The organism is Bacillus sp. NS1, from assembly GCF_058248265.1.
On sequence record NZ_JBZAZF010000003.1, the window covers coordinates 114,245 to 171,915 of the forward strand.

Genomic DNA, 57,671 nt, shown 5'->3' on the forward strand with positions numbered 1-57,671 from the left:
GACACAGTGTACTTATATGCGAGGATGCGGGTGAAACCGCCGTACATATGGCAGATCTGATGCCGACACACGCCCACCGCAATCCGCTATGGGTGCTGGCTTACGATGATTATCCGATGACCTCTATACCGCAAAAGCAGAAGTGGCAGGCATTTGCAGCGGAAAAAGACGCTTGGTTTATTTTTTATCATGATGCTGGATTTCGCGCGCTTAAATGGGATGAGGATGGAAACATCAAAGATTCAGTCAAGCGAATGAAGCAATAGCATATTTTTATGTTTACCCTGCATGTTTTCCGGCTAATAATGCAAACCTAGTACTAATTATGCTCAGAAAGGAAGAGGCAGGGTGAAACAATTCAAAGTAACAAACGAAGGAGACATTCAAACAACATTAAGAGGCCTTGAAGTACTCTCTGTTCCTTTTTTGAACAAAGGTGTTGCTTTTACTGAGGAAGAAAGAAAAGAACTTGGTTTAAAAGGCTTTCTGCCGCCGAAGGTATTAACGATTGAAGATCAGGCGAAAAGAGCGTACGAACAATATTCCGCACAGCCTGACGATTTGAGCAAGAATGTCTATTTAACGGCACTACACGATCGGAATGAAACGCTGTTTTACCGCCTGTTAAATGACCATTTAGGGGAAATGCTCCCGATTGTCTACACGCCGACAGTCGGAACGGCGATCCAGAGATACAGCCATGAATACAGAAAGCCTAGAGGACTCTATCTGTCAATCGATGACCCGGACGGTATGAAAGAAGCATTTAAACAGTATAAAGATCAAAGCGATACGATTGATTTAATTGTTGCAACTGATGCGGAAGGAATTTTAGGAATCGGAGACTGGGGCGTCGGCGGAATCGCGATTTCTATCGGCAAACTTGCGGTTTATACGGCAGCTGCCGGCATTGACCCAAGCAGAGTGCTGGCTGTCGTTTTAGATGCGGGGACAAATCAGGAGAGCCTCTTAAACGACCCGCTTTATGTCGGCAATCAGCATTCCAGAGTGCGTGGGGAACGCTATGACCAATTTATTGACGATTATGTTGCGCTGGCAAGAGAAACGTTCCCCAATGCATTGCTGCACTGGGAGGATTTCGGAGCGAAAAATGCGCGCAGCATTTTGAAACGCTATAAAGATAAAGTATGTACATTTAATGATGATATCCAAGGTACAGGCGCTGTTTCACTGGCGGCAGTCTTATCCTGTGCAAAAGCGTCTAAAGTGCCGTTGAGGGATCACAGAGTTGTCATATTCGGAGCGGGAACAGCAGGAATCGGAATAGCTGAACAGCTGCGGGAAGCATTGGTGCGCGAAGGGCTGAGTGAGGAAGAATCATACCAGCGCTTCTGGTGCATAGACCGAGATGGGCTGTTAACAGATGATATGGATCAGCTTCTCGATTTCCAAAAGCCTTATGCCCGTCCGGCTGATGAGGTGAAGGATTATCGGCCGAACGGAGAAGGCGGGGGGATTGATCTCCTTGAAGTGGTCCGGCAGGCGAAACCGACGATCCTGATCGGGACATCAACTGTTTCCGGCGCATTTACTGAAGAAATTGTAAAAGAAATGGCTTCACACGTAAAACGTCCGGCCATTTTGCCGATGTCAAATCCGACAACTCTTTCTGAAGCAAAACCGCAGGATTTAATCGAATGGACGGAGGGCCGCGCGCTGGTCACGACAGGAAGCCCGTTTTCCCCGGTGGAATATAACGGCGTAACGTACCATATCGGCCAAGCAAACAACGCGCTTGTTTTCCCTGGTCTCGGGCTTGGAACAATTGTCACCAAATCAAAATTAATAACTGATGGCATGTTTGAAGCATGTGCACGCGCGATTGCAAGTATGGTCAATGTCGGTGTGCCTGGCGCGCCGATGCTTCCGAAAGTAGAGGATTTGCGGACTGTATCGGCAACCGTTGCAGTTGAAGTCGCTAAAACCGCAATTAAAGAAGGCGTTGCGACGGAAGAGCCTGACGACATCATACAGGCTGTGCAGGACGCGATGTGGTATCCGGTATATAAACCAATTCGCGCGATATAATAAAAAAGAGCCGCTGCATGGGCAGCGGCTTTTATTTTACGCTTGTCCGGTATTAAGAGGCGATTGTATCAATAACATCTACAATTTCCCCCGTTTTCGCATCCACCATGACCTCATACTGCTCTAATTCTCCGAAAGCTGATCGTGTAATGCCGGTTTTGTACACCTGTACCGTTTCTCCGTTCAATTTGTAAGGCTCGGGCTGGGTGTAAATCCATGATCCGTCAATCGGCCCCCGCTGCTTAAAAGCGGATTTTACGATTCGAAGCGCTTTTTCTGAAGAAATATAAGGCTTCATCACATATTGTTTCACAACGACTGCCGTACAAATGCCAAGTCCTGCTCCTAAAAGAAGATGACGCAATTTCAAAATAAAGCACCTCCTGGTTGATCGTACTTTTCATTATACAGAAACCGCCAAATCCTGTTAAGCAATACGCGGCTGATTGAGCAGATTCGGTCAGGGTGCTTGGAAAACTTGATTTTTTCTAATAAAATAAAAGGACTACATAGAAATGAGGGGAAAACATGAATCAAGAAACGAAAGCGCTTTTCCAAACACTGACGCAGCTTCCCGGCGCGCCGGGCAATGAGCATCAGGTTCGTGCTTTTATGAAGCAGGAGCTTGCTAAATATGCCGATGACATCGTTCAGGACAGACTGGGAAGTGTTTTCGGAGTCAGAAAAGGCGAAGAGGGCGCACCGAGAATCATGGTAGCCGGGCATATGGATGAAGTCGGCTTCATGGTCACATCCATTACAGACAACGGGCTGCTCAGATTCCAGACACTCGGGGGCTGGTGGAGCCAGGTGCTGCTTGCACAGCGAGTTGAAATTCAAACTGATAACGGGCCGATTCCAGGTGTGATTTCAAGCATACCGCCGCATCTGCTGACAGATGCTCAGCGAAATCGCCCGATGGATATCAAAAACATGATGATCGATATAGGAGCGGATGATAAGGAAGACGCTATCAAAATTGGCATAAAACCGGGGCAGCAGATTGTTCCTGTCTGTCCATTTACGACGATGGCAAATGAAAAGAAAATTTTATCAAAAGCGTGGGATAACCGGTATGGATGCGGCTTGAGCATTGAACTTCTGAAAGAATTGCACGGAAAAGAACTTCCGAACACGCTTTATGCGGGTGCTACGGTTCAGGAAGAAGTGGGGCTGAGAGGCGCGCAGACGGCTTCCCATATGATTAAACCAGACTTGTTTTTTGCGCTTGACGCAAGTCCGGCAAACGATATGAGCGGTGACAAAAATGAATTTGGCCAGCTTGGAAAAGGCTTTTTGCTCCGGATTCTTGACAGAACGACAGTCATGCACCGCGGAATGAGAGAATTTGTTCTTGATATGGCGGAATCACATGATATTCCATATCAATATTTTGTATCAGGCGGGGGAACAGATGCAGGGAGAGTTCATATTTCGAACAGCGGTGTTCCTTCAGCAGTTATCGGAATTTGTTCCCGCTACATTCATACGAACGCTTCTATCATTCATATTGATGATTATGCTGCTGCTAAAGAAATGCTCATCAAACTTGTAACAGCCTGCGATAAGCAGACGGTGGATGCAATTAAAGAAAATATGTAGGATTACATGAAAGCTTGTTGAACGGGGCAGTAAGCCCGGATCGACAAGCTTTTTTCTTATTCTGTTTCAAATACATAGGAAAGGGCCTTAATGGCTTGATTCACGGTTTCAACCGTTATATTTGCTTTGTTGGAAAGCTCTTTTAAAGGATGGTGGAGCGATTCCGGCCGGATGATAATCAGGGGTTTTCCTTTTGCGATTGCATATGATGCATCCATTGCCGTGTTCCACTGTTTGTATTTTTCGCCAAACAGGGCGATCACAAAGTCTGCTTTATTCATCAAGACGGCGGTTCTGAAGTTGTTCATGTCAGAGGCTTTGTCATCCTTCAAAACGGCGTTTGGCTGAACGCCCATAACTTCTTCTCCGATATTGTCTGATCGGTCATGATTCTCCATCGGCCCGACAAACGTAATCGGCAGCTTCAGTGATTTTGTTTTCTCTTTGATTTCCTCGCGCCAATTGCTGTGGATTTCTCCTGCTAAATAGACGATAAACTCCATACTGAATCCCTCCTTATGTATGTCCATCTGTAAATTTTACCCTCATGTACAAGATGTTAAACGAAACGAGCTTGATAATGCAAATGAAATATGATAATGATAATGGGAAAGCCAATCTTACATATTTCATTCGTTGCATATAAGTGGTTTTGCCGCAAGCAGTTTGGTATGATCCAAATGGACGAGTATCGATAAACCAACATGTAAGAACATAAACAACTGGAGGGATATGAAATGAAAAAAATTGAATCAACACAAGAGCTGGAAAAAGCGGTAAAGGATGATTGGGCGGTATTTATGTTTTCAGCAGATTGGTGCCCGGATTGCCGTTTTGTAGAGCCTTTTCTGCCTGAACTGGAAGCGAACTTCCCTGAATTCACTTACTACTACGTAGACCGCGACAAATTCATTGATACGTGTGCAGAGTGGGAAATTTACGGCATCCCAAGCTTTGTGGTTTTTAATGAAGGAAAAGAAGTAAATCGTTTTGTGAGCAAAGACCGCAAAACGAAAGAAGAAATTGAAAAGTTTTTAACAGACTCTCTCGCTAAAGCGTAAAGGAGGACATCGGTTTGAAAATGACCTCAAGGAAGCTGTCAGATATACTGAAACAGCGCCTTCAGCACGAGAATCGCTCCTTTCTGTTTGACAGAGAAAAAGACACCCTCCGTGTTGAGGATCAAACGACCAAAAAAGGAATTACGCTCGACCTGCCGCCAATTATTGCAAAATGGGAACTGAAAAAAGACGAAGCCATTGATGAGATTGTGTACTATGTCTCCGAAGCAATGACGGCAATGGAAGGGAAGGCTCAGGAAATGACCGGAAAAGAAAGCCGCATTTATCCGGTTATCCGCTCAACTTCTTTCCCGGACAAGTCCAGCGAAGATATTCCGCTCATTTATGATGATCATACTGCAGAGACAAGAATTTATTACGCGCTAGATCTAGGGAAAACCTATCGTTTAATTGATCAGCGCATGCTCGAGAAGGAAAACTGGACAAAAGAGCGGATCAGAGAGACGGCTGCATTTAATCTCCGTTCCCTGCCGACGGTTGTCAAAGAGGATACGGTTGCCGGCAATTACTTTTATTTCTTCAGAGCAAACGACGGTTACGACGCCAGCCGGATTCTGAACGAAGCGATTTTAAATGAATACAAGCAACGTGCAGAAGGTGAGCTGGCGATCTCTGTTCCTCATCAGGACGTGCTGATTCTTGCTGACATCCGGAATGAATCGGGGTATGATATTCTAGGACAAATGTCGATGAGCTTCTTTGCAGGCGGCACCGTTCCGATTACCGCCCTTTCATTTTTGTACAATGAAGGAAAGCTGGAACCGGTGTTCATCCTGGCGAAAAGCCGTCCGAAAAAGGATTAGAAAGGATTTTTACTTATGAACGCTTTTTATAATAAAGAAGGTGTAGGAGACACGCTTCTGATCTCTCTTAAAGACGTGACACGCGAACAAATAGGCTATGAAAAACATGGCGACGTCGCCAAAATGTTCAATAACGAAACAAAGGAAACCACGGGCTTCAACATTTTCAATGCATCTTCTTACTTGACCATTGATGAAAACGGCCCTGTTGCGCTCTCAGAAACATTCGTGCAAGATGTGAATGAGATTCTAAACAGAAACGGCGTTGAAGAAACATTAGTCGTTGATTTATCTCCGAAGTTTGTTGTGGGATATGTGGTATCAAAAGAAAAACATCCGAATGCGGATAAATTAAGCGTATGTAAAGTCAATGTAGGAGAAGAAACGCTTCAGATCGTCTGCGGTGCGCCTAACGTTGACCAAGGCCAAAAAGTTGTTGTTGCCAAAGTAGGCGCTGTGATGCCGAGCGGACTTGTTATTAAGGATGCCGAGCTTCGCGGCGTTCCGTCAAGCGGAATGATCTGCTCAGCAAAAGAGCTCTCTTTGCCGGATGCCCCTGCTGAAAAAGGAATTCTGGTGTTAGAAGGAGACCATGAAGCGGGAGATGCATTTCAGTTTTAGACTCCCATAAATCCGCCCAAAAAAACGAATCATGTGAAAAGCCGCTAAGCCCTTGTTTAGCGGCTTTATTTTGCTGAAAGCTTAATCTTTTCTGGGCCGACCAGCAATGGTATACTAAAAACCGTCCCAGAAAACTATAAGGGAGTTAGAGATAAATTATGAGTTGGCTTCATAAATTTTTTGATTTGTTTTTAGGCGAGAGCGAAGAGAAGGCTGAACGGGAGACAAAACCCGCTCAAATGCCGCAGCAACAAGAAGTACATCATCATCCTGAAGGACAATTAAAAAGGTTGGAAGATCCTAAAATATATTATGAATATCCAAAAGGCAAGTTCCGTTTTCCGATCGTGCCTGACGGATACAAAAATCAAGACTTAAGAAGGCGCCGCGGTGCACCATCGGACGAACCGAAACCCGCGCCTCGTCCAAGCGCTGCACCATACAGGGAACGTTCCAAAGGTGAAAAAGAGCAGCATACATATCAAACATCAGAGCCGGCGAAGAAACCGTTTAAACCGACAAATATCCCTTCGCCTATATATGGTTTCAATCAAAAACCATCCGTCAAAAAGGATGTGCCGAAACAGCCTTCTGAAACCTTGAAGGCACCGGACAAATCTGTAAAAGAGAAAGTCACTCTGCTGTCAGAAGAGATCGAACGTGAACGCGGCTATCTTGCGCCAGACAGACCGGAGCAGTCCAAAAAAGAAGCGGATAGTCAATTCGAAGAACAGCCTTCTGGCATCTTAAACGGAACGGCTGAAGGGCATGAAGAAGCGCTGGCGCAGCGCCCAGCCGAAGAGCGGTCAAACAAGAGAGTGCCATCTGCTAGCATTGAGGCGGAAAAAGAGACGCCTTTCTTCTCGGCAGGACAAAATGAAGAGCAAACAGCGCCTGAGACACTGGCAGATATGGTGGCTGAGACACAAGAAGGCCTTACAGGCAGTGAAGTAAGCCGTGAAGACATCATGCCTGCAACGGATGAGACTCTAGAAGAACAAAAGGAACAACAGTCAGAGGAAGTAGAAGAGCCTGTGTTCCGCGGTGAACAAAATGAAGAGCAAACAGTATCTGAATCTCTGACAGATCCAGTATCTGAGGCCGAAGTAGCAGAAGAGCCGTCAGACAGCTCTGTAAACAATTATCACGAAATCTCGGCAGAAGCTTCTGAGACCCTATCTGTTCAAGAAGAGCAAATGGAAATTCAACAGAAAGAGCCTTCTTTATTTACAGATCATGAGTATTCATCATCTGAGGCTATGACTCAAGCAGAAACTGATGCCAAAGAATCAGAAGAGCCATCAGACAGCATAATAAATAATCAGTACGACATCCCGGGAGAAACTGAGGACGCGAAGATAGATGTTCAGCCAGACAGCCATACAGAATCGGTTGAGAATGACGGCTTGGAGCGGGATTCCGGACCGTTTGCTGCAGCCCCTGAAAATCCGCAGGGAATTCGTGCGAACGGAACACAACCAGCTATAGAGGAGCCGCAAAAAAGACCTGTCATGCAGGAGAAACGGGCTGAACGAAGCGCATCTCCTCAAAAAGGGCCGTCCGTTCCTTTTAATGTCATGATGCTGAAAAGAGATACGCATAAGCAGCAAAAAGCAGAGGAGCGCCGCGGCAGCTATGTGTTTCCGAATGTCTCACTGCTTGATGTCCCGCCAGCGCAAGTTCAGGACGATACTGCGTGGATCGAAGAACAGCGTCAGCTTCTTGATTTGACCCTGAAAAATTTCAATGTCCGCGCCAATGTGGTCCATGTGACCCAGGGTCCGTCTGTTACAAGATTTGAAGTGCATCCTGAACCAGGCGTAAAGGTGAATAAAATCACCAATTTATCTGATGATATTAAACTCAGCCTGTCTGCAAGAGATATTCGGATTGAAGCGCCGATTCCTGGGAAAAACACAATCGGAATTGAAGTGCCGAACCGCTCGAGCAAGGTGGTTGATTTGCGCCAGATGATTCGCAGCTCAGCTTTCAGGACAAGCAAGTCACCGCTCACGGCTGCGCTGGGATTGGATATCTCAGGAAACCCTGTCGTTATCGACTTAAAGAAAATGCCGCATGGATTGATTGCCGGCGCTACGGGCTCGGGAAAAAGCGTTTGCATCAATACAATATTAGTCAGCCTGCTTTATAAAGCCGATCCGAGTGAGGTAAAGGTGCTGCTGATTGATCCGAAAATGGTAGAGCTGGCCCCTTACAACAAAATTCCTCATCTTGTCAGCCCGGTCATTACTGACGCTAAAGCGGCAACGGCTGCTTTAAAATGGGTTGTTGAGGAAATGGAGCGGCGCTATGAGCTGTTTGCCCATTCAGGTGTCCGCGACATTGACCGCTTTAATCAATTAACCGCTGATCACCACACGGGCGAAAAGCTGCCGTATTTAGTTGTGGTTATTGATGAGCTTGCTGATTTGATGATGGTGGCTCCAAATGATGTAGAAGAGAGCATTGCCCGGATCGCCCAAAAAGCCAGAGCGTGCGGAATTCATCTGCTTGTCGCAACTCAGCGGCCGTCGGTCGATGTCATTACCGGTCTAATTAAGGCGAATATCCCGACGAGAATCGCATTTTCTGTCTCAAGCCAGGTTGATTCCCGCACGATCATTGACATCGCCGGTGCAGAAAAGCTTCTTGGAAAAGGGGATATGCTCTTTTTGGAAAACGGCTCGGGAAAACCTGTCCGCCTGCAAGGTAACTTTGTGTCGGACCGCGAAATCGACCGCGTTGTTTCCCACGTCAGAAAACAAATGCCGCCAACCTATTTATTTGAACAAGAAGAGCTTGTAAGACAGGGGTCAGCGCTGAAAGAAGAGGATGAACTGTTTTACGAAGCGTGTGAGTTTGTTGTTGAGCAAAACAGCGCGAGTACTTCAAGTCTGCAAAGAAGGTTCAGAATCGGGTACAATCGCGCGGCAAGGCTGATCGATATGATGGAAGCGGAAGGCATGATCTCTGAGGCAAAAGGAAGCAAGCCTCGTGAGGTGCTGATCACAGCAAGTGATTTAATAAAAGAATAATATAGGTTCATTTTCACACTAAACATGGTATGATAGTGTTTAGAGCATTTAACAGCTATGCCGCTTTACAGCAGATGTGCATAGATTAATCTTGATATCTAGGTTTAAACGGAAAGAAATAACCGGATACTGAACATAACAAAACATATAAAATACGCCGCTAAGTGCGGCTTTTCAGCCGCCGCGGTCGCAAATTGAAATGAGCGTCATATACTGGGGAACAGATAGACGTTTGTTGGAGGTACAATTATGACTGTTTATCATTTTGTTGGAATAAAAGGGACCGGTATGAGTCCGCTTGCCCAAATACTTCATGATAATGGATATACTGTCCAAGGATCGGATATCGAAAAATTTATTTTTACGCAAACAGCGCTTGAAAAAAGAAATATTACGATTCTTCCATTTAGCGCGGATAATATCAAACCCGGCATGACAGTCATCGCCGGAAACGCATTCCCAGACACGCATCCTGAAATTGAAAAAGCCGTGTCTGACGGAATTCCGGTGATACGTTATCATAAGTTTTTAGGCGACTACATGAAAAAATTCACTAGTGTTGCTGTTACGGGCGCACACGGCAAAACGTCGACTACGGGTCTGCTGGCTCACGTGATCCAAAACGCAAAACCGACGTCTTTCTTAATCGGGGACGGAACAGGCCAGGGAAATGAAAACAGTGAATACTTTGTGTTTGAAGCGTGCGAATACCGCCGCCATTTCTTAAGCTATCAGCCAGACTACGCGATTATGACGAATATTGATTTTGACCATCCTGATTACTTCTCAAGCATTGACGATGTGTTTGATGCATTCCAAGAGATGGCTCTTCAAGTCAACAAAGGGATTATTGCCTGCGGAGACGATGAGCACCTGCCGAAAATCCATGCGAACGTCCCGGTTGTGTATTACGGCACGGGGGAAGAAAATGATTTTCAAGCCAGAAACATCGTAAAAAGCACGGAAGGGACAACTTTCGATGTATTTGTCCGCAATACATTCTATGATACGTTTTATATTCCTGCGTACGGCCACCACAATGTATTAAACTCATTGGCGGTCATCGCGTTATGCCATTATGAAGAAATTGATTCCAGCATCATTAAGCATGCCCTCAAATCATTCGGCGGCGTCAAACGCAGATTCAATGAGAAGCAGCTCGGGGATCAAGTGCTGATAGATGATTACGCTCATCACCCGACAGAAATAAAAGTGACGATTGAGGCGGCAAGACAGAAATACCCTGATCGTGAAATCGTCGCGGTATTTCAGCCTCATACATTTACGCGGACGCAGCAATTCCTTGACGAATTCGCAGAAAGCCTGAGCGGGGCTGACTGTGTGTATTTATGCGATATTTTCGGCTCAGCCCGGGAGAATGCAGGAAAGCTGACAATCGGCGACCTGCAAGGAAAAATTCATAACGCTAAGCTGATTGAAGAAGATGATACATCTGTTTTAAAAGCTCATGAAAAAGCCGTTCTCATCTTTATGGGAGCAGGAGATATCCAAAAATATATGAGAGCCTACGAAAACGTTATGGCATAATAAAAAAGCAGTGATCTCACTGCTTTTTATTTATCTGATGGAAAAGCTTGTTAAAGGATTTTCCTACATAGTGGAGAATAATATGTATACAGCCCAGTACACATGTTTATGATTGAAGAAAACGGGTAAACAGCAGTATATCCTGCAGCAAGGAGGTTTGAGATGATTATTATTCTTTATTTAAGCGTTGCACTGATCGCAGTCGCATTTCTGGTATTAGTGATCTACTTGTCTAAAACATTGAAGTCACTGCAGCTGACACTAAAACACGTCGCATCCACTCTCGAGGGGCTGGAGGGACAAATGAAAGGCATTACAACTGAAACAGCCGAGCTTTTACATAAGACCAACCGCCTGGCTGAAGATATTCAGGAAAAATCAGAAAAGCTGAACACGGTCGTTCATGCTGTTCAAGGGGTGGGAACTTCTGTACAGCAGTTCAATACATCCATGAAACAGGCGGCAGGGTCTGTATCGGCATCAGTAAGAGAAAATCAAGACAAGATCAATCAAGTTGTCACATGGGGCCAAGCAGCAATGGAAATGTGGGAGAAATGGAAGCAAAAGAAAAAATCAACCCTGTAAGAGAAAAAAACACTATGAGGAGGAATAATGATGAGTAAAGATGGAATTAATAGTAAAGATTTTTTAATCGGAACTTTAATCGGGGGAATCATCGGTGCCACTACCGCTCTTTTCCTAGCGCCTAAATCAGGCAAAGAACTTCGCGACGATCTCGGCAGCCAAGCTGTTGCTTTACGGGACAAAACTGACAAAATGACAGCAGATGCGAAGGAAAAAGGCACGCAATATGTCAGCATTGCAAAAGACAAAACATCCAACATTACACAGCTTGTAGCGGATCAGTCAGGGCAGATCATGAACAAGGTGAAGGATTTAAGAGACCGTTCCAAATCTGCTAAAACAGATTCATCAACTGATATGCAAGAGATGAGAGAAGAAGCGATGCAGGCGGCAGACGAAACAAAAGATCAAGTCCTTCAAGCGAAAGAAGATGTAAAAGACGAACTGAAAGATGCACAAAAGCAGGCTGAGCATATCAACCGCTGAGCCGGGAAGGAAGATCTTGAATCATGGCAAAACAACTTATTCAATCTGAGGAAGAATTTAAACGCATTGCAGAACAGGAAGGCACTTTCGTCTTCTTTAAACACAGTACTACATGCCCGATCAGCCAGGCAGCATTTCATGAGTTTAATGCCTTTGCAAATCAGCATGAGGATGTGCCGGCTTACTATCTGCAAGTACAAGAAGCACGGCCGCTGTCAAATTTCATCGCAGAAACATACAGCATAAAGCACGAAAGCCCTCAGGTTTTCGTCATCCAAAACGGTGAAGTGAAATGGCATACCTCACATTCACAAATTACAGAAGCGGCCATTGAGCAGCATTTATCATAGAAAAAAGCGTCCAGATACTTTCTGGCGCTTTTTTTTTGAAAAAACCCTTGAACATTGCCCTCACATCATGTAGGATAGCTTCATAGATTACTTTATCACTTAAAAGCGTTTGGGTAATAAAGTAGCGTTTTTATAAAATTTTTTGTATTTCAGTATTTCCATTTGGAATTACTTATAGTAAGATGCATGATAACTACAAAATAAAAAAATGAATGTGCAGGGAAAGGATGAAAATAATGAGCAACACAGAATTGGAGCTTTTAAGGCAGAAAGCAGACGAATTAAACCTACAAATTTTAAAATTAATCAACGAACGCGGAAATGTTGTAAAAGAGATCGGTAAAGCGAAGGAAGCACAGGGTGTCAACCGATTTGATCCTGTCAGAGAACGCACAATGTTAAACAATATCATTGAAAACAATGACGGGCCGTTCGAAAATTCTACCATCCAGCACATTTTTAAAGAGATATTCAAAGCCGGTTTAGAGCTTCAGGAAGAAGATCACAGCAAAGCGCTGCTTGTCTCCCGTAAGAAAAAACCTGAAGATACAATTGTAGATATCAAAGGTGAAAAAATCGGAGACGGCCAGCAAAGATTCATTGTCGGCCCATGTGCAGTAGAGAGCTACGAGCAGGTGGCTGAAGTGGCTGCAGCTGCGAAAAAACAAGGAATTAAAATTCTGCGCGGAGGAGCCTTTAAGCCTCGTACGAGCCCATATGATTTCCAAGGGCTTGGTGTTGAAGGCCTTCAAATCTTAAAACGTGTAGCGGACGAATTTGATCTGGCAGTGATCAGTGAAATCGTAACTCCGGCTCATATCGAAGAAGCGCTGGACTACATTGATGTCATTCAAATCGGAGCGCGCAACATGCAAAACTTCGAGTTGCTGAAAGCGGCCGGCGCAGTGAAAAAGCCAGTGCTTCTGAAGCGCGGACTTGCTGCAACGATCTCTGAATTCATCAATGCCGCTGAATACATTATGTCACAAGGAAACGACCAAATTATCCTTTGTGAGCGCGGTATCAGAACATACGAAACAGCAACGAGAAACACACTGGATATTTCTGCTGTACCGATTTTGAAACAAGAAACGCATTTGCCTGTCTTTGTTGATGTTACGCATTCAACCGGCCGCCGCGACCTCTTGCTTCCGACAGCTAAAGCCGCTTTAGCAATCGGTGCAGACGGCGTAATGGCTGAGGTTCACCCTGATCCGTCAGTCGCACTTTCTGACTCTGCTCAGCAAATGGCGATTCCTGAATTCGAAAAATGGCTGAATGAACTGAAACCTATGGTTAAAGTCAACGCTTAATTGAACAATACAAAAGGCCGCGTCTGCGGCTTTTTTTTATGCTTTCTCGTTTAATTAGTTATAAAATCCAAGTATACGTTTTCATCATCTATAAAAACGTGTATAATTTCATGAGAAGTATATAAATTTGATGAATAATGAAAAATAATGTACACTACTGACTTACGCTTACAAATCATAAACGACATAAATTCGGACATTATGACATTTCTCTACATAAAGTGTTTATGCTATAGATAAGGATAAGTGTATCCAGTAAAAGGAGTGGTTTTAGGATGAGCAATATTACGATCTACGATGTAGCGAGAGAAGCTAATGTAAGCATGGCAACTGTTTCCCGTGTCGTGAACGGCAACCCGAATGTAAAACCGACAACGCGGAAAAAAGTCTTGGAAGCTATTGACCGTCTCGGCTACCGTCCAAACGCGGTGGCAAGAGGCTTGGCGAGCAAAAAAACAACAACTGTAGGTGTCATCATTCCCGATATCTCAAGCATTTTCTATTCAGAGCTTGCGCGCGGAATTGAAGATATCGCGACAATGTATAAATACAATATTATTTTAAGCAACTCTGACCAAAACATGGAGAAAGAGCTTCACCTGTTAAACACAATGCTCGGCAAACAAGTGGATGGCATCGTGTTTATGGGCGGAAACATTACAGACGAGCATGTTGCGGAATTTAAGCGTTCACCAGTGCCGATTGTACTTGCCGCTTCTGTAGAAGAGCAGGAGGAAACACCGTCAGTCGCAATCGATTACGAACAGGCGATTTATGATGCAGTGAAGCTTTTGGTTGATAAAGGACATACAGATATCGCATTCGTTTCCGGACCAATGACAGAACCGATCAACCGCTCGAAAAAACTGCAAGGCTACAAACGCGCGCTTGAAGAAGCGAATCTTCCGTTTAATGAACAATTTGTCGCTGAAGGGGATTACACATATGATTCCGGACTTGAAGCGCTGCAGCATTTGATGAGCCTGGACAAAAAACCGACAGCCATTCTTTCTGCAACTGATGAAATGGCTCTTGGCATTATCCATGCGGCTCAGGATCAAGGCTTATCCATTCCTGAGGATCTTGAGATTATCGGCTTTGATAATACGAGATTAAGCCTCATGGTTCGTCCGCAGCTTTCAACAGTTGTTCAGCCGACATATGATATTGGCGCCGTTGCGATGAGACTGCTGACGAAGCTCATGAATAAAGAGCCGGTTGAAGAGCATATCGTCGAACTGCCGCACCGTATAGAACTAAGAAAGTCAACCAAGTCATAAGAAAAACAAGAGAGCAAGCTTCACCTCTAAGGTGAATTCTTGCTTTTTTCATGGGGAGAAATGATGAAACGTTTTGATTATCTTACACCTGTTGGTTTTGTGTTAGGAACAATTATTATTGTTATCGGAATTATTTCGGGGTCGGGAGTAAGCGGTTTCCGCTCTTTTCTTGATCTGACCTCTTTCTTTATCGTAACAGGGGGACTTTGCGCCGCTGTTTTTATCAGTTTTCCGCCGAGAGAGCTGAAAAAAGCGCCCTTTGTATTAAAGCAGGCATTTATCCGCCAGGAAGACAATGTGAAAGATCTTGTGAAAACCTTTGTCTCTCTTTCCGATCACGCGCGTAAACACGGGCTTTTATCATTGGATGATCAGGCTCGGGAAATCAAAGATCCATTCTTGAAAAAAGGGCTGCTTTTAGCAATTGACGGCTGGGATGAAGAAACGATTCGGCTTGTCATGGATTCAGAAATCGCAGCAATGGAGGAACGGCACCGCAAAGGACGGCGTGTTTTTGAAAAAGCGGGAGAATTTGCTCCGGCATGGGGAATGATCGGAACACTCGTCGGGCTCGTGCTGATGCTCAAAAACTTAAATGATCCGCATATGCTTGGACCGAATATGGCCGTTGCGCTTCTGACGACCTTATACGGTTCATTGCTGGCAAACATGGTCTTCAACCCGATTGCTGCTAAGCTCGAAGAAAAAACAGAAAGTGAAATCTTCATCAAGCAGGTAATGGTGGAAGGCATTATCGGAATCCAATCCGGAAAAAATCCTCGTAATCTCGAAAGCCAGCTCGTCGTTTTCAGCTCCCGGGAAGAATGGCGGAAGCAGCCAAATCAAGTAAAAACAAAAAAGGGATCTGTACATGAAGCTTAGAAGAGAACGTTTTGACAGAAGGAATCGAAGCGGGAAAAACAGCCAATCATCATCCAACTGGATGGTCACCTTTTCAGATTTGATCACCTTGATCCTTGTGTTCTTTATTTTACTTTTTTCCATGTCCCAAATCGATCTGCAAAAATTTAAAGCGGCAGTCGATTCGATCCAAAAGGAAGGCGGCGGGCTCCAGCCGGACCAAACGTCCATAGAAAAAAAGGCTGCCTCGCCGGCTGAGGCGAAGAAGCAAGAGGATCAGCAGGATCAGCTTCTCAAGAAAGTAAATACATATATAAAAGACAATCATTTGAAGGCCCAAATGACAGCCAAACGGGATGAACGCGGTGTCGTGCTCGTTCTGCAGGAGGCTGTGCTGTTTGATTCAGGTGAGGCAAAGGTACTGAAAAATGCTGAAACACTTCTTCACCAAATTGCCTTTCTTCTTCAAACAATTCCAAATGACATTCAGGTGGAGGGCCATACAGACAGCCGAAACATCTCGACATACCGATACCCGTCTAACTGGGAGCTGTCAGCAGCACGGGCAAGCGGTGTTATTCAATATTTCACATCAAAGGAAAAACTTCCCTCGAAGCGCTTTATCGCTGTCGGTTATGCGGATACAAAGCCTGTAAAGGATAACAAGACAAACGAACATATGAAGGAAAACCGGCGTGTGGAAATCGTCATCAAAAAATAAAACGACCTCTTCGTAAAGGTCGTTTTTATTTTGTTTTCTGCTGCTGCTCGGATCGTATCGCATATAATGCTTTGCTGACGGTTTGCGCATTTTTCTCTGTAATTTCTGGCTTGCGGGGAATCGGAGGATATAAATCGGCTGGATCTCTCCAGCTGGACGGAAGGGTGACGGGGCATTGTTTTTGCCATTTAGCGATCCATTCCGGCGGGATATCGTTTCCTGGATCAATTCCCTTCATTTCAAGCCATATTCTGGCCCAGGCACGGGGCACGACACGCCAAATATCATAGCCGCCGCCTCCCACTGCAATCCATCTTCCTCCGCAATATTGGTGCGCTAAAGTGTGTGCAAGCCGGGGGATTTCTTCGTATATGTTGATTGTTGCTGATAAATGTGTCAGCGGGTCATAGTAATGGGCATCGGCACCGTTTTGGCTGATAATGACATCCGGCTGGAAATAAGCAGCGACTTCGGAAGCTGCTGTCTGGTAAGCCTCTAGAAAAGAATCATCCTCTGTAAAAGCGTCAAGCGGGATATTAAAGGAATAGCCATATCCTTTTCCACTGCCTTTTTCCTGGATCTGGCCGGTTCCGGGGAATAAATACCTTCCTGTCTCATGAATGGACAGCGTGCATACGTCAGGGTTATCGTAAAATGTAAATTGCACACCGTCTCCATGGTGGGCGTCCGTATCAATATAGAGCACTCTTGCTCTGTATTTTTTCTGGATATATTGAATCGTCACAGCGCTGTCGTTGTATATGCAAAACCCTGAAGCTCTCCCTCGAAAGCCGTGATGTAGGCCTCCTCCAAGGTTAGCAGCATGCAGGGCTTGTCCTGACATCACCCAGTCTGCGGCCGTTAAGGTGCCGCCGACTAAGAGTGATGCCGCTTCGTGCATGCCGGCAAAGACGGGTGTATCTTCTGTACCGAGCCCGTAGCTTTCTCCTTCTTCAGCGGGAAGCTTTCCGGCGCCCGCAAGCTTGACCGCCTGGATGTAATCATCCGTATGGACAAGAGCAAGCTCTTCTTCTTCCGCGAGTCTGGGTCTGACAATGTCTCCATCATCAAAGGCATTGATCGTCTTGAGCAAATCGTATGTTAACAGAACCCGCTGCTGATTAAAGGGATGTTCCTGATGAAACATATAGGTTTGATACGATGGAGAATAGATAAATACACTGTCTCTCATAGCAGATCCCTTTGCTCTGACGGCCAGACGACGTGGTGTCCATTTCTTTGTAATTCCTGCAAAAACGGCAGCGGATTCATCGTTTTTACACGGAAGACAAGCACTTTTACACCGTGATCGTCATGCGGATAGACAAGCACGCTTAATATTTTTACTTGGAGGTCTTGGCAAAGGCTGCTGATTTCCGTGAGGCTTTTGGTGATATCGTTTACTTTTATTTCAATTTGCGATCCCGGCTGGTCAGCGCCTGTCAATTTGACAAATGTCCGCAATAAATCCGTTTTCGTCAAAATGCCTATTAATTTTTGATGCTGCACCACTGGAAGGCATCCGATGCCATGCTCGTAGAAAACAGCAGATATTTCTTCGACAAAATCAAGCGGGTGGGCGCAGACGACATCTTTTTTCATAATAGAATCTACGCTTCGTGTGAGAAATCGGCTTCGTTTGCTTTCTTCAAAAATACTCGGGCTGGCCTGTTTCATGTCTCTGTCTGTAATCATGCCAATCACATGGCAGTCTTCATCTACGACAGGCAGATGCCTGATATGGAATTCCTTCAGTTTGCATATTGCTGTTTCAAGCGTATCCGTCTTCGTTAATGTAATGACATCCCTTTTCATGATTTGTTCAACAATCATTATTTTTTCCCCTTTGTCAGTGTCAGTTAATACATAAAACGATGATAAAAACGGAGCCTGTCAAATTGTTCAATTGATTCTTGGCTGACGTTTTTTCCGATGCGTGCCATCAGGCAGTTTGCAGGGTGGGAGCTGATCTCAGGCTCATCCGTCGCAAACCAGACCAATCCGCCTGCATTCATCATCTTCTCCATGAGCTTTCTGTATTCCCACACATCTTTTTTCATCCCTTTTAAATCCCAATGCCAGTAATATTCCGTCGTCATTACGATATAGTTTTCCATTTGCTCATCCATCATGCTGACGGTTAGAAGCGTCTTTCCGACAGAACATCCCCGATAGGCTGGCGCCACCTCAATGGCCCCGAGCTCAAGCAAATCCTCCATATTTCCTTCAGACCATCTTTCGAGCGGGTCAGGATATAAATACGTCACATAGCCGATAATCGTTCGGCCGTCTCTGGCAATGATAATGCGCCCTTCGGGAAGGCCGGCAATGTCGACTAGCGCTTCATGCTGCTCACGGGGCGGGCGAAATGCGGTTAAATCGTTATGAAACTCGTAACCTGCCAAATCCTCTGGAGAGACAGGCCCTTCTATCAGTAAGGAGCCGGTTGCTGTTTTGATGTTTGCTGAATGGTATGTTTTATGATGTTCCACTGATCCACCGTCCCATCAATTCTTATAAAAATACATGCCTTCTTTAAGAATAACAAATTATAAAGCGTTTTCAACATGGTTTATATTTTAAAAATTGAGAAGAATATGAATATATACTATAATAAATGTGACAACTTCAGCAAAGGGGGATGTTTGGGCATGAATTTGAAAGCGTTACCAGCAGTGGAAGGGGATCATCATTTAAAAAATTATGAAGAAACGTACCGGCATTTTGATTGGGCCGAGGCAGAGAAACATTTCTCCTGGCATGAGACAGGGAAACTGAATGCGGCGTATGAAGCGATTGACCGCCATGCCGAATCGTTTCGAAAAAACAAAGTAGCGCTTTATTATAAAGACGCAAATCGGGATGAAAAATACACTTTTAAAGAAATGAAGGAAGAATCAAACAGAGCCGGGAATGTGCTGAGACGGTATGGAAATGTGGAAAAAGGGGACCGCGTTTTTATTTTTATGCCGAGATCACCCGAGCTTTATTTTATTATGCTTGGCGCCATCAAAATTGGCGCCATCGCTGGGCCGCTGTTCGAAGCATTTATGGAGGGGGCGGTGAAGGACCGGCTTGAAAATAGCGAAGCGAAGGTTATTGTCACAACGCCTGAGCTGCTGGAGAGAATACCGGCTGACAAACTGCCTCATTTACAGCATATATTCGTAGTCGGCGGAGAGGCTGAGAGCGGCACAAACATCATCAGTTATGATGAAGCAGCTGAGCAGGAAAGCACAAGACTGGATATCGAATGGATGGACAAAAAAGACGGCTATCTGCTTCACTATACATCTGGTTCTACTGGAACGCCAAAGGGTGTGCTTCATGTCCATGAAGCGATGATTCAGCAATATCAGACAGGGAAGTGGGTTCTTGATTTAAAGGAAGAAGACATTTACTGGTGCACAGCTGACCCGGGCTGGGTGACAGGTACGGTATACGGCATTTTTGCACCGTGGCTGAACGGAGCGACAAATGTCATCGTCGGCGGCCGTTTCAGCCCGGAAAGCTGGTATGGAACGATTGAAAAGCTTGGCGTCAATGTCTGGTACAGCGCGCCGACCGCGTTTCGAATGCTGATGGGAGCGGGAGATGAGATGGCTGCGAAATATGATCTAACCTCACTCCGGCATGTGCTCAGTGTCGGTGAACCGTTAAATCCAGAAGTCATCAGATGGGGGCATAAAGTCTTTAACAAACGAATCCATGATACATGGTGGATGACAGAAACGGGCAGTCAGCTCATCTGCAACTATCCTTGCATGGATATTAAACCGGGCTCAATGGGTAAGCCGATTCCCGGTGTGGAGGCAGCAATCGTTGACAATCAGGGCAACGAGCTTCCGCCGTACAGAATGGGCAATCTCGCCATTAAAAAGGGCTGGCCTTCCATGATGCATACCATTTGGAATAACCCTGAAAAGTATGAATCGTATTTCATGCCGGGTGGCTGGTATGTCTCTGGGGATTCTGCTTACATGGATGATGAGGGATATTTTTGGTTCCAGGGCAGAGTCGATGACGTCATTATGACGTCCGGTGAGCGCGTCGGCCCATTTGAAGTGGAAAGCAAACTTGTCGAGCACCCGGCCATTGCAGAAGCAGGCGTAATCGGAAAGCCTGATCCGGTACGGGGAGAAATCATTAAAGCCTTTATCGCACTCCGAGAAGGATTTGAGCCGTCTGATAAACTGAAAGAAGAGATCCGTCTATTTGTGAAGCAGGGTCTTGCAGCCCATGCGGCACCGCGTGAAATTGAATTTAAAGATAAGCTTCCAAAAACCCGGAGCGGAAAGATCATGAGACGTGTGCTGAAGGCGTGGGAGCTCAATCTGCCGGCTGGAGATCTGTCAACGATGGAGGATTAAAAGGCGACGTTGACACGGGATTTTATTTATGTTAAAAATGATATAGCTTCATATGAAAAGGTAAAGATTGAGACAAGTAGAATATCCTTACGTTCCAGAGAGCTGATGGCCGGTGAAAATCAGCACAGACGGATATATCGAATACACTCATGAACCGCTTTTGCAAACAAAGCCGGCCAGGCTTTCAGTAGTGAAAGAACGGACCTGATCCGTTATCAGGCAAAGTGATAAGACGAATGTTTTGCATTCTCTTATTAGTAGGGTGGTACCGCGATAATCAATCGTCCCTTCGTGTAAACGAAGGGGCGTTTTTTATTTTAATTAAAAAAGGAGCTTTATCTTATGACAAACTTACTTGAAGACTTATCCTTCCGCGGATTGATTCAGCAAATGACGGATGAAGAAGGATTAAATAAACAGCTGAATGAAGAAAAAATCCGCCTGTACTCAGGCTTTGACCCGACAGCAGACAGCTTGCATATCGGACACCTGCTGCCTATTTTAACACTTCGCCGTTTCCAGCTTGCGGGGCATCATCCAATTGCGCTTGTGGGCGGCGCGACGGGCCTCATTGGCGATCCGAGCGGAAAAAAAGCGGAGCGTACATTAAACACTGCTGACATCGTATCCGAATGGTCCCAAAAAATTAAAAACCAGCTGTCCAGATTTTTAGATTTCGATGCAGCAGAAAATCCTGCTGTCATTGCGAACAACTTTGACTGGATCGGCAAAATGAATGTGATCGACTTCCTTCGTGATGTCGGTAAAAACTTCGGCATCAATTACATGCTGGCAAAAGACACGGTCAGCTCAAGAATTGAATCCGGCATTTCATACACGGAATTCAGCTACATGATTCTTCAATCTTATGATTTTTTAAATCTGTACAGAGATAAAAACTGTAAGCTGCAAATCGGCGGAAGCGATCAGTGGGGAAACATCACAGCGGGTCTTGAACTGATCAGAAAATCAGAAGAAGAAGGAGCAAAAGCGTTTGGCCTTACCATTCCGCTTGTCACAAAAGCAGACGGCACGAAGTTCGGAAAAACGGAAGGCGGCGCTATCTGGCTTGATAAGGAAAAAACATCGCCGTATGAATTCTATCAATTCTGGATCAACACAGATGACCGTGACGTTGTCAAATACTTAAAATACTTTACGTTCCTATCAAAAGAAGAAATTGAAGCATACGCTGAAAAAACAGAAACGGCGCCTGAAAAGCGTGAAGCGCAAAAACGCCTGGCAGAAGAAGTGACAGCGCTCGTTCATGGACGTGATGCGCTGGAGCAAGCTATCAACATCTCCCAAGCGTTGTTCAGCGGCAATATTAAAGAGCTTTCCGCCCAAGACGTTAAAGTCGGCTTTAAAGATGTTCCATCTATGGAAGCTGACAGCAGCCAAGAGCTTTCACTTGTAGATGTATTGGTGCAATCTACATTATCTCCATCTAAACGCCAGGCCCGTGAAGACATCCAAAACGGAGCTGTTTATATTAACGGTGAACGCCAGACGGAATTGAATTATATCTTATCGGATGAAGACCGCATCGAAGGCCAATTTACGGTCCTGCGCCGCGGGAAGAAAAAATACTTCCTTGTGACATATAAATAAACAAAAAAAGATCCTTTGCCGCTAGGGTAAAGGATCTTTTTTTGTTTAGCGCATAGGAATGACAGGAAAAGAGTATATTAGATAGGGCAAACACGATCAATCACCACCTTTTAACAGAAAGGAGCGCTCACCGTGAATCTCATGTTTACGATTGCAAAAGAAAGGCTTCAGCGGGATTATTGGGAGCAGCAGGCGCGAGATAGTGTTGGCCAGCAAGAGGCAAATGACGAAACAGACGATAAAAAAACCCCGACCGCATAGCGGCAGGGGTTTTTAAAACGATTAACGAGAGTAGAACTCAACGATAAGCGCTTCGTTAATTTCCGGAGCAAGTTCAGAACGCTCAGGAAGACGAGTGAAAGTACCTTCAAGCTTTTCAGCATCAAAAGTAAGGTATTCAGGAACGAAGTTGTTCACTTCAACAGATTCTTTGATGATAGAAAGGTTTCTTGATTTTTCGCGAACACCGATTGTTTGACCAGGTTTTACTTGGTAAGACGGGATGTCAACGCGGCTTCCGTCTACAAGAATGTGACCGTGGTTAACCAATTGGCGAGCTTGACGGCGAGTACGTGCTAAACCTAGCTTGTACACAACGTTATCAAGACGAGAATCTAAAAGAATCATGAAGTTTTCACCGTGTTTACCAGCTAGTTTGCCAGCTTTGTCAAACAAAGTGCGGAATTGGCGTTCGTTTACACCGTACATGTGACGAAGCTTTTGCTTTTCTTGCAATTGCAAACCATATTCTGATAATTTTTTACGTTGTCCTGGACCGTGTGGACCTGGAGCGTAAGGGCGTTTTTCTAATTCTTTTCCTGTACCGCTAAGAGAGATTCCTAGACGGCGGGACAGTTTCCAAGATGGACCTGTATAGCGAGCCATAATGTGACTCCTCCTTTGGTTTTATTTTTGTGGAAAATAAAAACCGTCTGCTCTATTCGACCATGTACATTTTGTTTTCATGTATCCTCGCTCCAGCAGCAGAGAGTTACACGATACACCTTATGGATAAGGAACAAAATGAAAACATAGAAGCTGAACAAAAAGGCTGCAATATTTCACACAAAGGTCATTATATAATTTATTTGTTTTGAAGTCAACCATTCCTCCATTGTTGCTTTGCCGTTTATGATATAATAAACAAAAATTAGTGGTAAACTCTTAGGTGATAAAAACATGGTAGAACAAACAAAAGAACAATTATCCGCCTTTCATTATCATATGCTCGATTTTTTGCTAACCAAATCTGAAAAAGTCTCATTCACCGACTCATTACTATGGCTGACTTCGGCTATTCAAACCTATTTTTCATCCCTTTGTGTTTCGCTTACACCGTCACCATCTGACTCTGCTGCAAACCTGGCAGATGAAGAATTACGTTTTTCCGCTTCGAAAATAAACGCTTCATTTTATATGATTGAGGACGGCTCCGGCAGACGCTTTCATCTTACATGCAGGCAGGATGGAGAGATTCCTGAAGGGCTTCCGGACGTGGTTGCTTCATTTTTAAACCAGTCAATGAAACAGGAAAGACTCTATATCAAAACGATCTATCAAAAAAAGATATACAAAATGACAGAGCTGTTCCATTCACTGCTTGATCAGACAGAGGTGCTGAAGCAGCTTTTAGAAAGCTTGACACGCACGTTTTCTCTTTTTGAGTTTTCATTGTTTATTTCGCACGACCAAGATCAATGTTTAGGTGTTCCCGCAAAAGAGCTGTATATGGAAGGGGAAAAATCCGATTCCTTTGCTCTCAAAGTATACTTGTCTGGGGATACTTTGCGGAAAAATGAATCTGCCGCCTACATTCCGATTAAAGGACAGCAGGGAACGTACGGGGTGTTGATGGCTGAAGGAACGGGCGGCAGTTTTATTACTGACGTCTACCTTGATGAAATGTCGCTGATAGCAAACGCTGCGGGAAAAGCGTTTGAAAATGCCCAGCTCTATGAACAATCCAAAGCAAGCATCTCGAATTTGGAATTGATCAATGAAACGACACGCCGCCTGAATCAGCGGCTGACACTGCCCGATACGATGAATGATCTGGCTGTAAGAATGGCAGAATCGTTTCAGGCTGAAGAAGTGGGGTTTTTTCATATAGACCATTTTGAAAAGCTAACATTGCTCCCCGGAAGCACAGCGTTTTTTAAAGAAGAGAAGCCACCTGATTTTTATCATGAGTTGAAGGAAAAGCTGTATGAAGGTGAAAAAGGGGTTTTCATCGGAAATGGCCAGTCTGTTTTTGGAAAGGCCGGCTACGGCTCGCTGATGGCCGCTCCGATGATTGAGAATGACAGGCTTTTAGGCTTTGCGGTTTTATTGAAGCAGGAACTGTACGCTTTTACATTTGAAATGTACAAGCTGTTTCAAGCGCTGATTCATCACACAACATTGGCTGTAACCAACTCAATGCTCCGCGACCGCCTTGAGCATCTCGTGAAAACAGATCAGCTGACTGAACTGTATTCAAGGGTGTACTTAGATGAAAAAATTCAATATAGCATGAAAATCCACCCAAAGGGTGTCTTTATTCTTGTTGATATTGATAATTTTAAGAATGTAAATGATACGTACGGTCATCAGACTGGGGACGAGATTTTAATTCAAGTCGCTTCGGTGATTAAATGCAACATCCGCAAGCATGATGTAGGCGCCCGCTGGGGAGGCGAAGAGCTGGCCATTTATTTGCCGAATGTATCGGTTGCGGTGGGTAAACGGATTACTGAGCGATTGGTTTATGCGGTCAGAAAAAACACGAAACCCGAGGTGACCATTTCATGCGGTATCTCCTGCTGGACGGCAGAAACAAGAAAGTCTCTGAAAGAGCTTGTGCATGAGGCTGATGAAGCGCTCTACAGCGCAAAACGAAGCGGGAAAAACCGCTTGATGATTCACGAATCAATAAAATAAAAAAAGCCCAAAACAATATCAGTTTTGGGCTTTTATATTACTGTGCTAACGCTTTTTCAAGCGTTTCGGCAAATTGTGATAGATATTTTTCATCAATTTCGTCGAAACGGTTTTTCACTGGGCTGTCGATGTCCAAAACACCGACAACTTTTCCGCCTACATGAATCGGAAGCACAATTTCTGATTGAGACGCTGCATCGCAGGCGATATGTCCTGGAAACGCGTTTACATCCTCAACACGCTCCACTTTTCCGTTTGCATACGCTGTGCCGCAAACGCCTCTGCCGAAAGGAATCCGAACACATGCCGGCAGACCTTGGAACGGCCCTAACACAAGCTGCCCATCCTCTTCTTTGGCAAAATAGAAACCCGCCCAGTTGACTTCAGGCAAAGAATGATACAGAAGCGCTGAGGCATTTGCATAGTTTGCAATTTGATCTGTTTCGTCTTCGGTCATGGCTTCGAGCTGTTTTAGCAGAAGCTGATAGTCTTTTTCTTTATCTCCAGATTGTTTTTCGACATGGAACATGGAAAACCCTCACTTTTACTATAATATAAAACAAAATTCCGGCTTTTCTGCCGGCATTTGTCGATAAGTTCTTACAGGAACAGTGGCCTTCTGCTTGAATAGTAATCAAGAGGAAGGAGTGAGCCGTATGAAAGTAAGCACCAAAGACAAAATTATTGAATCTGCTGTCATGCTCTTTAACCAAAAAGGATTTTCTGGCACGTCTGTCCGTGAAATCGCCAAGTCAGCTGATGTAAATGTTGCGCACATCTCCTACTATTTTAAAGGTAAAGGAGGTTTGATGGAACACTTAGTTTCAGAGTTTTACGAAGGCTACAGCAAAACGCTTGAAACAGCGGCAGGCAATATCTCTTCTCAAAGCACGCAGGAACAGCTTCTCCAATTGGTTTTCGATATTTTATCCTATCAGCATAATCATCGTCAATTAACTCGTTTTGTCTACCGGGAAGTCACGATTGACTCCACGTTAATCAGGGAAATTATGTCGACATATCTAATGAAGGAAAAGTATATCTTCCAGCTTATCATTGAGGAAGGAGAAAAACAGCGTGAACATTTAACGCTGCCGCTGCCCCATTTTATTCTCCAATTAAAATCTCTCTTAATGATGCCATATCTCCAGCCTCAATATATTTCAGAAGTACTCTACATGCAGCCGCATGAGCCGTATTTTTATAAAATGTATTTTGAAGAAATCAAAATTTGGATCAGGAGCGTCTTCCGGACAGGAGACGTGGCGCTTATCAATTAGCACCGCTCCAAAAACGTCTCATATGCGTATCCGACATCTCCCGCTTGATGGGCATCAGACCCAAACACAAGCGGGATTTTCTTTTGCTTCGCTTCATTCAGCATCCAATCCTCGATATAAATGCCGCCAGCGTACATTTTTCTTAAGCCGGAAGTATTGAAGTCGAGCTCCATTCCGTTTTCTTTAATGGCACTCAGGCACTGAGAAACGAATTCGCGAATATGTTCAGACATGCTGTATGGAAACAGCTTGATGAATTTTTGAATAAGTGTGATATGACCGACTCTTTTTGGCTTATAAGAGCCGAGAGATGCTACAATGGAAGAATAGATGCTGCGGTAATACTGTTCATATACAGCTTCAATGCTCCCGCAGGCTGAAATCAGCTCCTTAAATGTATGCTCATCATAATCAAGGCACAGATAGGAAGAACCCGCGCGCAAAAAATGAACGGATAAGATGCTGTCATCTAAGTATGGACCGTATGTGTCCAGAAATAATTTGATTTCGTCTTCAAATTCAGCAATATAATCGACCTCAAGCCCCGTCTGTATGGTAAGCTGTCCGCGATATTCTTTTTTTAATCCGGAAATTTCATTGATATAGCGCTCCAGAGAGGCTTGTGCCATCGCGCTGTCTTTCAGCGGTGTTGGATCAGTAAAAGAGGGCGGCAATGGGGCGTGTTCGGTAAAAGTAATCGAATCAAAGCCTTTTTTTATGGCTTCTTCTGCATATTGTCTGAGTGTGTCATTTGAGCCGTGAGGGCAAAATGGTGTGTGAATATGTCCGTCTCGCTTTTGCATTGGCGTCACCCCATGAAAAAATAGTCAAATCCTGCCGATTTTGCACAAAAAGTTTTTGATTTCTGGTCAAAAAATGTTGGTTACATGGTATCATAATAACAATGAAAACGACAGTTTTTCTCAATACATATCCTGAAATCTTTCTGAATAAATAAAACACCCTGACAGATTAAGGTTAACAGCAAGGGGGCTCATTATGGAGTTTGTCATTGGATTATTAATTGTACTGCTTGCGCTGTTTGCGGCAGGCTACTTTTTCAGGAAAAAAATCTACGCCGAAATTGACCGGCTGGAATCGTGGAAGATTGAAATTCTAAACCGGTCGATTGTGGAAGAAATGTCCAAAATTAAACATTTGAAAATGACGGGTCAGACAGAAGAGTTCTTTGAGAAGTGGCGTGAAGAATGGGATGAGATTGTCACAGCCCACATGCCGAAAGTTGAAGAGCTCCTTTATGATGCCGAGGAAAATGCAGACAAATACCGTTTTAAAAAGGCCAATCAAGTGCTCGTTCATATCGACGACCTGCTGACTGCGGCGGAATCGAGCATTGAAAAGATTCTTCGCGAAATCAGCGACCTCGTTACAAGTGAGGAAAAGAGCCGTGAAGAGATTGAACAGGTGAGGGAACGTTATTCAAAATCGCGAAAAAACCTGCTGGCTTACAGCCACCTTTACGGGGAGCTTTATGAAAGCCTTGAAAAGGATCTTGACGAAATTTGGAGCGGAATCAAACAATTTGAAGAAGAAACAGAAGGCGGAAACTATATTACTGCACGAAAAGTGCTGCTTGAGCAGGACCGCAATCTTGAACGGCTTCAGTCATACATAGATGACGTGCCGAAGCTGCTAGCTGACTGCAAACAGACGGTGCCAGGCCAGATTGCAAAGCTCAAGGACGGCTATCGCGAAATGAAAGAGAAAGGGTATAAGCTTGAGCATATCCAGCTTGATAAGGAATTAGAAAATCTGTCAAATCAACTGAAACGGGCGGAGCATGTCTTGATGACTGAGCTGGATATTGATGAAGCGTCCGCAATCCTGCAGCTCATAGACGAAAATATCCAATCTGTTTATCAGCAGCTGGAGGGCGAAGTCGAAGCCGGCCAATCTGTGCTAAGCAAAATGCCTGAATTGATCATTGCTTATGACAAGCTGATAGAAGAGAAAGAGGATACAAAGGCGGAAACTGAGCTGGTGAAGGAAAGCTACAGACTGACAGCTGGCGAGCTTGGCAAGCAGCAGGCTTTTGAAAAGCGCCTTGATGAAATTGGCAAGCTGCTCTCATCCGTTAAAGATAAGCTCGATGCAGAGCACGTCGCCTACTCACTTTTAGTAGAAGAAGTTGCTTCCATAGAGAAGCAGATTGAAGAAGTGAAAAAAGAGCATGCAGAATATCGTGAAAAGCTGCAAGCACTGAGAAAAGAAGAGCTTCAGGCGAGAGAGACGCTCAGCAATCTGAAAAAAACAATTTCTGAGACGGCAAGACTGCTGAAGACAAGCAATATCCCAGGCATTCCGAGTCACATTCAAGAGATGCTAGAAAACGCGTATCATCACATTCAAGAAACAGTCAATCAACTAAACGAACTTCCATTAAATATGGAAGAAGCCGGAGCCCATTTAAAACAAGCAGAGGATATCGTCAACAGGGCAAGCCGGGAATCAGAGGAACTTGTCGAGCAGGTGATCCTCATTGAAAAAATCATTCAGTTCGGAAACCGGTTCAGAAGCCAGAATCATATTTTATCTGAACAGCTGAAAGAAGCGGAAAGACGTTTTTATGAATATGATTACAGTGAAGCGTATGAAATTGCAGCAGCTGCAGTTGAAAAAGCCGCACCAGGTGCTGTCCGCAAAATAGAATCACAAAAGGCAAATGTTCATCAATATCAATAAAGTGTAAAAAGGCCGAAGCATAAGTGCTCGGCCTTTTATATGTATTCAGCATATAAAAAAGCCTTATTGGATGGAGATCCAATAAGGCTTTTCGTTTTTACTGGTTGATATCAGCTGGTTTTTTATTCGAGCCGGTAGCAAGAGAAATCAGATAACCGGCAATGCCTCCAATGATTGCAGGGATGACCCAGCCAAATCCTAAGCTGTAAAGCGGCAGTGACTGACCGAGAACTTTATTTAAAGAACCGAGCGGAATGCTTGCGGCATTCAGGCCATCGATAATACTGAAAATACCAGTTGCGATCAAACAAAGAATATATACTTCACGTCTGCCTTTAAATGATTTTTCAATAAATGAAAGCAAAATGATAACAATTGCTAACGGGTAAATAGCTGATAAAATAGGAACTGAGAACAAAATAATATTTGAAAGCCCAAAGTTAGAAATAATAAAGCTGAACACAGTGACAATCGTTACAACCGCTTTATAAGATAAAGAAGGAATCAGCTTTGAGAAATAATTTCCGCATGAAGAGACAAGGCCAATGCTTGTAGTCAAGCACGCGAATAGGATAGCGACGCCTAATATGATATTTCCTAATGATCCGAACAGATGCTGTGAAGATTCTGATAAAATTTTGCTTCCTGCACCAAGGAGTCCGACAGAATCTGTGCTTGTTGCTCCTAAATAGGCGAGTGAAACGTAAACCAGGCCGAGGCCTGCTGCGGCAACAAGTCCTGCTTTAATACATACGGAAGCAACAGATTTACGGCTGGTGATGCCTCTGTCCTTAACGGCATTCACAACGACAATTCCGAACACGATAGAAGCAAGTGCATCCATTGTTTTATAGCCTTCTAAAAATCCTTTAAACAATGATCCGGAAGCATACGCTTCAAGCGGTGGCTGAATGTCCCCCATTGGCGTCACGATGCTTTTGATGACTAAGATTGCGATAACAGCAAGTAAAATAGGTGTTAATACCTTGCCAATCCTGTCAACAAGCTTTGTAGGATTTAAAGCCAGGTAGTACGTAACAGTAAAGAAAAGAAACGTAAAAATAAGAAGTGTCAGCCATGCAGGCATGCCGCTTACAAAAGGTAGAGCCGCAATTTCATAAGAAACAGTGCCTGTTCGCGGAATCGCAAACAACGGTCCGATTGTTAAATAAAGAACGACTGTAAAAATAGTTCCAAAGACCGGGTGTGCTTTATCTGCAAGGCCTTTAGCATCTGTCCCTGTTAATGCAACAGCTACAACACCTAAAAGCGGGAGGCCGACACCCGTCACGAGAAATCCTGTCATCGCTTTCCAAACATTTTCACCGGCTGCTTGTCCAAGTTCAGGCGGAAATATCATATTTCCTGCGCCAAAGAACAAAGCGAAGAGCATAAGCCCAATGGCGATCGTCTCCTTGGCTGATAGTGATGATTTCATAACGTATAAATCCTCCTAATTTCACTATGGTAGAATATTCTGTCAATTAATTGTCAGATAATATGACGAAAGTAACAAATCTAATTATAGGTGAATGTATGAAGAAGTCAATAGTAATTTTATTTACTTTTTCAGCAGTAATTTGTTATGGTAACATATAAAATTAGTTTTGTATCGCTTTCATATTAAAGGAGTAAAAAGATGTTATATTTAGACAATAGTTCAACGACCAAACCGTACGATGAAGTCTTGAACACATATGAACAAACAAGCAGAAGATATTTTGGAAATCCTTCATCTTTGCACCGGTATGGAGCCGAAACGGAACAGCTGCTTCAGGCAGCTAAACATCAGATAAAAAGAGCCATAGGCCTAAAGAATTATGATATTGTATTTACGTCAGGCGCTACAGAAGCTAATAATTTGGCTTTAAAAGGGGCCGCTTTGTCAAAAATAAAAGCAGGCAAACATATCATTGCCACTTCTATTGAACATCCGTCCGTTACGGAATCGTTAGAACAGCTGACAGAGTTATTCGGGTTTGACGTCACTTATCTTTCAGTGAACGAAGACGGATTTGTTTCAATAGAAGAATTAAAAAAAGCCATCCGTCCTGATACTGTGCTTGTGAGCATGATGCATGTGAACAATGAAGTCGGTTCTGTGCAGCCGATTGAAGAGGCAGGGGAAGTGCTGAAGGGGCACCCAAACATTCTGTTCCACGTCGATTATGTGCAGGGCATCTATAAAGTGCCATTGGCCATTGAAAAAGCCGGCATTGATCTTTGTTCAATTTCCGGGCATAAATTTCATGGGCTGAAGGGGACAGGTGCACTTATCGTAAAAGAAGGAACACGCCTTATCCCGCTGATAACGGGGGGCTCTCAGCAAAAAGGCATACGGGCCGGAACGGAACATACTGCGGGTGCGGTTTCGCTTGCCAAAGCTATTAATCTTGCCGCTGCTGATTTTGAAACACGGATTGACAAGATGGCTGCCGCTAAGGAATTGTTTATGAAAAGGCTGAGTGAAACCGAAGGCGTCGTTGTCAACACGCCTCAAATGAATAGTGCGCCGCACATTATTAATTTCTCTGTTCCGGGGATTAAAGCTGAAGTGCTTTTACACATGCTCGAGGAACAGGATATATTCGTCTCAACAACATCGGCCTGCTCAGCAAAAGAGCATAAGCCCAGCAAAGTTCTCTTACAGATGGGCAAGGGAGAGCCAATTGCCGGAAGCAGCATCAGAATCAGCTTAAACTACAGCCAGACAAGCGATGTGACAGAACCGTTTATGAACGCGCTCCGTCCTGGCATCAAAAAATTAAAGAAAATGATGAGGTAGAACATGAATTACGATCATATATTAATTCGTTTTGGGGAAATTTCGACCAAAGGAAAAAACAGAAAAAGCTTTATTGAGCGCTTAAAGCAAAATGTCAGACTCGTTTTGAAAGACTATCCGAACTTAAAATACTTTTCCAATCGGGACCGTATGACGATTACATTAAATGGTGAAGATCCTGAGGCTCTTTTTCCTCATTTAAAGCAGGTATTTGGCATCCAAAGCTTCAGCCTGGCGATTAAGTGTGATAGCCGCCTTGATGATATTAAGGCAACTGCGCTGCAGGCTATCGAGAATCAGTATCAGCCTGGTGATACGTTTAAAGTCGAAACGAAGAGAGCGTATAAACAATTTGAATTAGATACAAATCAAATGAACGCTGAAATCGGCGGCCATATTTTGCGACATACAGAAGGATTGACAGTCGATGTCCGCAACCCTGACATCCCGCTCAGAATCGAAATCAGAGAAGAAGCGACCTTTTTGACGATTCGCAATGAAAAAGGTGCAGGCGGACTGCCCGTTGGTTCAGCAGGCAAAGCGATGCTAATGCTATCCGGCGGTTTTGACAGCCCTGTGGCCGGATTTTATGCCATGAAACGGGGACTGTCGGTAGAAGCTGTTCATTTCTTCAGCCCGCCATACACAAGCGAGCGCGCAAAGCAAAAGGTCATGGATCTGGCAAAATGCCTATCCCGCTTTGGGGGAAGCATGACGCTTCATATCGTTCCATTTACAAAAACGCAAGAGCTCATCCAAAAACAAATTCCTGAGAACTACACAATGACGGCAACCCGCCGCCTCATGCTTCAAATTGCAGACAGAATCAGAGAAAAGAGAAACGGGCTTGCCATTATTACGGGAGAAAGCCTCGGTCAGGTAGCGAGCCAAACGCTGGAAAGCATGTACGCGATTAATGCGGTGACGTCAACACCGATTTTGCGTCCGTTAATCGCCATGGATAAAACAGAAATTATCGAAAAATCGCGGGAAATCGGCACATATGAGACAAGCATTCAGCCGTTTGAAGACTGCTGTACGATCTTTACGCCGCCAAGCCCGAAAACGCGCCCTAAAAAAGAAAAAATCGAACACTTTGAAAGCTTTGTTGATTTTGAACCGTATATTCAAGAAGCGGTTGAAAACATTGAAACACTGACGCTGTATAGCGAACAAGAAGCAAACGATAAATTCGCGGAACTCTTTTAAAACAGCTCCAGCTCCTGTATACAATTACCAAAGTTTTTTTGAATGAAGCCATGTGTTTTAACACATTCTATACTCACAAGGAGGTGAGACACATGGCTAACAATAACTCAGGTAACAGCAACAACCTTTTAGTACCAGGAGCTGCTCAAGCTATCGACCAAATGAAATTAGAAATCGCTTCTGAATTTGGTGTAAACCTTGGAGCAGACACAACTTCTCGCGCTAACGGTTCTGTTGGAGGAGAGATCACAAAACGTCTTGTATCTTTTGCTCAACAAAACATGGGCGGAGGACAATTCTAATTTACAATTTCACATAATGGCTTAGGAGTGGGGGTATCCCCACTCTTTTTCGTTTTTTAGATAAAAAAAGGACCAGCGGCCTATAAAACCTATGTTTACGTGGCTTGTTTTTAGGCATATCCTTACGGAAAGAGCCTGTATTTATGTATAATGGGTGGAGAAAGTGAGGAGTTGTTCGTGTTAAAACGAGAAGATTTAATTGCCCCTATGCAATATAATTTAGTGAATGAAATGGAAAAGTTCAGTGCCGCTGGACAGAAAACCGCTCTTCTTTGGGAGGATGAGTCGGGCAAGCAAGAATCTTGGTCATATGAAAAGCTGATGGAAGAAACAAATAAAATTGGAGCGGCTTTGGCTGACCTTGGATTTAAAAAGGGAGACAAACTGATTGTAATGGTTCCGCGGGTGCTTGAAGCCTATGCTGTTTATTTGGCTATCCTGAAATCAGGAATGGTTGTCATTCCGTGCTCGGAAATGCTTCGTGCGAAAGATCTTGAATACCGAATTGAACATGCAGAAGTGAAAGGCGCCATCGTCTATTCTGAATTTATCGGCGCTTTCCGTGACGTCAGTACGGCTGACAAACTGATTAAGCTGTCTATTGGCGAAAACGATGCCAAATGGAAAAATCTCTTATCGATTGAAGCTGACGGAAGCCAATTCCAAACAGCTGACACAACAAGAGATGATATGGCTTTCTTATCTTATACATCCGGAACAACAGGTCAGCCTAAAGGTGTTGTACATACACACGGATGGGCATTTGCTCATTTGAAAACATCTGCCGGCGCTTGGCTTGATATTTCTGAAAAGGATATCGTCTGGGCGACTGCTGCTCCTGGCTGGCAAAAGTGGGTGTGGAGCCCGTTTTTAGCGGTACTCGGCAGCGGAGCAACGGGTTTTGTGTACCACGGCAGATTCAAAGCAGAAAAATATTTAGAACTTTTAAACCGGTACAAAATCAATGTCTTCTGCTGTACGCCGACGGAATACCGCTTAATGGCGAAGGTCGAAGGCTTGGACCGCTACGATCTTTCTGCACTGCACAGCGCTGTGTCAGCAGGCGAGCCGCTCAACCGTGAAGTGATTGATGTTTTCCAAAAGCACTTCGGCATTAAGGTGCGGGACGGATATGGTCAAACAGAAAGCACGCTTTTAGTCGGTGTCTTGAAAGATATGGATATTAAACCAGGAAGTATGGGAAAACCGACACCGGGAAATCAGGTGGAGATCATTAATGAAGACGGTGAAATCTGCAAACCTGGTGAGGTTGGCGATATCGCTGTTCACCTCAGCACGCCGGCGCTCTTTAAAGAATATTACAAAGATCCGGAAAGAATGAAAACACAAATTCGCGGCGATTATTTCCTAACAGGAGACAGAGCAAAAAAAGATGAGGAAGGTTACTTTTGGTTTGAAAGCCGAAATGACGATATCATTATCAGCTCCGGCTACACGATCGGGCCATTCGAAGTGGAAGACGCGCTTGTTAAGCACCCTGAAGTAAAAGAATGTGCTGTTGTCGCAAGCCCGGATGAAATCAGAGGCTCCATCGTTAAGGCGTACGTTGTCCTGCAAGATCACGAAAAACGCAGTGATGAGCTTATCAAAATGCTGCAAAATCATGTGAAGACCATTACCGCTCCATACAAGTATCCAAGAGAGATTGAATTTGTAGAAAGCCTGCCGAAAACGGCTTCTGCAAAAATCAGACGAGTGGAATTAAGAAAACGTGAAGAACAGCTCAAAGCCAATAAAAAGGCGTAAAGAAAGAGAGTGAACGTGAATGAAGGCCATATGGCACGGCGGTTTCATTTATACGATGCTCGCAGAAGGCGATCGGACAGAGGCAGTTTATGTTGAGGATGGTGTCATAAAGGGCACCGGCAGCTATGAACGTCTGAAGAAAAAGTACGGGTCCCCGGAAACAGAAGAAATCTGCCTGAACGGAGCAGTGATGTTTCCCGGTTTTGTCGACAGCCATTTACATTTGATCGGCCACGGCGAGAAACAGCTTCAGCTCGATCTGTCCGCACTAACGTCAAAAGAAGCTATTTTGCAGGCTGCCAAGGAAAGAGAGCGGCAGCTTCCTGAAGGCGATTGGCTCATTGGAGAGGGCTGGAATGAAAATCAGTTTGAGACACCGGACTATTTGGTGAAGCATGATCTCGACCGCTTATTTCCAGACAGGCCCGTCTTGCTCAAGCGAATATGCCGGCATGCGATAGCTGCCAATTCTGCGGCTCTTCAAGCGGCAGGGATTTCAAGAAACACTCCTGACCCTGAAGGCGGAGTCATCGCAAAAGATGCAAACGGTGAGCCGACCGGGCTTCTGTTTGATAAGGCGCAGGACTTGATTCTGAAGACTGTCCCGCCAGTCTCCCAGCACTATGTTGATGAGGCGCTTACGGCTGCGATAGAAGACTGCTGGACAAAAGGCCTGACTGGCGGACATTCGGAAGACCTGTCCTATTATGGTGATGTCTCGGTGCCGATGAAAGCTTATGAGAAAGCTGCCGCTAGCGGAAATTATCCATTCCGCTGTCATTTGCTCGTTCATCACGAAGCGGTCGATCGATGGGAGCAGCTGGAGAAGCCGTCCGGCCCGTATGTGGAATTCGGTGCAATGAAAATCTTTGCAGACGGGGCGCTTGGCGGCAGAACGGCTTTATTGAAAGAACCATATCAGGATGATCCATCCACTAATGGTGTTCAGGTTCATGATGACGAAACCCTTGGCCGGCTCATTCGAAAAGCGAGAGAAAAAGGCATGGAGGTTGCGGTTCATGCAATCGGCGATCTTGCTTTTGAAAAAGTGTTGAACGCAATAGAAAAGCATCCACCCAAAAATGGACGGCATGATCGGCTGATTCATGCTCAAGTGCTAAATGATGAATTAATCGAAAAAGCAGTACGTATGCCGATCGCACTTGATCTTCAGCCTCATTTTGTCGCCAGTGATTTTCCGTGGGTCATTGAACGTCTCGGAAAAGACCGGATGAACACAGCCTTTGCGTGGAAAACGCTGATGTCTAAAGGCATTTTATGCGCGGGCGGTTCAGACGCTCCGATTGAGCCTGTTGACCCGCTTCTTGGCATCCAGTCCGCGGTGCTCCGGAAAAGCAGTCATGAGCAGAACGGACCAAGCTATAACGAAAGCGAATGTTTAACGGTATATGAAGCAATTAAGCTCTATACAGAAGGAAGCGCAAGGATCATTTATAAAGAGAAGTCACGCGGAAAAATTGCCGAAGGCTATGACGCGGATTTTACGGTTCTCAGCGATAATCCCTTTACAATTGACCCTGCACAGCTTCATCTTTTAGACATTAAAAAAACCGTAATAAACGGCCAGATTGTATATGAGAAATAATAAAAGGACAGGCGGGAAGCCTGTCCTTTTCATTTTCTATAAAAAAGTGCGTTTCACTTTCTCCCAAAATGAATTGTCCTTTAATTTGACTGTTTTGATTTTCTTGTCAGACAGTTTGATTTCGATCGTTTTCACATTTCTCGTGCTGAGTGCTTCATTGTCCAAGCCGATGATTGGGTGCTCGTTGCCGTCTTGTACCACACGAAGGGTCAGCTTTCGGTCAGAACTGAGGACAAATGGCGAGCCGAGTGTCCGGTAGGTGTTATTGTTAAGAGAAGCAAGTTCAGATACCTGCATGCATGGGAGCAGCGGATCAACGACCGCACCTGCAACAGACTTGTTATATGCGGTGCTGCCTGTAGGCGTCGAGATAATCATCCCGTCACCTCTAAACGTTTCAAAGTGCAGATCATCAATCAGCACGTCCATCACAAAGGTTTTAATGATGCTTGAACGGATGGAAACCTCGTTTAAGCAGTGAAAAGGACTTGCATTATCCACTGTCACTTCAATCAGCGGATACTTTCTGACTTCAATTTGTTCAAACGTCATTGCATCGACCATTTTTTCACGCTCATCACTATGAAAGTCGCAATATAAATGAGCTTTCCCCTTTTTGGTAATGCCGACGTACAAGCAGTCGTCACGGAAATTCGTCTTTCTGACTGCCTGCAAAAATGTGCCGTCCCCGCCAATGCTAGCAATGATATTGGCGTCTGAGTGCTGATTCACAACCGTAAATCCATGCTCTTCAGCCAATTTCGTTAAAGAGCTGGCTTGTTCGTTTGTTTCCTGGTCTTGTTTGTGAAAAAAATAAACATTACGGCGTTGATCGGTCATATCCCATTTCCCCTTTGCTGTCATATTTAAGTTTTTCTGCCATCCAGTATTTGTGATAAAATACCTTTGGCCATAAGTGTACCACGTTTGCCGGCAGCCCGTTAAGCCGGAGCTTTCTCATCACATGAAACATTTTTCATATTGAATCGTATAATGAGAGAGTTTGGGAAAAAGGAGGAGAAAAAATGAATGCTAAAAGATGGATTGCATTAGTGATTGCCCTGGGGATTTTCGGCGTGTCCATCATCGTCAGCATCTCAATGAGTTTCTTTGAAAGCGTCAAAGGCGCTCAAACGGATCTCACTTCACTGACGGATGAATCGCAGGAAAAGACGCTGGAAAACGGCAGTCTCTCAAGTAAAATTGCCGTATTGGAGGTCAGCGGCACCATTCAGGATAATGGGGATTCAAGCAGTCTGCTCGGTTCAGACGGATATAACCACAGAACGTTCTTAAAAAACCTTGAGCGTGCAAAAGATGACAAGGCGGTCAAAGGTATTGTTCTGAAGGTGAATTCACCGGGCGGCGGAGTGTATGAAAGTGCCGAAATACATAAGAAGCTGGAAGAAATCAAGAAAGAAACAAAAAAACCGATTTATGTGTCGATGGGATCGATGGCAGCATCCGGCGGCTATTACATCTCAACGGCGGCAGATAAGATTTTTGCGACACCGGAAACCCTGACCGGGTCACTCGGCGTCATTATGGAAAGCGTCAATTATTCCAAGCTTGCTGATAAGCTCGGCATTTCTTTTGAGACAATTAAGAGCGGGGCCCATAAGGATATTATGTCACCTTCCCGTGAGATGACGAAAGAAGAAAAGAACATCATGCAATCGATGGTTGATAATTCGTATGAAGGCTTTGTTGATGTCATTTCTGAAGGCCGCGGCATGTCGAAAACAGAGGTAAAAAAAATTGCGGACGGACGCGTGTATGACGGACGGCAGGCGAAAAAACTGAATCTCGTTGATGAGCTTGGTTTTTATGACGATACCATTTCTGCGATGAAAAAAGATCATAAGGATTTGAAAAACGCCTCAGTCATTTCTTACGAGGAAAGCTTCGGATTAGGCTCATTGTTTTCCATGGGCGCCAACAAAATGTTTAAGAGTGAAATTGATTTTCTGAATATGAGAGAAATTCTTTCACAATCCAGTTCGCCGAGAATGATGTATCTCTATGCGAAATAGGAGGGATCAATAATGGATGTGACATATGAAGAGTTGGAGCATAATGACATCAAAAGCCCGCAAGAAGCGGAGCAGCTGACACATGCCTATGCCGGCTTTTGGGTTCGTTTCTGGGCTTTCCTGCTTGATTGGCTCGTTGTATGGGGATTAAATCATTTACTTGTTTCTCCCCTCTTTACCGTATTGGATCTGCCGAAAACATCTGGCATGTTTACCTTCTCGGCCTACAGTGTGACAACGCTTATTGTTTATCTTGCCTATTTTGCGCTGATGACAAAGTTCTTCAGGCAGACGCTTGGAAAAATGGTGTTCGGCCTCAAAGTGGTTTCTGTGAAACCGGATCGCAAGCTGACATGGGGTACAGTAATTTTTCGTGAAGTAGTCGGACGGTATATTGACAAGATTTGGATTTTATATATCGTCGTTGCTTTTTCACCCACAAAGCAGGGGATTCATGATTACATTGCGGATACGACTGTGGTGCATGAAAAACTATACAGCAAATAACCGATAAACCCGGACTTCATCCGGGTTTATTTTTTTATGATTTGGCGATAATGCTCCTAGAGGAAGTGAAGAATATGGTATATGTGCTGACAGCCATTCTTATTCTTATAGGTATCGTGCTGCTTCTCAGAATGAAAGTTCATGTCGCTGCAGAGTATCTTCACACAAATGATAACGACAAACTGACCTTGAAGATCACGACGCTGTTTGGCCTGATCCGGATCAAAAAATCAATCCCGGCCATTAAGGTGAACAAAGCTGACGGAACAGTTGATATCAAACAAAAATCAAAATCTAAAGTGAAAGAAAGCAGCAGTAAGAAAAAAATTACGTTTGATGATGTGCAGCAGAGTATTCATAAAATCGAAATGCTTCTGCACCAGGTCAAAAATTTACGGAAAACCAACGCGACTTTTCTGGCGCATGTACATATCACAAAACTCGAATGGGTTACAATCGTTGGAATTCATGACGCGGCAGTAACTGGTGTGTTAACAGGTGCTGTATGGGGTGTGAAAGGCGGCATCGCTGCGATGCTGTACGACCATCTGGACTTTGTGAACAAACCTGTCTATGAAGTGATTCCATCGTTTCAAGTCCCTGTCTCCAAGACCCATTTTCAGTGTATATTCTTTTTTCGCTTTGGACATGCTATGCTTGCAGCTTTCAAATTCGTCAAATACGGACGAGAGCTATCCGTATTAAAGAAGAATCCGTCGTCCCGAATGACTTCAAAGAATGATTCATCAGTTTAAGGAGGAAGCGTATATGGCAGACCATCCCATCCAAGGTTTAATGAAAACCGCAATGGAGAACTTGAAGGAAATGATTGATGTTAACACCATCATCGGAGATCCGGTTGAAACGCCGGATGGAAGCGTGATTTTAACCGTTTCTAAAGTTGGATTTGGATTCGCCGCAGGCGGAAGCGAGTTTGGCGGAAAGCCGGCAGAAAAGAAATCGGAAGACGATGAGACAAGAGAACAAAAACTTCCTTTCGGAGGCGGAAGCGGGGGCGGTGTGTCCATTACGCCGATCGCGTTTTTAATTGTCGGATCGACAGGGATCAGAATGCTTCATTTAGATGAAAATACCCATTTGATTGAGAAAATTTTAGACGCAGCCCCTCAAACCCTTGAACGCATCCAGCAAATGTTCAAGAAAAATAACAAGAACCAAGGTCAGGGACAAGGCCAAAATCAAAACCAAATGAACAATATGAATTATTAAAGAAGGTTAACTGCGGCCGCCGCAGTTAACTTTTTTTTGGCATAAACTTTGCAGTTTGCAGGAAACTTTACTATGATAGAGTCATACATACAAAAGGGAGGAATTATAATGGCTGAGATTACATTTAAAGGCGGTCCGGTTACACTCGTCGGACAAGAAGTGAAAGTAGGAGATCAAGCTCCTGATTTCACAGTGCTGACTAACAGCCTCGAAGAAAAATCGTTAGCTGATATGAAAGGAAAGGTAACGATTATTTCTGTTATCCCTTCAATTGATACAGGTGTTTGTGATGCGCAAACACGCCGTTTTAACGAAGAAGCTGCAAAGCTTGGAGATGTTAACGTCTATACAATCAGTGCAGACCTTCCATTTGCGCAAGCGCGCTGGTGCGGTGCTAACGGAATTGACAAAGTGGAAACACTGTCTGACCACAGAGATATGTCATTTGGCGAAGCGTTCGGTGTGTATATTAAAGAACTTCGTTTGCTTGCGCGTTCCGTATTCGTCCTTGATGAGAACGGAAAAGTCGTTTACGCTGAATATGTAAGCGAAGCAACAAACCACCCGAACTATGAAAAGCCAATTGAGGCTGCCAAGGCATTAGTGAAGTAAGCAGGGAAAAAAGCTCCAGGCTGCCGCCGGAGCTTTTTTCATGGCAAGGAGGAACATATATGCAAAAAGACCATGTAGGTGCGGTTTACGAGCTGTTAAACGAAGCCGCGATCATTATAAAGAATGAATTGCAAATTTCATATATAGAGGCGCTGGCTGAAGCGGGAGAAATGTATTTCCTTGAAAAAACGGATCAGCTGAAACTGCCTGATGAGAAAACCGAACAGCTGCAGGCTCTGCTTGAAAAAGCGGAATTCGGCACGTATGAACACGAGTGGGTGCGCAAAGCTTTTCAGCTTGCTGTCCTGAAAGGCCTGAAAGATATCTCCCATCCGAACAGACAAATGACGCCGGACACGATCGGGCTTTTCATCAGTTATTTGGTGAATAAGTTTATGGCAGACCAAAAGGAACTGATGATTCTTGATCCGGCTGTCGGAACGGGAAACCTTCTGTTCACCGTGCTGAACCAGCTGTCTGAAAAAACGGCAAATAGCTATGGCGTTGAAATTGATGATGTACTGCTGAAGATCGCGTATGCCCAAGCGAACCTTCTGAAAAAAGAGCTTGAGCTTTTCCATCAGGACAGCCTTGAGCCGCTGTTTATCGATCCTGTTGACACGGTCATATGCGATCTGCCGGTCGGCTATTATCCGAATGACGAAGGAGCAGAAGCGTTTGAGCTCAAAGCGGACGAAGGCCATTCCTTCGCGCATCATCTGTTTATTGAACAAAGCGTTAAGCATACCAAACCGGGTGGCTACTTATTTTTTATGATCCCGAATCATTTATTTGAGAGCTCCCAAAGCGACAAGCTGAAACAGTTTTTCAAAGATAAGGTTCATATCAATGCGCTTTTGCAGCTGCCAAAATCCATTTTTAAAGAAGAGGCTCATGCCAAAAGCATTCTTGTGCTTCAGAAAAAAGGAGAGGAGACGAAAGCACCGAGTCAAATTCTGCTTGCGAATCTTCCGTCTTTCTCCAATCAGAAGGCAATGCTTGATATGATGGCTCAATTCGATGAGTGGTTTAGAAAAGAAAAATAGGTGTCGATTAGCAGCTTAGGCAGCCGTTATGTGATGGATGCTTAAGCTGTTTTTATTTGTGCCTTGAAGACCGGAGACGGGCGAATTGAATCCAGCTTTGAAACACAAAATACAGAGAGAAAAACCGCAAATTGTAAGCGTTCGTCAATGAGAAATCTATAGGTGATATATCTGAAAATAACGACTTCTTATTGAAAGCGTTATCAATACACAAGTTGACTTGAAATGCCGACATGACAATGTTTAAATGGAAAAGTCAGATATTTTTCGGAGAAGATGATGATATTCACCGGGAAAAAGTACGAAAAACGAAGTTGTTGATACAGAGTATAAAGGAGCGTCAATCATGTCCAAAATTATTGCAATTAACGCAGGAAGCTCGTCTTTGAAATTTCAGCTTTTCGAAATGCCTTCAGAAACCGTTTTAACGAAGGGTTTAGTTGAACGAATTGGTATCGCCGACAGCGTATTCACAATTTCTGTAAACGGCGAAAAAAATACAGAAGTAACTGATATTCCGGATCATGCGGTAGCTGTTAAAATGCTGCTGAACAAGTTAACGGAATTCGGCATTATTAAAGATTTGAATGAAATTGACGGAATCGGTCACCGCGTCGTACACGGCGGGGAAAAATTCAGCGATTCTGTTTTATTAACAGATGAAACCATTAAGGAAATTGAAGATATTTCTGAATTGGCACCGCTTCACAACCCGGCAAATATTGTTGGAATTAAAGCCTTCAAAGAAGTGCTTCCAAATGTTCCTGCGGTTGCTGTTTTTGATACAGCATTCCACCAAACAATGCCTGAACAGTCTTACCTGTACAGCCTGCCGTATGAATACTATGAAAAGTTTGGCATCCGTAAATACGGCTTCCACGGCACTTCACATAAATATGTGACTGAGCGCGCGGCAGAGCTTCTCGGCCGTCCGTTAAAAGACTTACGCCTGATTTCCTGCCACCTTGGAAACGGTGCAAGTATTGCTGCTGTTGAAGGCGGCAAATCAATTGATACATCTATGGGCTTCACGCCGCTTGCCGGTGTTGCAATGGGTACACGTTCTGGAAACATCGACCCTGCCCTTATCCCATACATCATGGAGAAAACAGGCCAAACGGCTGACGAAGTACTGAATACATTAAACAAAAAAAGCGGACTGCTCGGCATCTCCGGTTTCTCAAGCGATCTTCGTGACATCGTTGAAGCAACGAAAGAAGGAAATGAGCGTGCGGAAACTGCCCTTGAAGTCTTCGCAAGCAGAATCCACAAATACATCGGTTCTTACGCTGCAAGAATGAGCGGTGTAGATGCGATCATCTTTACTGCCGGCATCGGTGAAAACAGTGTGGAAGTTAGAGAACGCGTCCTTCGCGGCTTAGAATTCATGGGCGTATACTGGGATCCTGCGCTTAATAACGTGCGCGGCGAGGAAGCTTTCATCAGCTATCCACATTCTCCAGTAAAAGTCATGATCATTCCGACTGATGAAGAAGTCATGATTGCGCGCGACGTTGTCCGTTTAGCAAAATAAATCAGTTGAAAAAGCACATTCTCTTGAATGTGCTTTTTTGTTCATGCATGATAATGACAGACAGAAAAATAAAAGAGGTGGGCCAATGAGCGTTCAAGAGCATAAACAGGAAGCTCCCGATATCGTTCGGTGCAAAGTGATCACAGTCAGTGACACAAGGACGGAAGAAACCGATAAGAGCGGCAAGCTGATGATCTCGTTTTTAGAAGAAGCCGGTCATCACATTGCTGCATATGAAATTGTAAAAGACGAGAAGGATGCTTTGCAGCAGGCTGTTCTTGCGGGCTGCATGGATGAACAAACAGACGCGGTTCTCTTAAACGGAGGGACAGGCATAGCAAATCGGGACGTCACAATTGAAGCCATTACGCCGCTGTTTTCGAAAGAGCTGCCCGGCTTTGGAGAAATATTCAGGATGCTGAGTTATACAGAGGATATCGGCTCTGCCGCAATCATGTCGAGAGCGACAGCTGGTGTCATCCAGCATACAGCTGTTTTCTCAACACCAGGCTCAAGCGGTGCGGTAAAGCTGGCAATGAATAAGCTGGTTATCCCCGAGCTTGCACATGTGGTCAGAGAAATCAGAAAAGACAAGTAAATGAATAAATACTACGAAACTTCACCTGGAAATTTAGGTGAAGTTTTTTTTATAAAAGGCTTGAAAAAACGAAAAGTACTTGTTAAAGTGTATACATACAAAATGTATTTTTATTAAATATAATTTATTTTTATACAAAAAAGAAACACGGTGAGAGGGGATTTTTATCATGTCAGAACAGAAAAAAGTCGTATTAGCATACTCAGGAGGTCTTGATACTTCCGTTGCAATAAAATGGCTTCAGGAGCAAGGATATAATGTGATCGCCTGCTGCCTGGACGTCGGTGAAGGCAAAGATTTGGCATTTGTTCAGCAGAAAGCGCTGGAAGTCGGCGCGACAAACTCTTACGTGATCGATGCGAAAGAAGAATTTGCACAGGACTACGCACTTATCTCTCTGCAGGCCCACACGATGTATGAAGGGAAATATCCGCTCGTTTCAGCATTATCTCGACCGCTGATTGCGAAAAAACTGGTTGAAATCGCAGAAAAAGAAGATGCACAGGCGATTGCGCACGGATGCACAGGAAAAGGAAATGACCAGGTTCGTTTCGAAGTATCCATTAAATCATTAAACCCTGACCTTGAAGTTATCGCGCCGGTTCGGGAATGGCAGTGGTCACGTGAAGAAGAAATCGAATATGCGGCAAGCCGCGGCATTCCGATTCCGATCAATCTTGACAGCCCGTATTCTATCGACCAAAACCTCTGGGGACGTGCAAATGAGTGCGGCATTTTAGAAGATCCGTGGGCGGCGCCGCCAGAAGGTGCATACGATTTAACAGCTCCGCTGGAAAAAACGCCGGACACGCCGGAAGTGATTGAAATTGCATTTGAACAAGGTGTGCCTGTATCCATTGATGGCGTATCCTACCCGCTTTCTGAACTGATTTTAAAGCTGAATGAAATGGCAGGCGCACACGGTGTCGGACGTATCGACCACGTGGAAAACCGTCTTGTCGGCATTAAATCCCGGGAAGTATACGAATGCCCTGGTGCGATGACACTGATCAAAGCGCATAAAGAATTGGAAGATTTGACACTGGTTAAAGAGGTAGCCCACTTTAAACCGATCATCGAGCAAAAAATGTCAGAAATCATTTACAACGGCTTATGGTTCTCACCGCTGAAAGATGCGCTGCATGCTTTCTTAAAAGAAACGCAAAAGCATGTCACAGGCATTGTTCGCGTGAAGCTGTTTAAAGGCCATGCGATTGTAGAAGGACGTAAATCAGAATACTCTCTATATGATGAAAAACTTGCAACATATACAAAAGACGATGCGTTTGATCACCATGCGGCAATCGGGTTTATCGAGCTTTGGGGACTTCCGACAAAAGTGAACAGCATCGTGAAAAAGAAGGAGCAGATTAAAGCATGAAGAAGCTTTGGGGAGGCCGATTTCAAAAAACACCGGAAAAATGGGTCGACGAGTTCGGCGCGTCTATATCATTTGACCAAAATTTAGTCACTGAAGACATTACAGGGTCTCTCGCACATGCTGCCATGCTGAAAAAATGCGGTATCCTGACAGCGGAAGAAGAACTGAAAATCCGGGAGGGACTGAATACCCTTCTGCAAAAAGCAGAGGAAGGAGCATTGGACTTCTCAGTCGATTATGAAGATATTCATTTGAACATTGAGAAAATGCTTATTGACGAAATCGGCCCTCTTGGCGGCAAGCTGCATACTGGCAGAAGCCGGAATGACCAGGTGGCAACTGACATGCATTTATACTTGAAAAATCATGTCGGCCACATCATCGAGCTGATTGAGGCATTCCAAGGCGCGCTGATCGAAAAGGCGGAAGCAAATATCGAAACGATTTTGCCGGGCTACACACATCTGCAACGCGCCCAGCCGATTTCATTCGCTCACCATTTGCTTGCGTATTTCTGGATGCTTGAACGCGACAAGGAGCGTTTTCAGGATTCGATGAAGCGGATTAACAAATCTCCGCTAGGCTGTGGGGCACTCGCGGGAACAACCTTCCTAATCGACCGTGATTATTCAGCAGAACTGCTCGGTTTTGACTCTATTTATGAAAACAGCCTGGACGGCGTCAGCGACAGAGATTTCATTTTGGAGTTTTTAAGCAACAGCAGTATGCTGATGATGCACCTATCCCGTTTCTCTGAAGAAATCATTCTATGGTGCTCTCAGGAGTTTAAATTCATCGAGCTTGACGATACGTACGCAACAGGAAGCAGCATGATGCCGCAAAAGAAAAACCCTGATATGGCAGAGCTGATCCGCGGAAAAACGGGACGCGTATACGGCGATATGATAGGGCTGTTTACGATCATGAAAGGCCTTCCACTCGCTTACAACAAAGATCTTCAAGAAGACAAAGAAGGCATGTTTGACACAGTGAAAACGGTCGAGGGCAGCCTGCAAATCTTCACAGGCATGATCCAAACAATGACGGTCAACAAAGAGGTCATGAAGCAAGCGACAAAACAAGACTTTTCAAATGCGACAGAACTGGCCGATTATTTAGCGAAAAAAGGAATGCCGTTCAGAGAAGCGCATGAAGTGGTCGGAAAACTTGTGTACACATGCATTGAAAAAGGGATCTATTTAAGCGATATGCCGTTTGGCGATTTTCAGCAGGCGAGCGAGCTCTTCGAAGAAGATATTTACACCGTGTTAGACCCTTACCACGCAGTTGAAAAAAGAATGAGCGCCGGAGGCACCGGATTCAAACAGGTGGAGCAGGCGCTTGAAAAAGCGAAAGCTTGCGTGGCAGCAGGAGTTTGCTAAAATTTCCTTCATAAAATTCCGTCATTATAGCCAACCTACCTCTATAATGATGGGAGGCAGAATGATGAAAAAAGAACCGGAACGCTATATTTATGATGAACAAGAAAGCCAGGAGACAACAAGGCTCATTTCAGAAGCATATCAAAGCGGTTATGTGGATATGCCTGATCAGGAGCCTTCATCTTCTGCTGAATAAGCTGTCTGTATAGGCAGCTTTTTTTGTATGTCAAAGTGTAAAAAGTGATATTGAAGGCCTTTTATAGTAAAGTAGAAGAAGAAACACTTTATTGAAAGCGGCGACGTTGCTTTGGGAGGTATTCATGTGCGACATGCTTTAATTACTGCCGGTTCGAAGGGTTTAGGCCGCAAAGTGACTGAGACGTTGCTTGCAAAGGGGTATTCAGTAACAGTCAATTACAGACAGGATGAGGATGCTGTCAGCCGCCTGAAGGAAGCCTGTCATGATTGTCTTGACCGGCTGCAATTTGTAAAAGGTGATGTCACCAAAAAAGAAGATCTGCTGCGTATTGCAGAGGCAGCCTTAAACCGCTTCGGAAGGATCGACTTTCTGATTAACAACGCGGGACCATACATATTTGAACGTAAAAAGTTAGCCGATTATACCGATGATGAATGGTACGGCATGCTGGAAGGTAATTTAAGCGCCGTCTTTCATTTATTCAAAGCGGTTATTCCTATTATGAGAAAACAGCAATTCGGACGAATCATCACGTACGGATTCCAAGGTGCGGCGCACACGCCCGGCTGGCTTCACCGATCGGCATTTGGCGCTGCGAAAGTGGGTTTGGCTTCTTTGACGAAGACCATTGCCATTGAAGAAGCCGAATTCGGCATAACTGCCAACATGGTTTGCCCGGGTGACATTGTCGGCGACATGAAGGAAGCATCAATAGAGGAAGCCAGGAAGAGAATCGGCAAAGAAAAAACGCCGATAGGAAGATCCGGCACAGGCGAGGATATCGCACGGATTATCGCTTTCTTGTGTGAGGAGAATTCAGACCTTGTGACAGGGACTGTCATTGAAGCCACCGGAGGCCTCAATGTCATTAATAAGAATCAAACAACATAAGTTTTTCAGCTTTTTAAAAAGGGAAAATAAGAAAACAAAATAACGTGACGAGGTGAAAGAAATGAAAGTGACATATCACGGACATTCTGTAATCACAGTGGAAACGAAGGATCATCATATTATATTTGATCCGTTTTTGACAGGGAATTCGTTAACGGATGTAAAGCCGGAGGATGTAAAAGCAGACGTTATCTTATTGACGCACGGCCACAATGATCATGTCGGCGACACTGAGCAAATTGCCAAGCAAAACAACGCGCTGGTTGTAGCGCCGAACGAGCTCGCCGTGTACTTAGGCTGGAAAGGCTTGAATGTTCATCCAATGCACATCGGTGGCTCCCGCCAGTTCGATTTTGGAAAAGTGAAGCTCACACAGGCCTTTCACGGATCAGCCATCACTGATGAAGAAAACAAAACAATTACTTACACAGGCATGCCAGCCGGTATTTTGCTGACTGTAGAAGATAAAACGATTTTCCACGCGGGCGATACGGCTCTTTTCTCTGATATGAAACTCATTGGCGAATTGAATCATATTGATATTGCCTTCTTGCCGATTGGCGATAACTTTACGATGGGGCCTGAAGACGCCAAGCTTGCCGCTGAATGGCTGCGGGCAAAACAGGTCGTGCCGGTGCATTACAATACATTCCCGGTCATCGAACAAGACCCTGAGGCCTTCGCTGACAGCCTGCCGGGCGGAGTCGGTAAAGTCATGGCGGTCGGTGAGACGATCGAGCTTTAAACGGGTGAAAACATCTCCTGATTCATCAGGGGATGTTTTTTTATTTTCTCCGCTCATTGCGTATAAATCCTCCGAAACCTTATAATGAAAACAGAAGACTGTCCTTAGAGGTGAAAGGCTTGGCAACGAAGCATGAACAAATATTAATGTATATTGATTCACTGCCTGTCGGTGAAAAAATTTCTGTGCGAAGAATTGCAAAGGAAATGAAAGTAAGCGAAGGGACCGCGTACAGAGCGATCAAGGAAGCAGAGAATAAAGGGTTTGTCAGCACGATTGAACGTGTGGGCACAATTAGGATTGAGCAAAAGAAAAAAGAGAATATTGAAAAGCTTACCTATGCAGAGGTTGTAAATGTCATAGACGGACAAGTGCTTGGAGGCCGGGCCGGGCTCCATAAGACATTGAATAAGTTTGTCATCGGCGCAATGGAGCTGGACGCGATGATGCGTTACACCGCAGCGGGCAATCTTTTGATTGTCGGTAACAGAATCAACGCACACAGACAGGCGCTCGAAGCAGGCGCGGCTGTATTGGTGACCGGGGGCTTCAACACGGATGACAGCATTGTGCAGCTGGCAGATGAGCTTGAGCTGCCGATTTTATCTACGAGCTATGACACCTTTACAGTCGCCGCGATGATCAACCGGGCAATTTATGACCAGCTGATCAAAAAAGAAATTGTCCTGGTGGAGGACATCTTAACGCCTGCTGACCGTACGGTATATCTTTCGCCTAAGGATAAACTTGAAAAATGGTATGAGAAAAACTTTGAAACGGGGCACGGCCGATTTCCGGTTGTCGATGACCAGATGAAAATCCACGGCATCCTGACATCAAAAGATATTGCCGGCCACGACCGAAACGCACCTATCGAAAAGGTCATGACTAAAAATCCCGTTACGGTTATTGGGAAAACATCTGTCGCCTCAGCGGCACAAACGATGGTATGGGAAGGGATCGAAGTGCTTCCCGTCACTGACGGCCACCAAAAACTGATCGGCATGATCAGCCGCCAAGACGTGTTAAAAGCGCTTCAAATGATTCAAAAGCAGCCGCAGGTCGGGGAGAAGCTGGATGATATTGTTTCAAGGGGATTTAAAGATGAGGGTGGTGATAAAGAGGATCAAACGATTTACGAGTATGAAGTCACGCCGCAGATGACAAACCAGCTCGGAACCATTTCTTATGGTGTGTTTACGACCATTTTGACGCAAGCGGCAAACCGGTTTTTGCGCTCGAAAAAACGCGGCGAGCTCGTAATCGAAAGCATCACCATTTTCTTTTTGAAGCCTGTGCAGATGGAGTCGGTCATCGAAGTCAAACCGCGCATTCTGGAGGCGGGCAGAAAGTTCGGAAAAATGGAAGTCGAAGTGCACAGCCAAGGCCATATCGTGTCTAAAGCGATGCTGATGGTTCAGCTGATGGAAAGAAGCTAAGGGACGTTTCAGGCGCCCCTTACGCGTGATCTCTTTCAGCTTCTTTGGCGTGAAGGGGATAGTAATGCCTGTAGGCTTTATAACCTGCCCAAGCGCTTCCTGCTCCTATGACGATAAAGATACCGCCGATTACTAACGTTAATACAGAATGAAATAATATCATTTGGTTGAGCCCGTAGAACAGGACCAGTGACCCTAAGGCCATGCTTGATTTTGCTGAACAGATTTCTTTTTCCAAAGATTGCTTAGCCCGAACGCCTTTTACTTTATAGTACACATAAAAGCAGGCTGAAAGCCCAATCAAAAAAACAAGAACCAGCATAAATGAAATCCTCCATCGTAAAAGTTTACAAACCCATTCTATACAAAAACGGGCTTGGTTTTGACGTTATTTTTCTTTTCCGTCGGCAGAGAATGTGATTTAATGAATAAAAACAATAAAGGAGTATCAAATGAAAACAGAACTGATCAGAACCATATCATTATATGACACGATTATCTTACATAGACATGTGCGTCCTGATCCGGATGCCTACGGATCACAGTGCGGACTTACAGAAATCCTGCGTGAAACATATCCTGAAAAAAATATTTTTGCGGTCGGCACACCTGAACCGTCCCTCTCTTTCTTATATTCCCTTGATGAGGTGGACAATGAAACATATGAAGGCGCACTTGTCATTGTCTGCGATACGGCAAATCAGGAAAGAATCGACGATCAGCGTTATCCTTCAGGCGCCAAACTGATGAAAATCGACCACCATCCGAACGAAGATCCATACGGTGACCTTCTCTGGGTCGATACGAGCGCGAGCTCAGTAAGTGAAATGATTTACGAGCTGTATTTAGAAGGAAAAGAGCACGGCTGGAAGCTGAATACGAAAGCGGCAGAGCTCATCTACGCCGGTATTGTCGGAGATACCGGACGCTTCTTATTTCCGAATACAACGGAAAAAACCTTAAAATATGCAGGCGAGCTCATTCAGTATCCATTCTCTTCCTCAGAGTTGTTTAATCAATTGTATGAAACAAAACTGAATGTGGTGAAGCTTAACGGCTATATCTTTCAAAATGTGTCATTATCCGAAAACGGTGCAGCTTCTGTTTTCATCAAAAAGGATACGCTTGAAAAGTTCGGCACAACGGCTTCAGAAGCGTCGCAGCTTGTCGGGACGCTTGGGAATATCTCAGGTATTCGCGCTTGGGTGTTTTTCGTAGAAGAAGACGATCAAATCAGAGTCAGATTCCGTTCGAAGGGGCCTGTCATTAACGGACTTGCCCGCAAATATAACGGCGGAGGACATCCGCTTGCTTCAGGCGCCTCTATTTACAGCTGGGATGAAGCCGATCGGATTTTAGCTGATCTGGAAACATTATGTAAAGAACACGAGTAGAGGGGAGACCCTCTCTCTTAGTGTTCATCTGTGACGGGGATGAACCAGCAGCCAAAATCAGTAAGGTCCTCATAGACTTGGAGATTGTGAGATTGAAGTTCTTTTTTGATGAGGGAAGCGAGTGAGTGTGTTTCGGCATATGCAGAAAAACCTTGTCTGAGCCGGGCTGTTTGATCTTTTGCTAACTGACGGTCACTGTAAACCTCCATTTCCCTTCCTCCTTCCTTTCGCCATTAAGCCTCACATATAGTTTATAAAAAAGAATGGGAAAAAGCGACAGAAGTTTGGAGAATTTAAAAAAAATCCATAATTACGCGGCGAATGAAATTTCAAGTTCTACTGTCAGTCTTGTATAAATCGTTAATTCCCTGACAGTTGCCTCGTATTTTTTTTCATTGATCATATAGACTTTATTTTCGATTGTCCGTTTTAAAAGATCCTTTGTTTGATAGACGCTCTCTATGTCTTTTGTAATCACCTCTGAAATATCATCCTTTACATGCTCCTCGAATTTCGTTTTATCCGGCTGCGATATTTTATATTTATCCCCATTCAGTAACTTAACGCTGACGCTTTGAATCAGCAGTTTTCTTTTATTATCTTCATTTAGTTTATGGAGGTCTTCCTGATAGATTGAAATTTGATTGTTTAAGTCTTTCACATGCTCTTTTTGTTTTTCGATGAGGCTGACCTGCTCCTCTTGGAATGTTCCGTAAGTAAACAGGAAAAAGAACCAGCTGATTACGGCTCCGCACATCATTCCCGCAAAAAAGCGCTGCCACCCCGGTTTTTTGTAATGCTGGGGAACCCTCATGAAGAAAGATGCTCCTGGGTCAGCCATGAAATAATGAGCCAGCCGCTTTGCGCGCCGCCCATGGCTGAGATAATCAAAAGAAGCTGCTTAAAGATATCTCTCGTATTGCCTTCAAGAATGCCCCGTTCAAAGCTGTATACCGCATCAAAGGTGCCTCCGATAGCTGCAACAAGCGCCCATATTTTTAACCGGTTCGCAAGCTTTGTAATCGCCGTAAGCGGGGGCTCGCCTGCCAAATATGCTCCGAGCCCTCCGATGAGTGCGCCCCCGATCAGCACCCCTAACGCAATGAAGTAACTATTAATAAAATTCACCATAAATCCTGCTTCCTGATCCATCTTTATCACCTCACCTTTTATATCATATTGAGCTTTCAGGACAAGTATGATGAGTAGTCGAAAAAGAACGTTTGTTTCTTTTGGGAACCGGACTTATAATAAAGAAAGAAATAGATCGTAATGAGAAAGAGGTGATAGCATGTCTTTTGTTCACCTGCAAGTGCATAGCGGGTACAGCCTGCTAAACAGCGCCGCGGCTGTGGAAGAGCTCGTCAGTGAAGCTGACAGGCTCGGATATGCGTCTTTGGCGCTGACAGATGATCATGTCATGTACGGAGCTATTCAATTTTATAAAGCATGCAAGGCGAGAGGGATCAACCCGATAATCGGTTTGACAGCTTCTGTTTTTACAGATGATAACGAACTTGAAGCCTACCCGCTTGTCCTGCTGGCAAAATCAAATACAGGCTATCAAAATCTGCTGAAAATCAGCAGCGTTCTGCAATCGAAATCAAAAGGCGGGCTAAAGCCGAAATGGCTTCACAGTTATCGAGAAGGCATTATCGCAATAACGCCCGGCGAAAAAGGATATATTGAAATGCTTCTTGAAGAAGGGCTGTTTGAACAGGCCGCTCAAGCCGCACTTGAATTTCAGTCTATATTCGGAAAGGAAGCCTTTTATTTCTCTTATCAGCCTTTTAAAGGGAATCAAGCCTTGTCCGAGCAAATTCTGCAGCTGTCTGAAGAAACCGGTATCCCTATTACGGCGACAGGCGATGTGCATTACATAAGGAAAGAAGATAAGGCTGCCTACCGCTGTCTGAAAGCGATTAAAGCAGGTGAAAAACTGACTGATGCACCCGCAGTAGATCTTCCTGATCTCGATTTGAAATCACTCGAAGAAATGCAAAACATTTATCGAGAGCATTCCGAAGCACTGCAAGCTTCTGTTGAGATCGCGGAACAATGCCGAGTTGACGTCAGCCTCGGGCAGACCCGTCTCCCGTCTTTCCCGACTCCAGATGGAAAGTCCGCTGATGATTATTTAACGGACATCTGTACGGCAGGACTCCGAACCCGTTTTGGCACGACGCCTGATGAACGATATCTTCGCCGTCTTCAATATGAGCTTGATGTCATCAAAAGGATGAAGTTCAGCGATTACTTTCTGATTGTATGGGATTTTATGAAGCATGCCCATGAAAAAGGGATCGTCACGGGACCGGGAAGGGGTTCTGCGGCAGGCTCTCTCGTGGCTTATGTGCTGTATATCACAGATGTTGATCCGATTAAACATCACCTGCTGTTTGAACGATTTTTAAACCCCGAACGTATCAGCATGCCCGATATTGATATTGACTTTCCGGATACAAGAAGAGATGAAGTCATCCAATACGTTCAGCAGAAATACGGTGCGATGCATGTTGCGCAGATTATTACCTTTGGAACACTTGCGGCAAAAGCGGCGCTTCGGGACGTCGGCAGAGTATTCGGCGTAAGCCCGAAGGAAGCAGATCAGCTTGCAAAACTCATTCCTTCAAGGCCGGGCATGACGCTGGATGAAGCGAGAAAGCAGTCGCCGCAGCTGGATAAGCGGCTTCGGGAGTCAACCCTGCTTCAGCAAGTCTATACAATTGCCTTAAAAATAGAAGGGCTGCCAAGGCATACATCAACCCACGCAGCAGGCGTTGTCCTTAGTGAAGAACCGTTAACTGATGTTGTTCCGCTTCAGGAAGGGCATGAAGGGATATATTTGACGCAATACGCGATGGATCATCTTGAGGACTTGGGCCTTTTAAAAATGGATTTCTTAGGTTTGCGCAACCTGACTCTGATCGAGTCCATTACTTCAATGATCGAAAAAGAAGAAAATATCAAAATAGATCTATCAAGTATTTCCTACCGTGATGACAAAACGTTCTCCTTACTGTCAAAAGGGGATACGACAGGGATTTTTCAGCTTGAATCTGCAGGGATGAGAAGCGTCCTAAAGCGGCTTAAACCTTCCGGCCTGGAGGATATTGTGGCGGTCAATGCGTTGTACCGGCCTGGTCCGATGGAAAATATTCCGCTATTTATTGACCGTAAACACGGCCGGGAGCCTGTTCACTATCCTCATGAAGATTTAAGGAGTATCTTGGAAGATACATATGGTGTCATTGTGTATCAGGAACAAATTATGATGATTGCTTCCCGCATGGCTGGGTTTTCTTTAGGTGAAGCGGACCTGCTGAGACGGGCGGTCAGCAAAAAGAAAAAAGAAATTCTGGATAGAGAGCGAAGCCATTTTGTTGAAGGGTGCTTAAAAAAGGAGTATTCTGTAGACACTGCAAATGAAGTCTACGATTTAATCGTCAAATTCGCAAATTATGGCTTTAACCGAAGCCATGCGGTGGCATACAGCATGATCGGCTGCCAGCTTGCGTATTTGAAAGCTCATTATCCGTTATATTTTATGTGCGGTTTGCTGACAAGCGTCATTGGCAATGAGGATAAAATATCTCAATATCTTTACGAAGCAAAGGGGAGCGGGATTCGTATCCTTCCTCCGTCAGTGAACAAAAGCAGTTTTCCGTTTACAGTTGAAGACGGATCTATCAGATACAGCCTCCGCGCGATAAAAAGTGTAGGCGTCTCAGCAGTCAAAGATATATATAAAGCAAGAAAAGAGAAACCATTTGAAGATCTTTTCGATTTCTGCTTTCGTGTGCCGTCAAAAAGCGTAAATCGCAAAATGCTTGAAGCACTTATCTTTTCTGGTGCGATGGACGAATTCGGCCAAAACCGGGCCACGCTGCTCGCAACCATTGATGTTGCCTTGGAACATGCTGAGTTATTCGCCGGGGACGACGACCAAATGGGATTGTTTTTAGATGAATCGTTTTCGATTAAGCCGAAGTATGTGGAGACGGAGGAGCTTCCGCTTGTGGATTTACTTGCGTTTGAAAAAGAGACGCTTGGCATTTATTTTTCAAATCATCCGCTCTCTGCTTTCCGAAAACAGCTGGCTGCGCACGGGGCAGCAACCATTCTGCAGGCTCAGCAGGCTGTCAAAAGGCAGCTTTCTCTCGGAGTCCTGCTGTCGAAGATCAAGACAATTCGGACGAAAACAGGTCAAAACATGGCGTTTTTAACGCTCAGTGACGAAACCGGCGAAACGGAAGCCGTAGTCTTCCCTGAACAATTCAGACAGCTTTCTCCCGTTTTAAGAGAAGGCGCTCTTTTGTTCACAGCGGGGAAATGTGAAGTAAGACAGGATAAGGTCCAGTTCATCATGTCCCGGGCAGAATTATTAGAAAATATGGATGCAGAAAAAGCGCCATCGGTTTATATAAAAATAGAAAGCAGTCAGCACAGTCAGGAGGTCCTGGCAAAGATTAAGCGCATTTTGCTGGAGCATAAAGGGGAAACAGGCGTTTATCTCTATTATGAAAGGCAAAAACAGACAATTAAGCTTCCTGAGTCGTTTCATATCAATGCGAACCACCAGGTGTTATATCGCTTAAAAGAGCTGTTGGGTCAAAAAAACGTCGTTTTAAAACAGTGGTAACGCTTCACTTTTTGTTATACAATTGGAGCAATTATGTGATCCTGTTTAAATATTCAGATAGATCAACTCCGCAGAATGCAGCAATCAACGCAGCAATATACGAATCAAAAAATATCCATAAGGAGTGTTTAGGAGAATGTCATTAAGAGAAGAAGCATTGCACCTGCATAAAGTCAATCAGGGGAAACTTGAGTCCAAATCGAAAGTAGAGGTCAGAAACGCGAAAGATTTAAGTCTTGCGTATTCCCCGGGTGTAGCAGAACCGTGTAAGGATATTCACGAAGACATTAACAAAGTATATGATTATACAATGAAGGGGAACATGGTAGCAGTTGTTACTGATGGTACAGCGGTGCTTGGCCTTGGAAATATCGGCCCTGAAGCCGCGCTTCCTGTCATGGAAGGGAAAGCTGTTCTATTCAAAAGCTTTGCAGGCGTGGACGCGTTCCCAATTGCTTTAAACACAAACGATGTTGATAAAATCGTTGAAACTGTTAAATTGCTTGAACCGACATTTGGCGGCGTCAACCTTGAGGATATTGCAGCGCCAAACTGCTTTATCATTGAAGAGCGCCTCAAAAAAGAAACAAACATCCCGGTTTTCCATGATGATCAGCACGGTACTGCTATTGTAACTGTAGCAGGTCTTGTAAACGCGCTGAAACTGTCTGGAAAATCCATGTCATCCATTAAAGTTGTTGCAAACGGCGCCGGTGCAGCTGGTATTGCGATTATCAAGCTTCTTCACCATTACGGCGTGCGTGACATCGTGATGTGCGATTCAAAAGGAGCGATTTATGAAGGGCGTCCGGAAGGCATGAACGATGTCAAAAACGAAGTGGCGAAATTCACAAACCAAGACCGCAAAGACGGTTCTCTGAAAGATGTCATCGTTGATGCTGACGTATTTATCGGCGTGTCTGTAGCAGGAGCGTTAACAAAAGAAATGGTTCAAAGCATGGCAAAAGATCCGATTATCTTTGCAATGGCAAATCCAAATCCGGAAATTATGCCGGAAGATGCTCGTGAGGCTGGCGCAAGCGTTATTGGAACGGGCCGTTCTGACTTCCCGAATCAAGTAAACAATGTTCTTGCATTCCCTGGTATTTTCCGCGGGGCGCTTGACGTTCGCGCCACTCACATTAACGAA

General features: G+C 44.5%; 56 protein-coding genes, 2 pseudogenes and 1 other annotated feature (2 of these 59 running past the window's edge). Of the genes and pseudogenes, 44 read left to right on the top strand and 14 right to left on the bottom strand.

The window, feature by feature from the left end; all coding sequences use genetic code 11:
• Together AC4CV5_RS11020 and AC4CV5_RS11025 are read left to right on the top strand one after the other, a co-directional pair.
• Positions 1 to 266, top strand: partial view of a YtnP family quorum-quenching lactonase gene (locus tag AC4CV5_RS11020; RefSeq protein WP_166849535.1) — the 3' end only. It extends 580 nt beyond the left edge of the window; 266 of the gene's 846 nt are visible here — the last part of the coding sequence; the start codon falls outside the window, past its left edge; its stop codon occupies positions 264 to 266.
• Positions 267 to 348: 82 nt separating this feature from the next.
• A complete protein-coding gene (locus AC4CV5_RS11025; RefSeq protein ID WP_490922758.1) occupies positions 349 to 2,049 on the top strand; it encodes an NAD-dependent malic enzyme in 1,701 nt (566 codons plus the stop codon).
• Positions 2,050 to 2,101: 52 nt separating this feature from the next.
• Here AC4CV5_RS11025 and AC4CV5_RS11030 read toward each other — a convergent pair whose 3' ends face one another.
• Positions 2,102 to 2,419, bottom strand: a complete 318-nt coding sequence (locus AC4CV5_RS11030; RefSeq protein WP_166849540.1) for a PepSY domain-containing protein — start codon at positions 2,417 to 2,419, stop codon at positions 2,102 to 2,104.
• Positions 2,420 to 2,577: 158 nt separating this feature from the next.
• On the opposite strand from AC4CV5_RS11030, the gene AC4CV5_RS11035 reads away from it, so the two are divergent.
• Positions 2,578 to 3,651 (top strand): M42 family metallopeptidase, encoded by a 1,074-nt coding sequence (locus tag AC4CV5_RS11035; RefSeq protein WP_166849543.1) that lies wholly within the window; start codon positions 2,578 to 2,580, stop codon positions 3,649 to 3,651.
• A gap of 56 nt (positions 3,652 to 3,707) precedes the next feature.
• Here AC4CV5_RS11035 and AC4CV5_RS11040 read toward each other — a convergent pair whose 3' ends face one another.
• Complete coding sequence (locus tag AC4CV5_RS11040; RefSeq protein WP_166849546.1) at positions 3,708 to 4,154, bottom strand: YtoQ family protein; 447 nt, start codon at positions 4,152 to 4,154, stop codon at positions 3,708 to 3,710.
• Positions 4,155 to 4,231: 77 nt separating this feature from the next.
• Between AC4CV5_RS11040 and AC4CV5_RS11045 the strand changes: the two are divergent.
• The 13 genes and pseudogenes from AC4CV5_RS11045 to motS all read left to right on the top strand — a co-directional run bounded on the left by AC4CV5_RS11045 (position 4,232) and on the right by motS (position 16,352).
• Positions 4,232 to 4,349: pseudogene (locus AC4CV5_RS11045) on the top strand (hypothetical protein).
• Positions 4,350 to 4,388: 39 nt separating this feature from the next.
• Positions 4,389 to 4,712: a thioredoxin family protein gene (locus AC4CV5_RS11050; protein ID WP_166849549.1), complete on the top strand. Its 324-nt coding sequence runs from the start codon at positions 4,389 to 4,391 to the stop codon at positions 4,710 to 4,712.
• A 14-nt stretch (positions 4,713 to 4,726) separates the two neighbouring features.
• The gene (locus AC4CV5_RS11055) at positions 4,727 to 5,536 is read left to right on the top strand and encodes a DUF1444 domain-containing protein (RefSeq protein ID WP_166849553.1); all 810 of its coding nucleotides are present in this window, start codon (positions 4,727 to 4,729) and stop codon (positions 5,534 to 5,536) included.
• Positions 5,537 to 5,551: 15 nt separating this feature from the next.
• Positions 5,552 to 6,157: a YtpR family tRNA-binding protein gene (gene ytpR, locus AC4CV5_RS11060; protein ID WP_490922760.1), complete on the top strand. Its 606-nt coding sequence runs from the start codon at positions 5,552 to 5,554 to the stop codon at positions 6,155 to 6,157.
• A 158-nt stretch (positions 6,158 to 6,315) separates the two neighbouring features.
• The gene (locus tag AC4CV5_RS11065; RefSeq protein ID WP_490922761.1) at positions 6,316 to 9,192 is read left to right on the top strand and encodes a DNA translocase FtsK; all 2,877 of its coding nucleotides are present in this window, start codon (positions 6,316 to 6,318) and stop codon (positions 9,190 to 9,192) included.
• Between the two features lie 249 nt (positions 9,193 to 9,441).
• Entirely contained in the window at positions 9,442 to 10,740 is a 1,299-nt protein-coding gene (gene murC / locus AC4CV5_RS11070; RefSeq protein ID WP_166849579.1) for a UDP-N-acetylmuramate--L-alanine ligase, read from the top strand.
• 162 nt (positions 10,741 to 10,902) lie between these two features.
• Positions 10,903 to 11,325, top strand: a complete 423-nt coding sequence (locus AC4CV5_RS11075) for a DUF948 domain-containing protein (RefSeq protein ID WP_166849582.1) — start codon at positions 10,903 to 10,905, stop codon at positions 11,323 to 11,325.
• A 30-nt stretch (positions 11,326 to 11,355) separates the two neighbouring features.
• Positions 11,356 to 11,811 (top strand): YtxH domain-containing protein, encoded by a 456-nt coding sequence (locus tag AC4CV5_RS11080; protein ID WP_166854612.1) that lies wholly within the window; start codon positions 11,356 to 11,358, stop codon positions 11,809 to 11,811.
• 23 nt (positions 11,812 to 11,834) lie between these two features.
• Entirely contained in the window at positions 11,835 to 12,161 is a 327-nt protein-coding gene (ytxJ, locus tag AC4CV5_RS11085) for a bacillithiol system redox-active protein YtxJ (protein WP_166849585.1), read from the top strand.
• Between the two features lie 236 nt (positions 12,162 to 12,397).
• Positions 12,398 to 13,474, top strand: a complete 1,077-nt coding sequence (locus AC4CV5_RS11090; protein ID WP_003223454.1) for a bifunctional 3-deoxy-7-phosphoheptulonate synthase/chorismate mutase — start codon at positions 12,398 to 12,400, stop codon at positions 13,472 to 13,474.
• Positions 13,475 to 13,749: 275 nt separating this feature from the next.
• Positions 13,750 to 14,754, top strand: a complete 1,005-nt coding sequence (gene ccpA, locus AC4CV5_RS11095) for a catabolite control protein A (protein WP_075747104.1) — start codon at positions 13,750 to 13,752, stop codon at positions 14,752 to 14,754.
• A gap of 63 nt (positions 14,755 to 14,817) precedes the next feature.
• Positions 14,818 to 15,636: a flagellar motor protein MotP gene (gene motP, locus AC4CV5_RS11100; RefSeq protein ID WP_222143424.1), complete on the top strand. Its 819-nt coding sequence runs from the start codon at positions 14,818 to 14,820 to the stop codon at positions 15,634 to 15,636.
• Positions 15,626 to 16,352 (top strand): annotated as a pseudogene (motS, locus tag AC4CV5_RS11105) (flagellar motor protein MotS). Before motP ends, motS begins: the two are co-directional and overlap by 11 nt.
• 9 nt (positions 16,353 to 16,361) lie before the next feature.
• On the opposite strand, the gene AC4CV5_RS11110 reads toward motS, so the two are convergent.
• From AC4CV5_RS11110 to acuA, 3 genes are read right to left on the bottom strand one after another with little or no spacing between them, the layout of a single operon-like run.
• On the bottom strand, positions 16,362 to 17,528 hold the full coding sequence (locus AC4CV5_RS11110) for an acetoin utilization protein AcuC (protein ID WP_166849593.1): 1,167 nt from the start codon (positions 17,526 to 17,528) through the stop codon (positions 16,362 to 16,364).
• Positions 17,525 to 18,169 carry an acetoin utilization AcuB family protein gene (locus AC4CV5_RS11115; RefSeq protein ID WP_490922763.1) on the bottom strand — a complete coding sequence of 215 codons (645 nt, stop codon included), beginning with the start codon at positions 18,167 to 18,169 and terminating at the stop codon, positions 17,525 to 17,527. The genes AC4CV5_RS11110 and AC4CV5_RS11115 overlap by 4 nt, the downstream gene beginning before the upstream one ends.
• A 26-nt stretch (positions 18,170 to 18,195) precedes the next feature.
• On the bottom strand, positions 18,196 to 18,828 hold the full coding sequence (gene acuA, locus AC4CV5_RS11120; RefSeq protein ID WP_064816660.1) for an acetoin utilization protein acetyltransferase AcuA: 633 nt from the start codon (positions 18,826 to 18,828) through the stop codon (positions 18,196 to 18,198).
• Between the two features lie 159 nt (positions 18,829 to 18,987).
• On the opposite strand from acuA, the gene acsA reads away from it, so the two are divergent.
• From acsA to sr7p, 3 genes are all read left to right on the top strand, one after another.
• Positions 18,988 to 20,706 (top strand): acetate--CoA ligase, encoded by a 1,719-nt coding sequence (acsA, locus tag AC4CV5_RS11125; protein WP_166849599.1) that lies wholly within the window; start codon positions 18,988 to 18,990, stop codon positions 20,704 to 20,706.
• A 54-nt stretch (positions 20,707 to 20,760) separates the two neighbouring features.
• Positions 20,761 to 20,998 (top strand) — a binding site (T-box leader).
• Between the two features lie 50 nt (positions 20,999 to 21,048).
• Positions 21,049 to 22,317: a tyrosine--tRNA ligase gene (gene tyrS / locus AC4CV5_RS11130; RefSeq protein ID WP_248602100.1), complete on the top strand. Its 1,269-nt coding sequence runs from the start codon at positions 21,049 to 21,051 to the stop codon at positions 22,315 to 22,317.
• A gap of 132 nt (positions 22,318 to 22,449) precedes the next feature.
• Positions 22,450 to 22,578: a small protein SR7P gene (sr7p, locus tag AC4CV5_RS11135; protein WP_261311406.1), complete on the top strand. Its 129-nt coding sequence runs from the start codon at positions 22,450 to 22,452 to the stop codon at positions 22,576 to 22,578.
• A 21-nt stretch (positions 22,579 to 22,599) separates the two neighbouring features.
• Here sr7p and rpsD read toward each other — a convergent pair whose 3' ends face one another.
• Positions 22,600 to 23,202, bottom strand: coding sequence for a 30S ribosomal protein S4 (rpsD, locus tag AC4CV5_RS11140; RefSeq protein ID WP_003223474.1), 603 nt, complete (start codon positions 23,200 to 23,202; stop codon positions 22,600 to 22,602).
• Positions 23,203 to 23,496: 294 nt separating this feature from the next.
• Between rpsD and AC4CV5_RS11145 the strand changes: the two genes are divergently transcribed.
• Positions 23,497 to 25,236, top strand: a complete 1,740-nt coding sequence (locus AC4CV5_RS11145) for a diguanylate cyclase domain-containing protein (RefSeq protein WP_373923798.1) — start codon at positions 23,497 to 23,499, stop codon at positions 25,234 to 25,236.
• A 37-nt stretch (positions 25,237 to 25,273) separates the two neighbouring features.
• On the opposite strand, the gene AC4CV5_RS11150 is transcribed toward AC4CV5_RS11145, so the two are convergent.
• Positions 25,274 to 25,765 (bottom strand): GAF domain-containing protein, encoded by a 492-nt coding sequence (locus AC4CV5_RS11150; RefSeq protein ID WP_014114784.1) that lies wholly within the window; start codon positions 25,763 to 25,765, stop codon positions 25,274 to 25,276.
• Between the two features lie 127 nt (positions 25,766 to 25,892).
• On the opposite strand from AC4CV5_RS11150, the gene refZ reads away from it, so the two are divergent.
• Positions 25,893 to 26,516 carry a transcriptional regulator RefZ gene (gene refZ, locus AC4CV5_RS11155; RefSeq protein WP_003223478.1) on the top strand — a complete coding sequence of 208 codons (624 nt, stop codon included), beginning with the start codon at positions 25,893 to 25,895 and terminating at the stop codon, positions 26,514 to 26,516.
• Here the strand turns inward: refZ and hisJ are convergent.
• A complete protein-coding gene (hisJ, locus tag AC4CV5_RS11160) occupies positions 26,513 to 27,319 on the bottom strand; it encodes a histidinol-phosphatase HisJ (RefSeq protein WP_222143340.1) in 807 nt (268 codons plus the stop codon). The two genes, refZ and hisJ, sit on opposite strands and share 4 nt — an antisense overlap.
• Positions 27,320 to 27,515: 196 nt before the next feature.
• Between hisJ and ezrA the strand changes: the two genes are divergently transcribed.
• Positions 27,516 to 29,219 (top strand): septation ring formation regulator EzrA, encoded by a 1,704-nt coding sequence (gene ezrA / locus AC4CV5_RS11165; protein ID WP_490922766.1) that lies wholly within the window; start codon positions 27,516 to 27,518, stop codon positions 29,217 to 29,219.
• Positions 29,220 to 29,316: 97 nt separating this feature from the next.
• Here the strand turns inward: ezrA and brnQ are convergent, their stop codons facing one another.
• Positions 29,317 to 30,657: a branched-chain amino acid transport system II carrier protein gene (brnQ, locus tag AC4CV5_RS11170; protein WP_166849613.1), complete on the bottom strand. Its 1,341-nt coding sequence runs from the start codon at positions 30,655 to 30,657 to the stop codon at positions 29,317 to 29,319.
• A 201-nt stretch (positions 30,658 to 30,858) separates the two neighbouring features.
• Here brnQ and AC4CV5_RS11175 point away from each other — a divergent pair, with 201 nt between their 5' ends.
• From AC4CV5_RS11175 to AC4CV5_RS11195, 5 genes are all read left to right on the top strand, one after another.
• Positions 30,859 to 32,004 carry a cysteine desulfurase family protein gene (locus AC4CV5_RS11175; RefSeq protein WP_490922768.1) on the top strand — a complete coding sequence of 382 codons (1,146 nt, stop codon included), beginning with the start codon at positions 30,859 to 30,861 and terminating at the stop codon, positions 32,002 to 32,004.
• Between the two features lie 3 nt (positions 32,005 to 32,007).
• Entirely contained in the window at positions 32,008 to 33,213 is a 1,206-nt protein-coding gene (gene thiI / locus AC4CV5_RS11180) for a tRNA uracil 4-sulfurtransferase ThiI (protein ID WP_248602099.1), read from the top strand.
• Between the two features lie 92 nt (positions 33,214 to 33,305).
• Complete coding sequence (gene sspA / locus AC4CV5_RS11185; RefSeq protein ID WP_003223491.1) at positions 33,306 to 33,515, top strand: alpha type acid-soluble spore protein SspA; 210 nt, start codon at positions 33,306 to 33,308, stop codon at positions 33,513 to 33,515.
• A gap of 177 nt (positions 33,516 to 33,692) precedes the next feature.
• On the top strand, positions 33,693 to 35,282 hold the full coding sequence (gene mbcS / locus AC4CV5_RS11190; RefSeq protein WP_490922770.1) for an acyl-CoA synthetase MbcS: 1,590 nt from the start codon (positions 33,693 to 33,695) through the stop codon (positions 35,280 to 35,282).
• Positions 35,283 to 35,301: 19 nt separating this feature from the next.
• Positions 35,302 to 36,888 (top strand): amidohydrolase, encoded by a 1,587-nt coding sequence (locus AC4CV5_RS11195; protein ID WP_490922772.1) that lies wholly within the window; start codon positions 35,302 to 35,304, stop codon positions 36,886 to 36,888.
• 36 nt (positions 36,889 to 36,924) lie between these two features.
• Here AC4CV5_RS11195 and AC4CV5_RS11200 read toward each other — a convergent pair whose 3' ends face one another.
• Entirely contained in the window at positions 36,925 to 37,728 is an 804-nt protein-coding gene (locus AC4CV5_RS11200; protein ID WP_166849627.1) for an NAD kinase, read from the bottom strand.
• A 185-nt stretch (positions 37,729 to 37,913) separates the two neighbouring features.
• Between AC4CV5_RS11200 and sppA the strand changes: the two genes are divergently transcribed.
• The 14 genes from sppA (at position 37,914) to AC4CV5_RS11270 (ending at position 50,485) form a co-directional block, all read left to right on the top strand.
• Positions 37,914 to 38,921, top strand: a complete 1,008-nt coding sequence (gene sppA / locus AC4CV5_RS11205; protein ID WP_490922774.1) for a signal peptide peptidase SppA — start codon at positions 37,914 to 37,916, stop codon at positions 38,919 to 38,921.
• A gap of 12 nt (positions 38,922 to 38,933) precedes the next feature.
• On the top strand, positions 38,934 to 39,428 hold the full coding sequence (locus AC4CV5_RS11210; RefSeq protein ID WP_490922775.1) for an RDD family protein: 495 nt from the start codon (positions 38,934 to 38,936) through the stop codon (positions 39,426 to 39,428).
• Between the two features lie 74 nt (positions 39,429 to 39,502).
• The gene (locus AC4CV5_RS11215) at positions 39,503 to 40,183 is read left to right on the top strand and encodes a DUF2953 domain-containing protein (protein ID WP_166849668.1); all 681 of its coding nucleotides are present in this window, start codon (positions 39,503 to 39,505) and stop codon (positions 40,181 to 40,183) included.
• A gap of 13 nt (positions 40,184 to 40,196) precedes the next feature.
• Entirely contained in the window at positions 40,197 to 40,658 is a 462-nt protein-coding gene (ytfJ, locus tag AC4CV5_RS11220) for a GerW family sporulation protein (protein WP_014114770.1), read from the top strand.
• Between the two features lie 108 nt (positions 40,659 to 40,766).
• On the top strand, positions 40,767 to 41,270 hold the full coding sequence (tpx, locus tag AC4CV5_RS11225) for a thiol peroxidase (protein WP_003223506.1): 504 nt from the start codon (positions 40,767 to 40,769) through the stop codon (positions 41,268 to 41,270).
• 59 nt (positions 41,271 to 41,329) lie between these two features.
• Complete coding sequence (locus tag AC4CV5_RS11230) at positions 41,330 to 42,316, top strand: class I SAM-dependent methyltransferase (RefSeq protein ID WP_326221246.1); 987 nt, start codon at positions 41,330 to 41,332, stop codon at positions 42,314 to 42,316.
• Between the two features lie 346 nt (positions 42,317 to 42,662).
• Complete coding sequence (locus AC4CV5_RS11235; protein ID WP_003223511.1) at positions 42,663 to 43,850, top strand: acetate kinase; 1,188 nt, start codon at positions 42,663 to 42,665, stop codon at positions 43,848 to 43,850.
• An 85-nt stretch (positions 43,851 to 43,935) separates the two neighbouring features.
• Positions 43,936 to 44,448, top strand: coding sequence for a MogA/MoaB family molybdenum cofactor biosynthesis protein (locus tag AC4CV5_RS11240; protein WP_222143331.1), 513 nt, complete (start codon positions 43,936 to 43,938; stop codon positions 44,446 to 44,448).
• 169 nt (positions 44,449 to 44,617) lie between these two features.
• Complete coding sequence (locus tag AC4CV5_RS11245; RefSeq protein ID WP_326221248.1) at positions 44,618 to 45,829, top strand: argininosuccinate synthase; 1,212 nt, start codon at positions 44,618 to 44,620, stop codon at positions 45,827 to 45,829.
• Positions 45,826 to 47,211, top strand: coding sequence for an argininosuccinate lyase (gene argH / locus AC4CV5_RS11250; RefSeq protein WP_490922780.1), 1,386 nt, complete (start codon positions 45,826 to 45,828; stop codon positions 47,209 to 47,211). The genes AC4CV5_RS11245 and argH overlap by 4 nt, the downstream gene beginning before the upstream one ends.
• A gap of 64 nt (positions 47,212 to 47,275) precedes the next feature.
• Positions 47,276 to 47,407 carry a hypothetical protein gene (locus AC4CV5_RS11255; protein WP_100740509.1) on the top strand — a complete coding sequence of 44 codons (132 nt, stop codon included), beginning with the start codon at positions 47,276 to 47,278 and terminating at the stop codon, positions 47,405 to 47,407.
• Positions 47,408 to 47,533: 126 nt separating this feature from the next.
• Entirely contained in the window at positions 47,534 to 48,301 is a 768-nt protein-coding gene (locus tag AC4CV5_RS11260) for an SDR family oxidoreductase (protein ID WP_166849681.1), read from the top strand.
• Between the two features lie 61 nt (positions 48,302 to 48,362).
• Positions 48,363 to 49,046 (top strand): metal-dependent hydrolase, encoded by a 684-nt coding sequence (locus AC4CV5_RS11265; protein WP_003223523.1) that lies wholly within the window; start codon positions 48,363 to 48,365, stop codon positions 49,044 to 49,046.
• Between the two features lie 119 nt (positions 49,047 to 49,165).
• A complete protein-coding gene (locus AC4CV5_RS11270; protein ID WP_222143328.1) occupies positions 49,166 to 50,485 on the top strand; it encodes a CBS domain-containing protein in 1,320 nt (439 codons plus the stop codon).
• A gap of 19 nt (positions 50,486 to 50,504) precedes the next feature.
• On the opposite strand, the gene AC4CV5_RS11275 is transcribed toward AC4CV5_RS11270, so the two are convergent.
• Positions 50,505 to 50,807, bottom strand: coding sequence for a YtpI family protein (locus AC4CV5_RS11275; RefSeq protein WP_003223529.1), 303 nt, complete (start codon positions 50,805 to 50,807; stop codon positions 50,505 to 50,507).
• Between the two features lie 130 nt (positions 50,808 to 50,937).
• On the opposite strand from AC4CV5_RS11275, the gene nrnA reads away from it, so the two are divergent.
• Positions 50,938 to 51,879, top strand: a complete 942-nt coding sequence (gene nrnA / locus AC4CV5_RS11280; RefSeq protein WP_061186757.1) for a bifunctional oligoribonuclease/PAP phosphatase NrnA — start codon at positions 50,938 to 50,940, stop codon at positions 51,877 to 51,879.
• Between the two features lie 17 nt (positions 51,880 to 51,896).
• On the opposite strand, the gene AC4CV5_RS11285 is transcribed toward nrnA, so the two are convergent.
• The 3 genes from AC4CV5_RS11285 to ytrH all read right to left on the bottom strand — a co-directional run bounded on the left by AC4CV5_RS11285 (position 51,897) and on the right by ytrH (position 53,031).
• Complete coding sequence (locus tag AC4CV5_RS11285; RefSeq protein WP_019715361.1) at positions 51,897 to 52,088, bottom strand: YtzJ family protein; 192 nt, start codon at positions 52,086 to 52,088, stop codon at positions 51,897 to 51,899.
• 101 nt (positions 52,089 to 52,189) lie between these two features.
• Positions 52,190 to 52,693 (bottom strand): sporulation membrane protein YtrI, encoded by a 504-nt coding sequence (ytrI, locus tag AC4CV5_RS11290; RefSeq protein ID WP_166849729.1) that lies wholly within the window; start codon positions 52,691 to 52,693, stop codon positions 52,190 to 52,192.
• On the bottom strand, positions 52,690 to 53,031 hold the full coding sequence (gene ytrH, locus AC4CV5_RS11295; RefSeq protein WP_003229410.1) for a sporulation membrane protein YtrH: 342 nt from the start codon (positions 53,029 to 53,031) through the stop codon (positions 52,690 to 52,692). Before ytrH ends, ytrI begins: the two co-directional genes overlap by 4 nt.
• Before the next feature lie 139 nt (positions 53,032 to 53,170).
• On the opposite strand from ytrH, the gene dnaE reads away from it, so the two are divergent.
• The gene (gene dnaE, locus AC4CV5_RS11300; RefSeq protein WP_490922787.1) at positions 53,171 to 56,521 is read left to right on the top strand and encodes a DNA polymerase III subunit alpha; all 3,351 of its coding nucleotides are present in this window, start codon (positions 53,171 to 53,173) and stop codon (positions 56,519 to 56,521) included.
• Positions 56,522 to 56,657: 136 nt separating this feature from the next.
• A protein-coding gene (ystJ, locus tag AC4CV5_RS11305; RefSeq protein WP_003223541.1) for an NADP-dependent malic enzyme crosses the window boundary here: on the top strand, positions 56,658 to 57,671 show its 5' portion. It continues 219 nt past the right edge of the window; the window shows 1,014 of its 1,233 coding nt (coding positions 1–1,014); the start codon lies at positions 56,658 to 56,660; the stop codon falls past the right edge of the window.

Bases quoted from the DNA above. Each gene is read 5' to 3' on its own strand.
- AC4CV5_RS11230 (WP_326221246.1), top strand. From the start codon at position 41,330: ATGCAAAAAGACCATGTAGGTGCGGTTTACGAGCTGTTAAACGAAGCC.
- murC (WP_166849579.1), top strand. From the start codon at position 9,442: ATGACTGTTTATCATTTTGTTGGAATAAAAGGGACCGGTATGAGTCCG.
- AC4CV5_RS11215 (WP_166849668.1), top strand. From the start codon at position 39,503: ATGGTATATGTGCTGACAGCCATTCTTATTCTTATAGGTATCGTGCTG.
- AC4CV5_RS11265 (WP_003223523.1), top strand. From the start codon at position 48,363: ATGAAAGTGACATATCACGGACATTCTGTAATCACAGTGGAAACGAAG.
- AC4CV5_RS11115 (WP_490922763.1), bottom strand. From the start codon at position 18,169: ATGATTGTTGAACAAATCATGAAAAGGGATGTCATTACATTAACGAAG.
- AC4CV5_RS11235 (WP_003223511.1), top strand. From the start codon at position 42,663: ATGTCCAAAATTATTGCAATTAACGCAGGAAGCTCGTCTTTGAAATTT.
- acsA (WP_166849599.1), top strand. From the start codon at position 18,988: ATGAATTTGAAAGCGTTACCAGCAGTGGAAGGGGATCATCATTTAAAA.
- AC4CV5_RS11145 (WP_373923798.1), top strand. From the start codon at position 23,497: ATGGTAGAACAAACAAAAGAACAATTATCCGCCTTTCATTATCATATG.
- sppA (WP_490922774.1), top strand. From the start codon at position 37,914: ATGAATGCTAAAAGATGGATTGCATTAGTGATTGCCCTGGGGATTTTC.
- ytpR (WP_490922760.1), top strand. From the start codon at position 5,552: ATGAACGCTTTTTATAATAAAGAAGGTGTAGGAGACACGCTTCTGATC.
- rpsD (WP_003223474.1), bottom strand. From the start codon at position 23,202: ATGGCTCGCTATACAGGTCCATCTTGGAAACTGTCCCGCCGTCTAGGA.
- AC4CV5_RS11075 (WP_166849582.1), top strand. From the start codon at position 10,903: ATGATTATTATTCTTTATTTAAGCGTTGCACTGATCGCAGTCGCATTT.
- AC4CV5_RS11150 (WP_014114784.1), bottom strand. From the start codon at position 25,765: ATGTTCCATGTCGAAAAACAATCTGGAGATAAAGAAAAAGACTATCAG.
- AC4CV5_RS11255 (WP_100740509.1), top strand. From the start codon at position 47,276: ATGAAAAAAGAACCGGAACGCTATATTTATGATGAACAAGAAAGCCAG.
- tpx (WP_003223506.1), top strand. From the start codon at position 40,767: ATGGCTGAGATTACATTTAAAGGCGGTCCGGTTACACTCGTCGGACAA.
- AC4CV5_RS11040 (WP_166849546.1), bottom strand. From the start codon at position 4,154: ATGGAGTTTATCGTCTATTTAGCAGGAGAAATCCACAGCAATTGGCGC.
- motP (WP_222143424.1), top strand. From the start codon at position 14,818: ATGAAACGTTTTGATTATCTTACACCTGTTGGTTTTGTGTTAGGAACA.
- ezrA (WP_490922766.1), top strand. From the start codon at position 27,516: ATGGAGTTTGTCATTGGATTATTAATTGTACTGCTTGCGCTGTTTGCG.
- brnQ (WP_166849613.1), bottom strand. From the start codon at position 30,657: ATGAAATCATCACTATCAGCCAAGGAGACGATCGCCATTGGGCTTATG.
- ytrH (WP_003229410.1), bottom strand. From the start codon at position 53,031: ATGGATCAGGAAGCAGGATTTATGGTGAATTTTATTAATAGTTACTTC.
- AC4CV5_RS11210 (WP_490922775.1), top strand. From the start codon at position 38,934: ATGGATGTGACATATGAAGAGTTGGAGCATAATGACATCAAAAGCCCG.
- AC4CV5_RS11240 (WP_222143331.1), top strand. From the start codon at position 43,936: ATGAGCGTTCAAGAGCATAAACAGGAAGCTCCCGATATCGTTCGGTGC.
- sspA (WP_003223491.1), top strand. From the start codon at position 33,306: ATGGCTAACAATAACTCAGGTAACAGCAACAACCTTTTAGTACCAGGA.
- tyrS (WP_248602100.1), top strand. From the start codon at position 21,049: ATGACAAACTTACTTGAAGACTTATCCTTCCGCGGATTGATTCAGCAA.
- AC4CV5_RS11035 (WP_166849543.1), top strand. From the start codon at position 2,578: ATGAATCAAGAAACGAAAGCGCTTTTCCAAACACTGACGCAGCTTCCC.
- AC4CV5_RS11195 (WP_490922772.1), top strand. From the start codon at position 35,302: ATGAAGGCCATATGGCACGGCGGTTTCATTTATACGATGCTCGCAGAA.
- ytxJ (WP_166849585.1), top strand. From the start codon at position 11,835: ATGGCAAAACAACTTATTCAATCTGAGGAAGAATTTAAACGCATTGCA.
- nrnA (WP_061186757.1), top strand. From the start codon at position 50,938: ATGAAAACAGAACTGATCAGAACCATATCATTATATGACACGATTATC.
- argH (WP_490922780.1), top strand. From the start codon at position 45,826: ATGAAGAAGCTTTGGGGAGGCCGATTTCAAAAAACACCGGAAAAATGG.
- ytfJ (WP_014114770.1), top strand. From the start codon at position 40,197: ATGGCAGACCATCCCATCCAAGGTTTAATGAAAACCGCAATGGAGAAC.
- AC4CV5_RS11175 (WP_490922768.1), top strand. From the start codon at position 30,859: ATGTTATATTTAGACAATAGTTCAACGACCAAACCGTACGATGAAGTC.
- AC4CV5_RS11110 (WP_166849593.1), bottom strand. From the start codon at position 17,528: ATGAGAGACAGTGTATTTATCTATTCTCCATCGTATCAAACCTATATG.
- dnaE (WP_490922787.1), top strand. From the start codon at position 53,171: ATGTCTTTTGTTCACCTGCAAGTGCATAGCGGGTACAGCCTGCTAAAC.
- hisJ (WP_222143340.1), bottom strand. From the start codon at position 27,319: ATGCAAAAGCGAGACGGACATATTCACACACCATTTTGCCCTCACGGC.
- AC4CV5_RS11065 (WP_490922761.1), top strand. From the start codon at position 6,316: ATGAGTTGGCTTCATAAATTTTTTGATTTGTTTTTAGGCGAGAGCGAA.
- AC4CV5_RS11275 (WP_003223529.1), bottom strand. From the start codon at position 50,807: ATGCTGGTTCTTGTTTTTTTGATTGGGCTTTCAGCCTGCTTTTATGTG.
- AC4CV5_RS11080 (WP_166854612.1), top strand. From the start codon at position 11,356: ATGAGTAAAGATGGAATTAATAGTAAAGATTTTTTAATCGGAACTTTA.
- ccpA (WP_075747104.1), top strand. From the start codon at position 13,750: ATGAGCAATATTACGATCTACGATGTAGCGAGAGAAGCTAATGTAAGC.
- thiI (WP_248602099.1), top strand. From the start codon at position 32,008: ATGAATTACGATCATATATTAATTCGTTTTGGGGAAATTTCGACCAAA.
- ytrI (WP_166849729.1), bottom strand. From the start codon at position 52,693: ATGAGGGTTCCCCAGCATTACAAAAAACCGGGGTGGCAGCGCTTTTTT.
- refZ (WP_003223478.1), top strand. From the start codon at position 25,893: ATGAAAGTAAGCACCAAAGACAAAATTATTGAATCTGCTGTCATGCTC.
- AC4CV5_RS11050 (WP_166849549.1), top strand. From the start codon at position 4,389: ATGAAAAAAATTGAATCAACACAAGAGCTGGAAAAAGCGGTAAAGGAT.
- AC4CV5_RS11245 (WP_326221248.1), top strand. From the start codon at position 44,618: ATGTCAGAACAGAAAAAAGTCGTATTAGCATACTCAGGAGGTCTTGAT.
- AC4CV5_RS11285 (WP_019715361.1), bottom strand. From the start codon at position 52,088: ATGGAGGTTTACAGTGACCGTCAGTTAGCAAAAGATCAAACAGCCCGG.
- AC4CV5_RS11200 (WP_166849627.1), bottom strand. From the start codon at position 37,728: ATGACCGATCAACGCCGTAATGTTTATTTTTTTCACAAACAAGACCAG.
- AC4CV5_RS11090 (WP_003223454.1), top strand. From the start codon at position 12,398: ATGAGCAACACAGAATTGGAGCTTTTAAGGCAGAAAGCAGACGAATTA.